General features: G+C 69.8%; 41 protein-coding genes and 1 pseudogene (1 of these 42 cut by a window edge). 31 read left to right on the forward strand and 11 right to left on the reverse strand.

Annotated features, from left to right (window positions below):
• The first annotated feature begins 13 nt into the window (after nt 1-13).
• Nucleotides 14-2,920, forward strand: a complete 2,907-nt coding sequence (locus ACWEIJ_RS13150; RefSeq protein WP_449837380.1) for a hypothetical protein — start codon at nt 14-16, stop codon at nt 2,918-2,920.
• 54 nt (nt 2,921-2,974) lie between these two features.
• On the opposite strand, the gene ACWEIJ_RS13155 is transcribed toward ACWEIJ_RS13150, so the two are convergent.
• Genes ACWEIJ_RS13155 through ACWEIJ_RS13165 form a run of 3 tightly spaced genes read right to left on the reverse strand, consistent with a single transcriptional unit; the run spans nt 2,975 to nt 5,715 of the window.
• Nucleotides 2,975-3,745, reverse strand: a complete 771-nt coding sequence (locus tag ACWEIJ_RS13155; RefSeq protein ID WP_449837381.1) for an ESX secretion-associated protein EspG — start codon at nt 3,743-3,745, stop codon at nt 2,975-2,977.
• A complete protein-coding gene (locus tag ACWEIJ_RS13160; RefSeq protein WP_449837382.1) occupies nt 3,742-5,316 on the reverse strand; it encodes a hypothetical protein in 1,575 nt (524 codons plus the stop codon). The genes ACWEIJ_RS13155 and ACWEIJ_RS13160 overlap by 4 nt, the downstream gene beginning before the upstream one ends.
• Before the next feature lie 9 nt (nt 5,317-5,325).
• Nucleotides 5,326-5,715 carry a hypothetical protein gene (locus tag ACWEIJ_RS13165; RefSeq protein WP_449837383.1) on the reverse strand — a complete coding sequence of 130 codons (390 nt, stop codon included), beginning with the start codon at nt 5,713-5,715 and terminating at the stop codon, nt 5,326-5,328.
• A gap of 72 nt (nt 5,716-5,787) precedes the next feature.
• Here ACWEIJ_RS13165 and ACWEIJ_RS13170 point away from each other — a divergent pair, with 72 nt between their 5' ends.
• From ACWEIJ_RS13170 to ACWEIJ_RS13195, 6 genes are all read left to right on the forward strand, one after another.
• Complete coding sequence (locus ACWEIJ_RS13170) at nt 5,788-8,496, forward strand: BTAD domain-containing putative transcriptional regulator (RefSeq protein WP_449837384.1); 2,709 nt, start codon at nt 5,788-5,790, stop codon at nt 8,494-8,496.
• 271 nt (nt 8,497-8,767) lie between these two features.
• Nucleotides 8,768-8,986, forward strand: coding sequence for a hypothetical protein (locus tag ACWEIJ_RS13175; RefSeq protein WP_449837385.1), 219 nt, complete (start codon nt 8,768-8,770; stop codon nt 8,984-8,986).
• 20 nt (nt 8,987-9,006) lie between these two features.
• On the forward strand, nt 9,007-9,285 hold the full coding sequence (locus tag ACWEIJ_RS13180; RefSeq protein WP_449837386.1) for a hypothetical protein: 279 nt from the start codon (nt 9,007-9,009) through the stop codon (nt 9,283-9,285).
• Nucleotides 9,286-9,893: 608 nt separating this feature from the next.
• The gene (locus tag ACWEIJ_RS13185; RefSeq protein WP_449837387.1) at nt 9,894-10,982 is read left to right on the forward strand and encodes a sugar ABC transporter substrate-binding protein; all 1,089 of its coding nucleotides are present in this window, start codon (nt 9,894-9,896) and stop codon (nt 10,980-10,982) included.
• Nucleotides 10,983-11,721: 739 nt separating this feature from the next.
• On the forward strand, nt 11,722-12,882 hold the full coding sequence (locus ACWEIJ_RS13190; RefSeq protein ID WP_449837388.1) for a hypothetical protein: 1,161 nt from the start codon (nt 11,722-11,724) through the stop codon (nt 12,880-12,882).
• A gap of 24 nt (nt 12,883-12,906) precedes the next feature.
• On the forward strand, nt 12,907-13,482 hold the full coding sequence (locus tag ACWEIJ_RS13195) for a hypothetical protein (RefSeq protein ID WP_449837389.1): 576 nt from the start codon (nt 12,907-12,909) through the stop codon (nt 13,480-13,482).
• 191 nt (nt 13,483-13,673) lie between these two features.
• On the opposite strand, the gene ACWEIJ_RS13200 is transcribed toward ACWEIJ_RS13195, so the two are convergent.
• The gene (locus ACWEIJ_RS13200; RefSeq protein WP_449837390.1) at nt 13,674-15,056 is read right to left on the reverse strand and encodes a KamA family radical SAM protein; all 1,383 of its coding nucleotides are present in this window, start codon (nt 15,054-15,056) and stop codon (nt 13,674-13,676) included.
• Between the two features lie 130 nt (nt 15,057-15,186).
• Here ACWEIJ_RS13200 and ACWEIJ_RS13205 point away from each other — a divergent pair, with 130 nt between their 5' ends.
• Together ACWEIJ_RS13205 and ACWEIJ_RS13210 are read left to right on the forward strand one after the other, a co-directional pair.
• On the forward strand, nt 15,187-15,645 hold the full coding sequence (locus tag ACWEIJ_RS13205; protein WP_449837391.1) for an FxsA family protein: 459 nt from the start codon (nt 15,187-15,189) through the stop codon (nt 15,643-15,645).
• Nucleotides 15,642-16,202, forward strand: a complete 561-nt coding sequence (locus tag ACWEIJ_RS13210) for a GNAT family N-acetyltransferase (protein WP_449837392.1) — start codon at nt 15,642-15,644, stop codon at nt 16,200-16,202. Before ACWEIJ_RS13205 ends, ACWEIJ_RS13210 begins: the two co-directional genes overlap by 4 nt.
• On the opposite strand, the gene ACWEIJ_RS13215 is transcribed toward ACWEIJ_RS13210, so the two are convergent.
• The gene (locus tag ACWEIJ_RS13215) at nt 16,199-16,594 is read right to left on the reverse strand and encodes an SsgA family sporulation/cell division regulator (RefSeq protein ID WP_449837393.1); all 396 of its coding nucleotides are present in this window, start codon (nt 16,592-16,594) and stop codon (nt 16,199-16,201) included. The two genes, ACWEIJ_RS13210 and ACWEIJ_RS13215, sit on opposite strands and share 4 nt — an antisense overlap.
• A 115-nt stretch (nt 16,595-16,709) precedes the next feature.
• On the opposite strand from ACWEIJ_RS13215, the gene ACWEIJ_RS13220 reads away from it, so the two are divergent.
• From ACWEIJ_RS13220 to ACWEIJ_RS13280, 13 genes are all read left to right on the forward strand, one after another.
• Nucleotides 16,710-17,669, forward strand: a complete 960-nt coding sequence (locus tag ACWEIJ_RS13220) for a TIGR03885 family FMN-dependent LLM class oxidoreductase (protein WP_449837394.1) — start codon at nt 16,710-16,712, stop codon at nt 17,667-17,669.
• Nucleotides 17,666-19,159, forward strand: a complete 1,494-nt coding sequence (locus ACWEIJ_RS13225; protein ID WP_449837395.1) for an alpha-amylase family protein — start codon at nt 17,666-17,668, stop codon at nt 19,157-19,159. The genes ACWEIJ_RS13220 and ACWEIJ_RS13225 overlap by 4 nt, the downstream gene beginning before the upstream one ends.
• Before the next feature lie 70 nt (nt 19,160-19,229).
• A complete protein-coding gene (gene kdd, locus ACWEIJ_RS13230) occupies nt 19,230-20,240 on the forward strand; it encodes an L-erythro-3,5-diaminohexanoate dehydrogenase (protein ID WP_449837396.1) in 1,011 nt (336 codons plus the stop codon).
• The gene (locus ACWEIJ_RS13235) at nt 20,233-21,780 is read left to right on the forward strand and encodes an amidohydrolase (RefSeq protein WP_449837761.1); all 1,548 of its coding nucleotides are present in this window, start codon (nt 20,233-20,235) and stop codon (nt 21,778-21,780) included. Before kdd ends, ACWEIJ_RS13235 begins: the two co-directional genes overlap by 8 nt.
• 4 nt (nt 21,781-21,784) lie before the next feature.
• Nucleotides 21,785-23,362, forward strand: a complete 1,578-nt coding sequence (kamD, locus tag ACWEIJ_RS13240; protein WP_449837397.1) for a lysine 5,6-aminomutase subunit alpha — start codon at nt 21,785-21,787, stop codon at nt 23,360-23,362.
• Nucleotides 23,355-24,110 (forward strand): lysine 5,6-aminomutase subunit beta, encoded by a 756-nt coding sequence (kamE, locus tag ACWEIJ_RS13245; RefSeq protein ID WP_449837398.1) that lies wholly within the window; start codon nt 23,355-23,357, stop codon nt 24,108-24,110. The genes kamD and kamE overlap by 8 nt, the downstream gene beginning before the upstream one ends.
• A 26-nt stretch (nt 24,111-24,136) precedes the next feature.
• Nucleotides 24,137-24,505: a 3-aminobutyryl-CoA ammonia lyase gene (gene kal, locus ACWEIJ_RS13250; protein WP_449837399.1), complete on the forward strand. Its 369-nt coding sequence runs from the start codon at nt 24,137-24,139 to the stop codon at nt 24,503-24,505.
• A 58-nt stretch (nt 24,506-24,563) separates the two neighbouring features.
• Nucleotides 24,564-25,976: a DUF4331 domain-containing protein gene (locus ACWEIJ_RS13255; RefSeq protein ID WP_449837400.1), complete on the forward strand. Its 1,413-nt coding sequence runs from the start codon at nt 24,564-24,566 to the stop codon at nt 25,974-25,976.
• 15 nt (nt 25,977-25,991) lie between these two features.
• Entirely contained in the window at nt 25,992-27,023 is a 1,032-nt protein-coding gene (locus tag ACWEIJ_RS13260) for a tetratricopeptide repeat protein (protein WP_449837401.1), read from the forward strand.
• Nucleotides 27,020-28,318 carry a nickel/cobalt transporter gene (locus ACWEIJ_RS13265; protein ID WP_449837402.1) on the forward strand — a complete coding sequence of 433 codons (1,299 nt, stop codon included), beginning with the start codon at nt 27,020-27,022 and terminating at the stop codon, nt 28,316-28,318. Before ACWEIJ_RS13260 ends, ACWEIJ_RS13265 begins: the two co-directional genes overlap by 4 nt.
• A gap of 16 nt (nt 28,319-28,334) precedes the next feature.
• Nucleotides 28,335-28,640, forward strand: coding sequence for a hypothetical protein (locus tag ACWEIJ_RS13270; protein ID WP_449837403.1), 306 nt, complete (start codon nt 28,335-28,337; stop codon nt 28,638-28,640).
• Nucleotides 28,641-28,738: 98 nt separating this feature from the next.
• Nucleotides 28,739-29,065 (forward strand): GntR family transcriptional regulator, encoded by a 327-nt coding sequence (locus ACWEIJ_RS13275; protein ID WP_449837762.1) that lies wholly within the window; start codon nt 28,739-28,741, stop codon nt 29,063-29,065.
• A 64-nt stretch (nt 29,066-29,129) separates the two neighbouring features.
• Entirely contained in the window at nt 29,130-31,910 is a 2,781-nt protein-coding gene (locus tag ACWEIJ_RS13280; RefSeq protein ID WP_449837404.1) for a M48 family metalloprotease, read from the forward strand.
• A 3-nt stretch (nt 31,911-31,913) separates the two neighbouring features.
• Here ACWEIJ_RS13280 and ACWEIJ_RS13285 read toward each other — a convergent pair whose 3' ends face one another.
• Nucleotides 31,914-35,150: an nSTAND1 domain-containing NTPase gene (locus ACWEIJ_RS13285; protein WP_449837405.1), complete on the reverse strand. Its 3,237-nt coding sequence runs from the start codon at nt 35,148-35,150 to the stop codon at nt 31,914-31,916.
• Between the two features lie 290 nt (nt 35,151-35,440).
• Here ACWEIJ_RS13285 and ACWEIJ_RS13290 point away from each other — a divergent pair, with 290 nt between their 5' ends.
• The 6 genes and pseudogenes from ACWEIJ_RS13290 to rho all read left to right on the forward strand — a co-directional run.
• Nucleotides 35,441-36,607 (forward strand): acyl-CoA dehydrogenase family protein, encoded by a 1,167-nt coding sequence (locus ACWEIJ_RS13290; protein WP_449837406.1) that lies wholly within the window; start codon nt 35,441-35,443, stop codon nt 36,605-36,607.
• Nucleotides 36,604-38,652 (forward strand): acetate--CoA ligase family protein, encoded by a 2,049-nt coding sequence (locus tag ACWEIJ_RS13295; protein ID WP_449837407.1) that lies wholly within the window; start codon nt 36,604-36,606, stop codon nt 38,650-38,652. Before ACWEIJ_RS13290 ends, ACWEIJ_RS13295 begins: the two co-directional genes overlap by 4 nt.
• Nucleotides 38,649-40,256: a thiamine pyrophosphate-binding protein gene (locus ACWEIJ_RS13300; RefSeq protein WP_449837408.1), complete on the forward strand. Its 1,608-nt coding sequence runs from the start codon at nt 38,649-38,651 to the stop codon at nt 40,254-40,256. The genes ACWEIJ_RS13295 and ACWEIJ_RS13300 overlap by 4 nt, the downstream gene beginning before the upstream one ends.
• Before the next feature lie 50 nt (nt 40,257-40,306).
• Nucleotides 40,307-45,436 (forward strand): NACHT domain-containing protein, encoded by a 5,130-nt coding sequence (locus ACWEIJ_RS13305; protein WP_449837409.1) that lies wholly within the window; start codon nt 40,307-40,309, stop codon nt 45,434-45,436.
• A 30-nt stretch (nt 45,437-45,466) separates the two neighbouring features.
• On the forward strand, nt 45,467-46,027 hold the full coding sequence (locus ACWEIJ_RS13310) for a DUF4360 domain-containing protein (protein WP_449837410.1): 561 nt from the start codon (nt 45,467-45,469) through the stop codon (nt 46,025-46,027).
• A gap of 250 nt (nt 46,028-46,277) precedes the next feature.
• Nucleotides 46,278-47,294: pseudogene (gene rho, locus ACWEIJ_RS13315) on the forward strand (transcription termination factor Rho); the annotation flags it as partial.
• Here the strand turns inward: rho and ACWEIJ_RS13320 are convergent.
• Nucleotides 47,275-48,771, reverse strand: coding sequence for an APC family permease (locus tag ACWEIJ_RS13320; RefSeq protein WP_449837411.1), 1,497 nt, complete (start codon nt 48,769-48,771; stop codon nt 47,275-47,277). The pseudogene rho and the gene ACWEIJ_RS13320 sit on opposite strands and share 20 nt — an antisense overlap.
• 91 nt (nt 48,772-48,862) lie before the next feature.
• Between ACWEIJ_RS13320 and ACWEIJ_RS13325 the strand changes: the two genes are divergently transcribed.
• Nucleotides 48,863-49,993 carry a Glu/Leu/Phe/Val dehydrogenase dimerization domain-containing protein gene (locus ACWEIJ_RS13325; RefSeq protein WP_449837412.1) on the forward strand — a complete coding sequence of 377 codons (1,131 nt, stop codon included), beginning with the start codon at nt 48,863-48,865 and terminating at the stop codon, nt 49,991-49,993.
• A 5-nt stretch (nt 49,994-49,998) separates the two neighbouring features.
• Here the strand turns inward: ACWEIJ_RS13325 and ACWEIJ_RS13330 are convergent, their stop codons facing one another.
• The 3 genes from ACWEIJ_RS13330 to ACWEIJ_RS13340 form a co-directional block, all read right to left on the reverse strand.
• Nucleotides 49,999-53,970 carry an amino acid adenylation domain-containing protein gene (locus ACWEIJ_RS13330; RefSeq protein ID WP_449837413.1) on the reverse strand — a complete coding sequence of 1,324 codons (3,972 nt, stop codon included), beginning with the start codon at nt 53,968-53,970 and terminating at the stop codon, nt 49,999-50,001.
• Nucleotides 53,967-54,455 carry an SET domain-containing protein-lysine N-methyltransferase gene (locus ACWEIJ_RS13335; protein WP_449837414.1) on the reverse strand — a complete coding sequence of 163 codons (489 nt, stop codon included), beginning with the start codon at nt 54,453-54,455 and terminating at the stop codon, nt 53,967-53,969. The genes ACWEIJ_RS13330 and ACWEIJ_RS13335 overlap by 4 nt, the downstream gene beginning before the upstream one ends.
• Before the next feature lie 126 nt (nt 54,456-54,581).
• Nucleotides 54,582-56,069, reverse strand: a complete 1,488-nt coding sequence (locus ACWEIJ_RS13340; RefSeq protein ID WP_449837415.1) for a PucR family transcriptional regulator — start codon at nt 56,067-56,069, stop codon at nt 54,582-54,584.
• Nucleotides 56,070-56,268: 199 nt separating this feature from the next.
• On the opposite strand from ACWEIJ_RS13340, the gene ACWEIJ_RS13345 reads away from it, so the two are divergent.
• Entirely contained in the window at nt 56,269-56,826 is a 558-nt protein-coding gene (locus ACWEIJ_RS13345) for a DUF4232 domain-containing protein (RefSeq protein ID WP_449837416.1), read from the forward strand.
• Between the two features lie 147 nt (nt 56,827-56,973).
• Nucleotides 56,974-57,576: a DUF1062 domain-containing protein gene (locus ACWEIJ_RS13350; RefSeq protein ID WP_449837417.1), complete on the forward strand. Its 603-nt coding sequence runs from the start codon at nt 56,974-56,976 to the stop codon at nt 57,574-57,576.
• Here ACWEIJ_RS13350 and ACWEIJ_RS13355 read toward each other — a convergent pair.
• Nucleotides 57,519-57,671, reverse strand: partial view of an EF-hand domain-containing protein gene (locus ACWEIJ_RS13355; RefSeq protein ID WP_449837418.1) — the 3' portion only. Its footprint extends 405 nt past the window's final position; only the last 153 of its 558 coding nucleotides appear in the window; the start codon falls outside the window, past its right edge; the stop codon is at nt 57,519-57,521. The two genes, ACWEIJ_RS13350 and ACWEIJ_RS13355, sit on opposite strands and share 58 nt — an antisense overlap.

The following is a 57,671-nucleotide window of genomic DNA, read 5'->3' on the forward strand; positions in this document are numbered from 1 at the left end:
TGAGGTGCTTCCGGTGGGCGACGCTGAGGTGCTTCCGGTGGGCGACGCTGAGGTGCTTCCGGTGGGCGACGCTGAGGTGCTTCCGGTGGGCGACGCTGAGGTGCTTCCGGTGGGCGACGCCGAGGCACCTCCGGTGAACGGCACGGAGGCCCCGTGGTTCGACCCGCGTGACCCGGTGTCGTCCGAGGCGATCGCGCGGGCGCGCGCCACGACCCCGGCGACCAGCTGGGTGCGCGGCGAGGACGCCGGCGTGCTCGACACCACGACGATCGGGCCGTCCGGGATCGACCTGCGGGCTTGGCGAAGCCCGATCGCCTACGACAACCGCGTGATGGACGTGGACGGGGTGCCGGTCCGGGACTTCACCGTGCGCCTCCACCTGAGCAACGCCGACCCGGAGGTCGAGGCGCGGGCACGTGCGGGCGTCGAGGAGCTGTTCAACCAGGGTTACCGGCTGCCGGGCGGTGAGCAGTTCCACGTCACCCTCGAGTTCACCGGCGACGCGGGCGACGCCCACGCCACCGTCGACGTCACGGCGCCCGGTGGCCGGGCCGGCCAGCTGACCTGGCCCGCGGACACCGACGGGCGCCGTCTCGCGCACGAGGTCGGGCACTTCCTCGGGCTGCGGGACGAGTACTTCGAGACCGGCCCGGTGAAGCCGATCTTCCAGCACCAGGACGGCCGGGGTCGTGTCGTCGACGACAACTCCCCGATGACGGCGGGCATCGACGCGCCGGACGCGCGGCTCAGGCCACGCCACCTCCGGCTCGTCGAGAACCGGATGAAGGCGCTGGAGACGATCAACCGGCCGGGTGGTCCCGCTGAGGCCGGCACGGACGTCCCGGCGCCGAACATGCCGCCCAAGCGCTCGGCGGAGGAGATCGACGCGGCCTCGCCGGAAGAACCGGCCAAGCGCGGCCGCCACGAGGAGATCGCGCGGGAAGTCCGGCTGATCAACGAGAACGGCGTGCACAACGCGGCGTTCGCGAACCTGGCCGGCGGGCGGACTCTCACGCCGATCACCGCGGCCAACTACCTCGACCGCACCCGCCAGAGCATCGAGAACAACGAGCCACCCGCGTTCGTCGTCAGCATGATCGTCCGGGCGAGCGAGCTGAACCAGCTCGACGACGTGGTCAACGGCGTCATGGCCAACACGAACAACATGAACGGCCGCGTGGCGTTCGTGCTCGGCGTGAACGCCAAGACGCAGCAGGAGATCGATGACGCCCTGGCCGCCGCCGCGCCGACGGTCGGCAACCACGCGCAGCCGATCGCGCTGGTGAGCGTTCCGCACGGGCCGAAGGGCTTCAAGTTCGGCGACACGCGGAACAAAACGCTCCACAGCAACGCGCACGAGTTCGCGGTGACCGCATTGGCCGCCAACGGGGCGTACCCGTACGTGTCGGTCATGGACTTCGACGCGGGTGATCGCCGGACCCGGCAGGGCGAGCACGTGTTCGACCACGTCGCCCAGCTCATCGACGCGGAGGAGGTCGGCCCCGCTGACGGACCCGATGTCGCCGCACCGCTGCGCCCCTTGATGATCGGCGGCGGTTACCGCATCACCGTCACCGAGCAGCAGTTGCACGACGACGTGATGGCACGCATCAACGGCGATGCGAAGACCACGGAGGAGATGAAGCAGGTCTACCGGGCGAAGCTCACCGAGCCGGGGTTCGTCGAGCGGTTCGAGCACATGATCACGGCAGACATGTACGCCCGCCGCAACCAGCAGGCCATCCACCCGCTGCTGCCGTACACGCCGGAGCCGAACCTGTTCGTCGATGCGCTGGTTGTGCTGGCGGACCCGTCGGTGAAGTTCGGTGAGGGCGCCGCGGAGTTCGGGCAGCTCGGCCAGTCGCTGAACAAGTTCTACGCGAGGGAACTGGCCGCGCTGCACACCCCGGACGACCCGGCGCGGACGGGGGAGGCCGTCGAACAGGCCGAAGTGGACGTTCAGAACAACCGTCATCCGTTGCGCGGCCAGGCGTTCGCCACCGACTTCGTGGCAGGTGACACCGGCACGGACCTGTCCAGGATCGCGTACGGCCTGATCAAGGACGGCAAACTCCCGCAGTCGCACACCGCGCTGCCGAACGTGAGCGAGCGGTTCTTCGACGGCAAGTCGTCGAAGGCGGGCACCAAGTTCGCCGAGGAGCGCGCCCGGCTCGCCACCGGCGACTACGAGGTCACCGAGCCGTTGCGTCCGCCGGCGGAGGGCGAGACCACGACGACGTGGAAGCCACCGGCGAAGGTGGAGACCCAGCTCGGCAAGCCGGACAGGAACAGGCTCAACCCGGCCGTGTCCGCGCCGATGCCCGCGCCGTTCGACCGCCTGACTCCTGACCGGCCGCCGGGCACCAAGGCGCACAAACCGGTGCCGCTCATGGCCGGCATCCAGAAGGACCAGAAGGTCGTCGCGGCGCACGGCCTCGTGGCGTCCGATCACGTCAGCGACACCCAGCGACAGCTGCGGTACCTGGCCGGCGACGTGCTCGCACGACCCACCCCGCCGCCGACGACGCCCAACGGTCTGTACGCCGCCATCGCGCACATCGTGCACACCGACGCGGCGACGTTGCGGCGCCAGGTGGTGAACACGGCCGCCGGCGACCAGAAGGTGGTCAAAGCGGCGGCCGACTTCACCATCAGCAGGCCGATGCACCGGGGACACCTCCACGGCGCACTGGTGGAGAACGTCAACTGGAGCATGCGACCGGAGCCGGACGAGAACACCGGGGCCGGCAACGCCCGTGACCTGCTCGGGCACCTGATCGCCAGTCAGCTGGGCCTGAACGTGGTGATTCATCAGGGCGGCCAGCCGGTCGTGCTCGCCCCGATGAGCGGCGTGAGCCGTGGCGCCGTGGAAGTCGACCTGGTGATGGTCGAGGGCCAGGTGACGTATCGGCCGCACTGAAGGCGGTCCACGGGCTGATCCTCACGTCGTGAGGCCGCCGTGCTCGCCGTTGTCTCAGACAGCGGCGAGCACGGAGTCGATGCGGTGGGCGATGCGCTCGTTGTCGGTGGGAGCGAGGCTCAGCCACCCGTTCTCGGTCACCATGAGGTAGCGGCCCTGCACCGTGTCGAACCAGTTGATCACGACGTGCGAGCGGTCCGCTGTCAGCTGTGAGCTCACGCGGTTCACCCCGAACTGGCCGCCGCGGACCCGGCTGGTCGCGAGCTCGGCCACGGTGGCGGCGTCCTGGCTCGACAGGCCCGCCTGCTCCAGCGCCTGCCGCTCGTCGAGGTCGTCGTCGCCCCACGGGTCTTCAGACTCCGGCGCGTCTTCGTGCAACCGCACGGCCGTGTGCAGGACATCCAGCGGTACGGACAACCCCGCGCCCGGACCGGCCGCGCTGTCGGGCAGCACGTCCACGACCGCGCGGGCGAGGCCGGTGGGCCGGGCCTCCAGCACACCGACCTGGTCGCCGTCGATGATCACCATCGCCGCCTGCTCACCGTTCGACACCGCCAGCGCCCGCACCGCGCGGTCGAAGTAGGCGACGGCGTCCACCGCGACGTCGTGCTCCGCCAGCAGGTGCAGCAGACCGAGGAGCTCCTGGTCGTGGATGAGGCCTCTGCTCGCCAGGTCGTCGCGCACGTCGTGCTCGATGCTCCTGCGTTCGGACTCGGTCGCCCCGAACGACGGCACGTCCAGCGGATAGGGCAGCCTGCCCAGCTCGTGGTGCTGCCACAGCACGGCCAGCTCGGCCTGCGTCAGCAGGAAGTCCGGGGTGATCACGTCGCCTGCTCCGGTGGTTGCTTCTTCTTCGCCTTGGCGCCGCCGATGACCGAGGGCGGCAGGTTCTCGCCCGGTACCTCGAACAGATCGCCGCCGATCAGATACGACGCGGCGCGGTGCTCCTTGTCCTCCTCGCCCTTGCCCGACGTCGGACCGCCCATGGGTCCACCTGCGGGAACTGCTCCCGCGGCCGCCGCGGCACCGGGCCCGACCCCTCCGGCGGGCACGGGACCGCGGCTGGGCGAGGTGACGCCCGCAGCGCCACCCGGCTGCGTCTGCGGACCTGCCGAGCCTCCCGAAGCGAACTGGCCCGCGGGGAAGCCGCCGCGTGCCGCACCGGTGCCGCCGAATCCACCGGCGCCACCGCCGCCACCGCCGCCGCCCGCACGGGGACCTGCACCGGGACCTGCACCGGGACCGGTCGCTGGGCGCACGGCCGATCGCGGATCGGCCGGGTGCTGCCCACCGGTCGCGGCGCTCCCCGCCGTGCGCGGCAGGTTTCGCGGATCACTGGTCCCCGCTGTGCGCGGCAGGTTCCGCGCGTCCCCGGTACGCGGCACGACCTGCTGAGCCGGGTGCGGAGCAGGCGCCCCGTACTGCTGCGTCCCGTACTGCTGGGGCCGGTGCTCCGCCGGTGCCTGATACCCGCTCACGCCCGTCGCGCTGTAGCCACCGCCGGTGTGCGGCTGGTACCCCGACGACGCGGCGGCCACGGCAGTGCCGTCGGCAGGAGGCTGGTAGGCAGCCGGTTGGTAGGTAGCCGGTTGATAGGCCGCCGGTTGGTAGGCAGCCGGTTGCTGCGACGGCCCCTGAGGTGCCGCGGGGCTCCCCGTCGGCCCCGAGTACGTCGCTGCGGGAGCGGCCGGGGCACCGCTCGGCGGCGGTGGCGGCGCGTACGTGTCCGGTGTGGACTGCGGTGCGCTCGGCGGCGGAGCTGAAGCGCCGCTCAATGAAGGAGCGTCGGGGGACCGCAGCATCATCGGCTGCGGGGGTTCCTCTGCTTTGCCCGTCACCGGGTTGTACGGAGCGGTGAACTCGGGCGTGGTGGCGTCGATCTCGTGCGACTGCCGCTCCATCGTCTCCATCACGACCACGGCCTGCTCGTACGCCGCACGCGCCTTCTCGCTGGCGGCCTGGATGTCGGCCGCCGACGCGGTGAACCCGGCGAGCCCCGGCTCGCACTGGCCGCGCAGCGCCTTGTCCAGGTCGAACGTGGACGGCTCCGGCATGGTCGCTCTGGCGGTCTCCATGATCCGGCCCTGGGCGGTGACCCTGTTGCCGACCTCGACGGCGGTCTGCGCGGTGAGCGTGATCCACTCCGCGAGCCCGCGGATCGCGGCGCGCGCGCCCTCGGCGGCCACGCCGGTCCACCCGGACTCGCTCGCCGCCACGCGCTTCGTGATGAGCTGCGCCGACTCGGTGAGCTCCGCGCCGAACTGGGCCCACTCGGAGCCGAGTTCGCCGGCTTGACCGGGGTCGTTGTTGTGGTGGACCGAGTCGTACAACTCGCGGTGGGAACGCGAAGCCCAGTTCTGGTTCTCGCGCAGTACAAGGTTGTGCTCGGGGCCCATGGCAGCCTCTCAGCCGTGCTTGGAGATGTCGGCGGAAGCGTCGGCGTCGACCCGCTGGAAGTTGCGGATCGCCGTGCTGACCGCTTCGTGCGTCTGTTCCAGAACTGTGCGATAGGCCGTCATCACGCTCACGAACGAGTGAACTTCGCCGTCTGCGCGGTGTTCGAACTTGTACGTCATCGCCTGACCGACAGGATTGGCACCCAACGGTGCGGGGCGTGCGAGCCTGCCCGCGCGCTCAAGCCAGGAGTCGACCTGATCGATCTGCTCGCGGAGGGTTTTGCGCAGTTCCTCGCCGGTCGCCGGATCGAGCGTAACTTGCCCGGAGGTGACGCTGTTGTTAAGAGCGACGGCCTTTCCATCGGCAGGCGGCGGCGACTGCGAGTCCACGAGGTACATGGCCCGAGCATTGGCGAGCCCGCCAACGCCCGGCCAACGTGCCACCAATGTTGCTGACGAGAGTGCACAGAGATGCGGGTCAACCTCCTCGGGACGGTCGAGCTGGTGGCAGAGGGCGAACAGCCCGTGCCACCCGCCGCGTCGAAGCGGCGGGCGGTCCTCGCCGCGCTCGCACTCGAGCTCAACCGCGTCGTGTCCGGCGACCGGCTGCTGTTCCTGGTGTGGGACGGCGCCCCGCCACCGCAGGCGAAGGCGGCGCTGCAGGGTCACGTCGCACAGCTGCGCAAGCTGCTCGGGTCCACGTTGGACCTGGTGACCCGTGCCCCCGGCTACGCGCTCGTGGGAGACCGGCACGCGATAGACGTGTTCCGCTTCGAGGACCTGGTGACCAGCGCGTGGCAGGCCGACGACGCGACGGCGGCCGAGAACCTGACCTCGGCCCTGCGGCTGTGGCGGGGGCCGTTCCTGGCTGACGTGCCGGGCAGACAGCTGCACGAGGCGTACGAGGGCAGGCTCGACGAACTGCGGCTCACCGCCGTCGAGCAACTGGGCGCGCGGCTGATCGCGCTCGGGCGGGCCGCGGAGGCGGTGGCGTGCCTGCGGACGGAGGTGGCGGACCACCCGCTGCGCGAGCCGCTGGTCGCGAAGCTGGTGCTGGCGCTGCACCGCGCCGGACGCCAGGCCGAGGCGCTGGACCTGTACGGCCGCACCCGCGCGCACCTCGCGGACGAACTGGGCGTCGATCCCGGGCCTGAGCTGCGCGCGGCGCACCACGCCGTGCTGACGGACGCCGATCCGTCGCCGCGCCGTGCCCGGCCACCCGTCCAGGTGCCGGCTCAGCTGCCGCACGAGCACCGCGGGTTCGTCGGCCGCGATGCCGAGCTGTTCCAGCTCGACGGGCTGCTCGGCGACTCGGGCATCGGCCTGCTGGTCGGTCCGCCCGGCGTCGGCAAGACGGCGCTCGCCCTGCGCTGGGCGCACCGCGTCGCGGGCAATTTCCCCGACGGCCAGCTGTTCGTCGACCTGCGCGGCTTCGCCGAACGCGAACCGCTCGAGGCGAAGACCGCGCTCGTCGGCTTCCTGCGGGCGCTGGGCGTGGAGAACGTGCGCCTGTCCGGTGGTCTGGACGCGCTCGCCGCCCAGTACCGGTCGCTGCTCGCGCAGCGGCGGATGCTCGTGGTGCTGGACAACGTCCGGTCGGTCGAACAGGTGCGGCCGCTGCTGCCGGGCTCGCGGCGCTGCCTCGTGCTCGTCACCAGCAGGCACGGCCTCGACGACCTCGTCGTGACCGAGGGCGCGGCCGTGCTCGGCGTCGGCACGCTCGACGACCACACCGCGGCCGAACTGCTGGCAGCCGGCCTCGGCCGGCATCGCACCGAGCCGGAGCCGGAAGCGGTGGCGCAGCTGATCGAGTTGTGCGACGGTCTTCCACTCGCGCTGCGCATCGTGAGCGCACGCCTCGCCTCGCGTCCCAGGTGGACCATCCAGGCGCTGGTCGACGAGCTGCGCGACGAGCGGAGCAGGCTCGCCGCGTTCACCCTGCCCGAACAGGGCCGCGGTGTGCAGTCCGCGCTCGCGGTGAGCTACCGGGAGCTGCCGGAGGGCGCGGCGCGGACGTTCTCGAGCCTCGGCCTGCACCCCGGCACCGAGATCGACAGCTACGCCGCGGCCGCCCTGCTGGGCGTGAACGTGGTGACCGCCCGCACCCACCTGCGCACCGTGGCGTCGGCGAGCCTGCTGCACGAGTCCACACCGGATCGCTACGTGTGGCACGACCTGGTGCGCCTGTACACCCGGCAGCTCGTCGCGGGCGAGGACAACCGGGAGAGCGCGGACCGGTTGTTCGACTACTACCTGCACGTGGCGGACATCGCCCGTGCGCTGCTGTCCGGCCGGCCGGACCCGGTCGCGACGCCGGTGCACCGTCCGGCGAGCCCTCCGGAGCTCACCTCCTACCGGTCGGCGATGGAGTGGTTCGAGCTGGAGGAGCACAACCTGCGGCTGCTGCTGGAGACGGCGCACCAGTGGCGCACCTGGCAGCTGGCGTTGTGCCTCGACGCGTTCTACGTGCAGAACGGCAACCTCGTCGACCGGGTGAAGGTGTGCCGCACGGGCCTCGCGGCCGCTCACGGGGACCGTGAGGCGGAGGCGCTGCTGCTGTTGAGCGAAGGCGCCGCCCTCGCCGAACTGGGCGAGCTGGAGGACGCCGTGCGGGTGTCCGAGCGCGCCGTGCGACTGGCGGGCGGCAACGTCGAGGGCATGGCGAGGGCGAACCTCGGCTACTGCCTGGCCGCGACCGGCAACTTCTCCGACGCGAGGGAACGGATCAGGGAGGCGCTGGAGATCACCCGCGCGACGGGCGATCTCCGCGCCCACGCCGCGGTGCTCGACCGCCTGGCGAACGCGTTGCTGTGCCAGAACAGGGCGGCGGAGGCCCTGGAGCCGGCGCGGGAGGCGCTGGAGGTGCACACGAGCCTGCCGGTGTCCGCCGCACACGCCGCCGCGCTGTACACGCTGGGATCGGTGCTGCGGGCGGCCGGCCGGTTCGTGCCGGCGTTGCGGACCTTCGAGGACGGTCTGCGCCTCGCGGAACAGATCGGGGATCTCCGGCACGTGGCGCTGTTCCACCTGGTGATCGCGGAGTTGCTGCCCGACGCGGAGTCGGCTGCCGCACACCGGGAGGCGGCCAGGGGGATCCACCGGCGGTTCGGCGTGGTCGAGCTGCCGGCGTCGCGACGGGCCTCACCCTCGGAGACCCGGCGCCGCGAGCTCTCACCGTGAGACGGGCCGGCCGGCTTCTCCGGTGCGGGCAGGGCCGACTGGACGTACGGCGTCTCGGTGGCGGGCCGCCTCAACCTGACCGTCGCGGCCCACCAACGCCTGCCCGCCGGGCCGGGCGCGGCGAGCCTGATCGCCGCCTTCCGGCACGTCGACCGTGAAATCGGCGTGACCGAACCGCGCCGTAGGGCTGTGCGCCGCCGCCCGCTGCACCCAGGCCGAGCGCGGGTTGCTCGTCGATGACGACCTGCCGTTCTGAAGATCATTTCGGTCGGTGGGCGGATTCGGCATCCAGCGATGGCTGGTCAGCGTCGTGGTGCGGGCCGGGGTCGTCGAGTCGTCGCTGCACCAGCGCGGCGTCGTCGTCGCGGCCTTGTTCCCGGTACAGCTCCAGCGCCTCCTGCCACATCTGGCGGGCCTGGTCGTGTTGCCCGAGCGCGGCGTGGGGTGGCCGCGACCTGGTACGCGTTGCCGACGGTGCGGTACAGGGTGAGGGCTTGGTGGTAGTGGTCGATGGCCTGGATGGTGGTCGCCTGTTTGGTGGGCGATGAGTCCGAGGCTGTCCAGGGTGTTCGCCTCACCTTCGGGGTTGTGGTGGTGCCGGTGCAGGGTGGGGGCGGCGTGGCAGTGGTCTCGGGCGGTGTCGAAGTCGCCCAGGCGCGCGGCGTACCAGCCCACCTGATTGAGCCATACGGCTTCCCACACCGGCCGGCCGAGGGTGCGGTAGAGGTCGAGAGCGCGTCGGGCGTGGTCCAGGGCCCGCCGGTCGTCTCCTCTTCTTCCCCAGGCTGACGCCAGCGCCTTGTGCGTGTGGGCCTGTTCAGCGGGGTTGTGGAGCAGCACGGCTTGGGCCAGGGCGTGGTCTTGGTGCTCGATGGCCTGCTCATGCCATCCGAGCGAGTGCAGGCGTCGCCGAGGGATCGACGGATGCGGGTCCGGATGGCGGGGGCGGGCAGATGGGATGTCCTCGTTGCCAGTGAAAGGGGGTGATGTACCACGCCAGCCGCCAGACGACGTGATGACGGTGGTGAACGGCCGCGGTGCGCTGGACTGCGAGCAGGTGGCTGTGTTCGGTCTCCAGCCAAGCCATCGCGGACGACTGGTCAGGCAGAGGGCGCGGTCGCACCCCGGGTGCGGGAGGCTCTTCCATGATCACTGTGTCGTGGGGCTCCAGGAGAAGTGAGGCAGTGCAGGCGGTCTGCAGATAGAAGTCGACCTCCCGCTCCAGCGCCGTGTTCCGGACGGACTCGGGCAGGTCATGGGAGAGGGTGGTGGCGTAGGCGCGGACGAGGTCATGCATGGCGGACGGCCGGAGCTTGCACATTGCGACTGATCCGTACTGCTGACCGGTTGCCCCGTGGGACGCTGGCGCTCTCGTCGGTGTCGGAAGGATTCGGCCAATGGCGTTACTCGACCGGGATCGCACGCCGGTGCGCTTCACCGTGGTCACTTCGGTGGCAAGCGGACTCATCGTCGCGGGAACCGTCGCGCTTGCTCGTGGCGGGCTGCTGACGAGCGCGGTGCCGCTCTGGTCGTTGCTGGTGGCCGGTGTGCTCGCCGTGGCTTCACTTCTGGTGCTGTGGAAGAGAGGTGGCAAACCAGGGCAGTCGCGGCAGGCGTTCGTGGTGGTGCCGGCTTTCGAACAGAAGTACTGGCTGGCCGGCCTGGTGCAGCGCGTGCACGACAGGCTCGACCGCGACGGCGTCGACATGGTGCTGAAGCTGCCTGCCTGTGACTACGACGTATCGGCGCAGACCCGTCTGCTTAACAAACTCCAGGACCGGCGCGCTGCTTACATGGGCGGCATCGTGGTCGCCACCGCGGCGGACCAGCAGCGGGCACCGCTGACCGAATTCTGCGCGGCACTGGGTCTTCCGGTCGTGTTCACCGACGCCGAGCCCTTCGAGCACGAACACGAGTATCCCGACAACGCCGTGTACGTCGGGTACCGGAGCGCTCAGCTCGGTGAGCTTGCCGGCACCTGGCTGGTGGAGCAGTTGCGGCAGCGCGGCGCTGCGCGACCTCATGTACTGATCATCGCCAGTCGTGAGCACACCGCCAGACAGGAGCAGTGCCGGAAGGTGCTGCAGGACGCCATCTCCGACGTGGCGATCACCGAGCTGGCCGACTGCGATTTCCAGCGTTCTCGCGCACACGACGCCGTTCGTGCCCACATCCGCCGTCTCGGCTCGCAGGAACTTCGGCTGGACGCGGTGTTCTGCACCAATGACGAGATGGCGCTGGGCGCGGTGGACGCCATCGTGTCGACGCCCTCAACGGCCACCCAGGACACCGTCGTGATCGGGATTGACGGCACCGCCGAGGCCAAAGCGCTCATAGACAGAGGCACAAGCCCACTACGCGCCACAGTGATCCAGGACGCCAACCGGCTGGCGGAGAGGACAGTGCTGGCGCTAGAAGCGATGCACAAGAACAAGAAGATTCCGAAACGAACCTACGTCAAGGCGCAGCTGCACCCCGCCGGATGATGCCGTAAGCAGCTGAACCGCTCGCTTGTCGCTTGAGTGGATGCCCAGCAGGCAAGCGAACCCGGTCGGCATCGGCCACGAGGCGCTGCTCCGTCGGAGTTCCCGATGAAGGAGTAGGCGACCTCGTAGACGTGTTCGCACGCGCGTCTGCCGCGCATCCTACCTGCGTCCGCGTGAATCGGACATGGAAGTGTCCATTGTAGACAATGTGCCGACAAATACGTCAACCTGCGTAACAAGTGGTGTGATCACGGTCGATTGCCTGGCGGCCTTCGTGTTCGTCGTTGCGGGTGCGGACGTGAGCTCGCTTCATCCCGGTTGTGGCCTGGTCGCTGGCGGTCTCGGTTCTGCCGAACTGAGATCGAATAGTTGGGCCGATCGGGTTATCTGGGATCCCGGTCGTGGACCGGCACTTCTTGCTCGGCCAGACTGGGTGCGGCGATTGGGGGCGCCTATGGGGATTTTTTGTCCAATGTGGATATTTCGGTGAGTCGACTGGTCACGTGCCCATACTGCGGTGCGTTCTGACCTGCCGGTCTGGCGCCCTCCGTCAAGTGGTGATGAAACCATGTCAACTTGAGGGGTATTTGTGCTGCGTTCAAGACGATTCCTGGCGTTGCTGCTCGCTTTCGGCACTGTCGCTGGAACCTCGGTCGAGGGGCGAGCATCTGTTGATCCGCATGAGCACACCGGCGCCGTGTCCGACCCGGCCGCGGCTGTCCGGCAGCCACCTGTACACGTGACCACCGCGAAGACCTTTGATGGATGCGCCAAACTGCAAGCGCCTCGCGGCGCGGCTGTCGGCGACGAACTGGTCGCCTGCGAGGTCGCCACCGAGCGGCCTTCACCGGCGGCTGTTCGGGCCCTGGCCTCGGCCGCAGGCAGGCCCAAAGCCGCCGACATCGTGGATCTGCCTTCTTGGTGCACCGACAACGCGTTCACCGGCTGGTGGTTCATCCGCACGGCGGGCTGTGAGATCACCGGCAGGCGACTGACCGTCACCAACATCAACACCGGCGCGGTCATCGGCACCATGGACTACCTGCAGCTGGTCTACGTCTACACCTCGACCTCGATACAGACCTTCGCTCAACAGATCGAGCTCTATCCGTACAGCATCGAGGGCGCCGCGGCGGGCGCCACCGCGCAAGGATCCGCCACGTGCAGCGGGGCGTGCACCAACCCCAGATCGGACTTCCCATCGCAGCTGTTGCGGTTGAACACCGACGCCGAAGGTGAGAGTTACTTCGACACCACCACGGTTGCCGCGGGCGCGGTTGGATTCACGGCTCCGACCTGGACCCGGACGATCACCAATCCCGCATGGACGGTCCAGCCTCTCCCGGTCAGCATCACGCCGCCCTGGCAGATCCGTTGCGACAACAACACTTCCGGCAACGCCGCCGTGGGTTGCGTCTTTCCCCAGTACGAGCCGGCCCTGATCGTCAGCCTCACCGGGCCGTACCCCAACTTCGCACGTCACCTCAGCGATGCGCAGGCCTCCGGCCTGCCGGGGGCCTACCCCAACGGCACACCGTTGACGCGCATGGTCGACGCCGGCCTGTCGAACCGCAACGGCGCCACCGCCTGCCCGGACGCCAGCGCCGGCGGCTACCCGCGCCCACCGGGGTACAGCTGCGACGAGTACCCGTTCCGCTCCACCAGAGAAGGCGCCTACACGATCTCGCCCGACCCCGCCCCCAGAGCGCCCGGCCGCACCTTCCCCTGGTGTCAGATCAGCGCACTGGGCAGCGGCAGCGGGTCGTTCGGCTGGAGCGCGTGCATGATCCCTGTTGGCGAGAACAGCGGCGGTGGTGCGCTCCTGAACGGCTTCACCGGCATCTACCGCACGGAACGAATGCTCGACGGCGACAAGTTCTTCGTCTGGATCGTGCCGTGATGAACGCCCTCTAGACTGGCTTTCGTGACGGAGGACGTATTCGCCCGCGGTGTCGTGCAGGTCGAGCACCACCTTCTCGTCCTGCACGACACCCAGGCCACGACGTATCCCAATCTGCCCCCCGGCAACGGTTTGGCAGGAGCCGCAGACGGTGTGCTGGTCATTTTCACCGGCATCGCCCACGGCCCGGTGAGCCTCACCCTCCATACCCGGCAGATGCCGCCCGAGCTGGATGAGCACGGCTGGGACGAGGTTGTCGAGCTGTCGATGACCGCCGCCGCGGACATGCGTGCCGAGACTTCCGATCTTCCAGCACTTACAAGCTTCGGCTCCGGTACCTACCGCGTCCGCATCCACGCGCGCGGACGCGACACCGCCCCTGACGCCACGGTGACCAGCTCGGCGGAGGAATATCTCATCATCTCCTGGCTGCAACCCCACGAACCTGAGGTTGTCCACAAGCAGACCGATTCCTTCGGGGCCCAACTTCGATCTTCGAGATCTGTTCCCGGCCCTGAGACCCGCGTGGACTCCGGCCAACAGTCCCGCGACGATCAACTGCGAAGGGCGCAGGAACGGCAACGACCGCAACGCGGATGAGTTAGGCCGCGTCCTGAGGTGGCTTTCGACGCCAACAACATTGGCCTTCTGCCTAGCACCTTGTCGGCGCCGACCCGCATTTGCCCGGCTGATGTCCAGGCGGTCGACCCTGACAAGACACCTGAACAGGCAAAACATGCCGATGGGGCCGCCTTCGGGAGATGTCCCGAAAACGGCCCCATCGTGACGTGTCAGGCCTGGTCGGTCCACCACTTCTGGCCGGCCTCGCCCAGGGTGGAGATCGGGTCGTAGTAGGGGTACCGGCGGTCCAGCGCCTCTGGGTCCTCCAGCTCGATCCCGGTGCGGTAGTTCTTGGTCCAGTAGGAAATGCCCAGCTCACGGTCGTACTCGGCGAGCTGGTGGACCCACCGCTTCCCGACGTACGGCACGTCGCAGACGATGCGCGGCGTCGCGTAGCCGGGCAGGTAGCCCATGATCGCGTGCTGCAGCTCCTGCGCCTCCCACACCGCCACCCGCCAGTGCTCGGCGTTGGGGATCATGTCGCACATGTAGAAGTAGTACGGCAGGATGTTCGCTTCCCCTTGCAGCGCAAAGCAGAGGTCCAGCAGGTCGTCCGGCGTCGCGTTGACGCCCTTCATCAGCACGCCCTGGTTGCGCACGTCTCGCACGCCGACCTCCAGCGCGGTGCGCGCGGCCTCGGCGACCAGAGGCGTGACGGACTGGGCGTGGTTCACGTGGGTGTGGATGGCGAGGTTGACGCCGCGGCGGGAGGCGGTGCGGGCGACGCGTTCCAGGCCCTCGACGACGCGTGGCTGGATCCAGTGCTGGGGGAGGCCGGCGAGGGCTTTGGTGGCGAGGCGGATGTCGCGCACGGTTTCGATGTCCAGCAGGCGCATGAGGAACGACTCGAGCTGCGGCCACGGCACGTTCGCCACGTCGCCGCCCGAGACGACGACGTCGCGCACGCCCGGGGTCTTCTTCAGGTACTCGATCATCTGGTCCTGGCGGTCGACCGGCTTCAGCGAGAGCTTGTGCTTGTCGATCAACGGCGTGGAGTTGCCGACCAGGTCCATGCGGGTGCAGTGGCCGCAGTACTGGGGGCAGGTCGACACCATCTCGGCGAGGACCTTGGTCGGGTAGCGGTGGGTCAACCCCTCGACGACCCACATCTCGGCCTCGTGCAGCGAGTCGCGCTGGGAGTGCGGGTGCGACGGCCATTGCGGGTCGCGGTCCGAGCGGACCGGGAGCATGTAACGGCGGACCGGGTCGGCGAGGAAGGCATCGGTGAAGTCGGAAGGTGCCGCGTCGACCGCCATGGTGTTCAGCATCTGCGGCGGGATCAGCATCGACATCGTCGCGAAGTTCTCCTGGTCCGCGGCCAGGTCGTCGTAGAACTTCTCGGTCAGCAGGTCGCCGGTGACCTTGCGGAGCTGCTTGACGTTCTTCACGCAGTTCACCCGCTGCCACTGGGCGTCGCGCCACTGCGCCTCGGTCACGTGGGACCAGCCGGGGAAGCGCCGCCAGTCGGGTTCGACCAGCTCACGGCGCACGTACGTGTACGGCTGGCGGTCCAGCCGTTCCAACGCCGTAGGGGCGTCGTGCAGCGCAGTCATCCGTACTCCTCTGCGTCGAGGTCGCGTAAAGATATCCTGTCATACCGCTAGCTTGCCGTAAATATTTCTGCTTGAGGCCTGGTGGAGGGCGGTGCGGGAGCAATTCGGGCGGCTCGCGCGTTGTCCGGGTATGCCTGTCTTCGCCCTGGTGCTCGTGGGGATGTTCGCCGAGATCGCGGTCATGATCGCCGTGGGAAATGCCATCGGCGGGCTGTGGATGATCGCGTTGCTGCTGGTCGGCACCCTGGTCGGGTTGCAGCTGGTGCGGCGGCAGGGTGCGCAGACGATGGCCGCGTTCTCCGAGACCGTGTGGAAGCGGCAGCAGCCGCACCAGGAGATGGCCGACGGCGTGCTCATCGCGGCCGCCGGTGTGCTGATCATGGTGCCTGGGTTCATCAGTGACGTGGCGGCGTTGTTCCTGCTGTTTCCGCCCACGCGCAGGCTCGTGAGCCGGCGGATCGCGCGCAAGGCCGAGGCGGCGGCGCTGAAGTTCGAGCACGAACGGCGCTTCGGGCCCGGTCAGGTCGTCGAGGGCGAGGTCGTGGACGTCGACCACGTGGTGATCACGGATCGGCGCGAGCTGACGTGATCCGCGCGTACCGGCCCGCTGACCTGGACGCGCTTTACGACATCTGCCTGGACACCGGCAACGGTGGGCTGGGCGCGCGCCATCTGTTCGATGACCCGCGTCTGCTCGGTCACGCGTACGTCGGACCGTACGTGGCGTTCGCGCCGGATCTCGCGTTCGTCGCGGAGGACGACGAAGGTGTCTGCGGGTACGCGATCGCGGCCGCGGACAGCGAGGCGTTCGAGGAGCGGATGGAGCGCGACTGGTGGCCTGACCTGCGCCTGCGCTATCCGTTGACGCCCAAGGCGAACCGGGTCGTGCGGCACATCCACGAGCCGGCGCGGGTGAATCCGCTGCTGGCGCTGGACTATCCGGCGCACATGCACGCGAACCTGCTGCCTCGCGCGCAGGGCAAGGGGCTCGGCGGCAAGCTCGTCCGTGCCGTGCTCGAACGTCTGGAGAAGGGCGTTCATGTGCACGTGCGGCACCACAACAAGCACGGTGTCGGTTTCTGGGAACACCTCGGCTTCCGCGTGATCGACTCCGCGGACAAGCTGGTGCTGGGCCTGCGGCTCTAGGCGAGCAGGTCCTTCAGCAGCAGGTCGAAGTCGACGACCTCACGCCCGGCCGGCACGGCCGCGTAGGTCGACTCCAGGAACCGTTGCAGCTCGGCGCCCGGCAGGTGGAACACCGCGTGCGAGTCCTCGGTGAAGAGCTCCAGCACGAGCACGTCGCCGTGGTCGGGGCGCAGCCGCACGTCGCCGAGGCCCGCCGGGGCCAGCAGGCCCTCCGACAGCAGCTCCCGGCCGACCAGCCACGTCGACTCCTGGTCGCTGGTGTGAAACCGCAGTGTGACGGCGTGCGGATCGTCCGAACGGTAGTGGAGGTCGACGTTCATCGGCTCGACCGTGCCGTCCGGCCGGATGAACTCGACGACGGTGGCGGTGCCGATCCGGGTCTCGTTGAACATCGCCGTTCTCCTCCGCTGCGAGGGTGCTGCCATCCACACGGATGCCGTTCGAGATCGGTTCAACGTCTTGGCGAAGAAAGTTCGCCCGTGTGTTGTGCGGGGTACCTGAAGGCGCATGACCGTCTACGGCATCCACGCGTCGCACGAGCAGATCCACCCCAACGGCCTGCTCACCGCCGTGCGCAGGGCCGAGGAGGCCGGGTTCGCCGCCGCGATGAGTTCCGACCACTTCTCACCGTGGAGTTCGCGCCAGGGCCACTCCGGGTTCGCCTGGTCCTGGCTGGGCGCCGCGCTGCAGGCGACGTCGCTGCCGTTCGGCGTGGTCACGGCGCCCGGCCAGCGCTACCACCCGGCGATCACCGCCCAGGCGATCGGCACGCTGGCCGCGATGTTCCCCGGCCGGTTCTGGGCCGCGCTCGGCACCGGCGAGGCGAGCAACGAGCACATCACCGGTGACGGCTGGCCGCGCAAGGACGTCCGCACCGCCCGGTTGCGCGAGTGCGTGGACGTGATCCGCGCGTTGCTCAACGGCGAGGAGGTCAGCCACGACGGCCTGGTCACGGTCGACCGCGCCCGGTTGTGGACCCTGCCGGACCAGGTACCGCAGCTGATCGGCGCCGCCGTCAGCCCGGAGACCGCCCGTTGGTGTGCGACGTGGGCGGACGGGCTGATCACCGTCAACGCGCCTCCCGAACGGCTGCACTCTCTCGTGGACGCGTACCGCGACGCGGGTGGGCGCGGCAAGCTCCACCTCCAGGTGCACCTGAGCTGGGCGCCGGACGAGGACGCCGCGCTCAAGATCGCGCACGAGCAGTGGCGCACCAACGTGTTCCGCCCGCCGGTCTGCTGGGACCTGGAGCTCGCCGAGCACTTCGACGTCGTCGCCGAGAACGTCACGCCGGACGACGTCGCGAAGGTCGTCGACGTGTCGTCGGACCTGAAGTGGCACGGCGAGAACCTGCACACCTACGCCTCACTCGGTTTCGAGGAGATCTACCTGCACCACGTCGGCCAGGACCTGATCCCGTTCGTCGAGGCGTTCGGCGAGCACGTGCTTCCGGAGGTGACGAGATGATCCGCACGTCCGACGTCTGGTGGAAGAACGCCGTCCTCTACTGCCTGGACCCGGAGACGTTCTCCGACAGCGGTTTCCGCGGCCTCACCGAGCGCATCGACCACCTGCACGAGCTCGGCGTCACGTGTCTGTGGCTGATGCCGTTCTACCCGACGGCCGAACGTGACGACGGCTACGACATCACCGACTACTACTCGGTCGACCCGCGCCTGGGCTCGCTCGGCGACTTCGTGGAGTTCGTCCGCACCGCCCGCGACCGGGGCCTGCGCGTGATCGCCGACCTGGTCGTCAACCACACCTCCGACCAGCACCCGTGGTTCCACGACCCGGACAAGCGCGACTGGTACGTCTGGGCCGACGAGCCGCCCGCCGACGGCCCGCAGGGCATCACCTTCCCGGACGAGGAGAACAGCCTCTGGGAGTACTCGGAGGAGGTCGGCAAGTACTACCTGCACCGCTTCTACAAGCACCAGCCGGACCTCAACGTGTCCAACCCCGAGGTGCGCGACGAGATCGCCCGGATCATGGGCTTCTGGATGGAGCTCGGGCTGAGCGGCTTCCGCGTCGACGCCGTGCCGTTCCTGCTCGAACACACCGACCGCCTGGACGCGCTGTCGTTGCCCGACCCGCACGACTACCTCACCGACCTGCGCGCGTTCCTGAACCGGCGCAACGGCGAAGGCGTCCTGCTGGGCGAGGTGAACCTGCCGTACAAGGACACGATGGCCTACTTCGGGCAGGGCGTCGGCGACGAGCTGACCATGTGCTTCGACTTCGTCGGCATGCAGGCGATGTACCTCGCGCTGGCGCGCAAGTCGAGCGGCCCGCTGGTCAAGGCCCTGCAGGAACGGCCGCAGCCGCCGCGCGACGGGCACTGGGCGACGTTCGTGCGCAACCACGACGAGCTGACCCTCGACAAGCTGCCCGAGGACGAGCGGTCCGAGGTCTTCGCGGCGTTCGGTCCCGAGCCCGAACACCAGCTCTACGGCCGCGGTCTGCGCCGCAGGCTGCCGTCGATGCTGGGCGACGACTACCGCCGCATCCGCATGGTCTACAGCCTGCTGTTCGCGCTGCCGGGCACGCCGGTGCTGTTCTACGGCGAGGAGATCGGCCTGGTCGAGGACCTGTCGCTGGAAGGTCGGCTCGCGGTGCGGGTGCCGATGGACTGGGAGGCGGCGGCCCGGCAACGTCACGCGCCGGACTCGTTGCTCACCTGGATGCGGCGGCTGATCGAGGCCTACCGCGAGTGTCCCGAGCTGGCGTGGGGCACTTTCCAGGTGCTCGACGTCGGCGATCCGTGCGTGTTCGCCCATCGTGCCGAGTGCGACGGTGGCACCGTCATCGCTGTGCACAACTTCGCCGACCGTCCGCTGTCGGTGCGGCTGGACGTGGACGGGGCGCTGACCGACGTCCTGACCGGTGACTCGTGCCTGCCGGAGCTGGAGCTGGGCCCGTACGACTGCAGGTGGTTCCGACTGGTTTCAGAGTGAAGCTTGCGGGATCTTTACGCGCTACGTGAAGATATTGTCGAGACAGCGTCGTCGACCGAAGGATTTTCAGGTGAGCGCGTACGGACTGCACCGTGTCGTCGAGCCGCAGGGCGTCCTGCCGCAGCAGGCGTGGCGGCTGGACGCGGAACCGGTGCCCGCCGCCGACGAGGTGATCGTCGCGGTCGAGCGGCTCAACCTGGACGCTGCCTCGTTCCGGCAGCTCAGGGAGCAGCACGGCAGCGGTGCCGCGGTCCGGCAGGCCGTGCTGGACATCGTCGCCGAGCGCGGCAAGATGCAGAACCCGGTCACCGGGTCGGGCGGCATGCTGCTCGGCACGGTGCTGGAGGTCGGGCCGGAGTCGCCGCTCGGGCTGAAGGCGGGCGACCGGATCGCGACGCTGGTCAGCCTGACCCTGACGCCGTTGAAGATCAACGACGGCCTGCAGGACTGGGACGGCGAGGACGAGCAGGTGCCGTGCCGGGGGACCGCGGTGCTGTTCGGACGGTCCATCGCGGCTGTTCTGCCTGATGACCTGCCCAACGAGCTGGCGCTGTCCGTGCTGGACGTGTGCGGGGCGCCCGCGCTGACGGACCGTGTCGTGCGCAGGCACCCCGGCGGCTCTGTGCTGGTGCTCGGTGGTGGCGGTAAGTCCGGTTCGCTCTCTCTTGCGGCCGCACGTCAGGCCGGTGCGTCGCGCCTCGTGGCGTTGGTGCCGACCGAGCGTGAGGCGGCACAGGTTCGTGCGGCAGGCCTCGCGGACGAGGTCGTCATCGCGGACGCACGCAACCCTGTCGCCGTGGCCGAGGCGGTCGGCAAGCAGGTCGATGTCACGGTCGTGTGTGTGGACGTGCCGGGATGCGAGCACGGCGCCATCCTGGCGACGGCGGACGGCGGCACCGTGATCTTCTTCTCCATGGCCACGTCGTTCAGCGCGGCGGCACTCGGGGCCGAGGGGCTGGCCGCGGACGTCGAGATGCTGGTCGGCAACGGCTATGTGCCAGGTCACGCCGCTTTCGCGCTGGACCTGATCAGGACCCAGCCGGGTGTGCGGGCGTTGTTCGAGCAACGGCAGACTGCGTGACGTGAGTACGCAACTTTTGGTCGGTGGCCGCATCTACGCACCGGATGCGACGGCCATGGCCGTCACGGACGGCGTCGTCGTGTGGATCGGACAGGACTCGGTCGGCCGCGCGCTGCACCCCGGCGCCGAGGTCGTCGAGCTGAACGGCGCCTTCGTCGCGCCCGCGTTCGTCGACGCCCACGTGCACGCCACGAGCGCCGGCCTGCTGCTGACCGGCCTCGACCTGACCCGCACGTCCTCGGTCGCCGAACTGCTGGAGCTCGTGCGCTCGGCCGACGGCCCGCTGGTGTGGGGGCACGGCTGGGACGAGACCCGCTGGGCGGAGAACCGGCCGCCGACGCGCGCGGAGATCGACGAGGCGGCGCAGGGCAAGACCGTCTACCTGTCGCGCATCGACGTGCACTCGGCCCTCGTCTCGTCGGACCTGATCACCGACGAGGCCCGTGCGGCGGACGGCTTCTCCATCGACGGCCCTCTCTCGCGTGCGGCCCACCACCACGTGCGCCGCACGGCCAAAGCCGCCATCACGCCGGAACAGCGTCAGGCCGCCCAACTGGCGTTCCTGCGTCACGCCGCGTCGATGGGTATCGCGTCCGTGCACGAGTGCGCCGGACCGGACATCTCCGGCGAGGACGACCTGCGCGAGCTGCTCCAGCACGCCGAAGGCCCCGAGGTCGTCGCCTACTGGGGCGCCCACGACCTGCCCGGCGTCGCGGTGCGCGGCCTGGCCGGTGACCACTTCGTCGACGGCGCGCTCGGCTCCCGCACGGCGGCCTTGCTGGAGCCCTACGCCGACGCGGACACGTCCGGAGCGCTCTACCTGACCGGTCAGCAGATCGCCGACCACCTGGTCAAGTGCACCGAACTTGGCGTGCAGGCGGGCTTCCACGTCATCGGCGACGCCGGCATGGCCGCCGTGATCGAGGGCTTCTCGATCGCCGAGAAGAGCCTCGGCACGCCCACGCTGGCATCCGCGCGGCACCGCCTCGAACACGTCGAGATGGTCACCGCCGAGCAGGCCCAGCTGCTGGCCGGGTGGGGCGTCATCGCCTCCGTGCAGCCCCTGTTCGACGCCGAGTGGGGCGGGCCCACCGGGATGTACGTGCAGCGCCTCGGTGCCGAACGCGGAGTGGGGCTGAATCCCTTTTCGCGGCTCGCGGCGGCGGGCGTGGTGCTCGCGTTCGGTTCGGACGCGCCCGTGACGGCCATCGACCCGTGGGCTGCCGTGCGCGCCGCGGTGCACCACAAGACCGAGGGCCACGGCATCTCGCCACGCGCCGCCTTCACCGCCCACACACGTGGTGGCTGGCGTGCGGCGGGTGTGGACGACGGTCTGACCGGCACGCTGCAGCCCGGTGCGCCCGCCACCTACGCGGTGTGGGAGACCGGTGACCTCGTGGTGGCGGCCAGCGACTCGCGGGTGCAGCGCTGGTCCACCGATCCCCGCTCGGGCGTGCCCGGGCTGCCCGACCTGACCGGGCCCGCGCCCGTCTGCGTGCGGACCGTGCTGAACGGCCGGACTATCTACGAAAGGAAGTGACTTCATGGCGTTGCTCGACCTCGACCCGCAAGTGGTCGCCACCGCGCGCGAACTGGCGGCGCGGGCGGCCGAACCGGTGGTGTCCATCGCGAAGGCGCACACCACCGTCGCCGTCGAGCGCGCCACCCTTCGCCTGGCCGGCATCACCGGCGCGGACTCCACCCACCGCGCCGGTGACGTGCCGTGGGTCAATCGGGTGATCGACACGGTTCGCGAGCAGTGCGGACTGGAGCACGGCGTGGTGCTGCCGGCGTTCCACGCGCTCAGGCAGCACGACCTCGGCACGCTCACCGAGCTCGCGGAGGCCACGGCGGCGGGGCAGATCCAGTTCCGGATCCCCACCGGCAAGGAGCTGACGGCCGCGAAGAAGGCCGCCACGTCCGCGGTCGCCAAGGGCCTGAAGACCGTCGACCGCAACCGGGCCCAGCGCGAGAAGCTCGTCGCCAGGCTCGGCGACCCGGCGCAACGACCGTGGATCTACCTGATCGTCGCGACCGGCGACATCGACGAGGACGTCGTACAGGCCCAGAACGCGGCCCGCGCGGGCGCCGACGTCATCGCGGTGATCCGCTCGACCGGCCAGAGCCTGCTCGACTACGTGCCGGAAGGCGCCACGCACCACGGGTTCGCGGGCACGTACGCCACCCAGGAGAACTTCCGGATCATGCGGGCGGCGCTGGACGACGTGTCCAAGGAGGTCGGCCGGTACGTGCGGCTGACCAACTACGCGTCCGGGCTGTGCATGCCGGAGATCGCTGTGCTGGCGGGACTTCAGCGCCTGGACATGATGCTGAACGACTCGATGTACGGCATCCTGTTCCGCGACATCAACCCCATCCGCACGTTCGTCGACCAGCGCTTCTCCCGCCAGGTCCACGCCCGCGCGGGCATCATCATCAACACCGGCGAGGACAACTACCTCACCACCGCGGACGCGGTCGACGCCGCGCACACCGTCACGGTGTCGCAACTGCTCAACGAGCACTTCGCCCACGAGGCGGGACTGCCCGACCACCTGCTGGGCCTCGGGCACGCCTTCGAGATCAACCCGAAGGTGCCCGACTCGTTCCGGCTCGAACTCGCGCACGCGCTGCTGGCCCGCGAGCTCTTCCCGGACGCACCGCTCAAGTGGATGCCGCCCACCAAGCACATGACCGGCGACGTGTTCAACGGCTATCTGCTGGACGGGTTCTTCAACCTCGCGGGTGTCCTTACCGGACAGTCCATTCTGCTCGTCGGCATGATGACCGAGGCGGTCGTGACACCGTTCCTGTCCGACCGCGACCTGGCCCTGCAGAACGTCCGGTACGTGCTCAACGCGGCGGGCAACCTCGCGGAGGACTTCCGTCCGGCGCCGGACGGCCTGATCGTCAAGCGCGCCCACCAGGTGCTCGGCGAGGCCGTGGACCTGCTGGAGCGGATCGTGGACGACGGGCTGCTCAACGCCATCGCGGACGGTACGTTCGGCCTGATGAAGCGCCCGGCCGACCAGGGCAAGGGCGCGGACGGGGTCGTGGAGAAGGCAGAGGGTTACTTCAACCCGGCGAGTGAGATGCTGGAGGCTTCGACCCGAAATGGCTGAAACACCGACCAGGTACGTGCGGCCCTACGGCGACACCACCGGCGACGGCATGATCCAGACGTCGTTCACGCTGCCGGTTCCGTTCGGCCCCAAGGCGGACGGCGCCGCGCAGCAGCTCGCGAACAAGATGGGCATGGACCCCGCGATGGTGGTCCACTCGCACCCCATCGGCGACGACTTCACGTTCTTCGTCGTCTACGGCTCGGTGAAGCACATCGTCGACATGGACGAGGTGAAGGTCGTCGAGCGCGAGTACCCGTTGCTCAGCCCGGCCGAGGTCAACACCACGCTCAAGAAGGTGTTGCGGCGCAAGCTGGTCGTGGTCGGCGGGTGCATCGGCACGGACGCGCACACGGTCGGCATCGACGCGATCCTCAACATCAAGGGCTTCGCGGGCGAGAAGGGCCTGGAGTACTACCGCGAGCTGAAGGTCGTGAACCTCGGCGCGCAGGTGAGCGTGCCGGAGCTGGTTCGCCGGGCCCGTGCGGAGAAGGCCGACGCCGTGCTGATCTCGCAGGTCGTCACGCAACGGGACGCGCACATCCTGAACACGCAGGAGATGTCCGCGGCGTTCCGCGAGGCGATGGGGGACAGGCGGCCGCTGCTGGTGGCGGGCGGTCCGCGGTTCGACCCGCTCATGGCCGCGGAGCTCGGGGTCGACAGGGTGTTCTCACGCGGCACCACGCCGGGTGAGGTCGCGAGCTACCTGGTGCACGCGATGCAGGAGAAGAAGGGGGTCGCCGCGTGAGCGGGGCTTTGGTCGAAGGTTTTTCGGTGACACACCGCCGTTACGTGCCGCACTCGCATGCGCACTACGGCGGCAACCTGGTCGACGGTGCCTACGGGCTCGGCATGTTCGGTGACGTCGCCACCGAGCTGTTGATCCACACGGACTCCGACGAAGGGCTGTTCGCGGGGTACAGCTCGGTCGAGTTCGCGGCGCCGATCCAGGCCGGTGACGTCATCGAGGCCACGGCGACGTTGGTGCGCATAGGAAAGCGCTCGCGCGAGATCGAGTTCGAGGCACGGGTGGTGTGCCGGTCGGCTCCCGATCGCGGGCCCTCGGCGGCGGACGTGCTGGCTGAGCCGATCGTCGTAACGCGCGCCCGCGGCACCGTCGTCGCTCCGAAAGCCGCGGAATAAGTTCGAACCGGCAGACGTCCTGCTTCCGAATCCCCGGCCGTGGGAAGGGAGCAGGACAATGTCATCCAGCAACAAGAAGCGATTACGGCGCGGTGCCTTCGCCGCGGCCGTGGTCGCCGCAGCCGCGGCGATACCGGCGGCACAAGCCTCCAGCCACCGCGAGGCACCTCTCATCGCGGCGGATCCGGCCGTGGACAACACCGACGTCTACGCCTTCACCAGCCCGGACAGACCCGACACGGTCACGCTCGTGGCGAACTGGTTCGGACTTCAGGAACCCAACGGTGGCCCCAACTTCTACCCGTGGGCGACCGAGGCCAGGTACGACCTCAACATCGACGCCGACGGTGACGCGGTGCCGGACAAGACCTTCCGGTTCACGTTCAGCACCGACGACCGGCGCGGCAGGGCGAACACCTTCCTCTACAACAACGGTCCGGTCACGTCGATCAACGACGAGAACCTGTTGTTCCGGCAGAACTACGACCTCGAACTCGTCGAGGGCAACAAGAGCACGCCGCTCGTGCGCAACGGCCGTGCGGCACCGTCCAACACCGGTCCCGCGTCGTTCCCGGACTTCGGTGCGATCAGGGACCAGGCGACCACCAGGATCCCCGGTGGCGGCCAGGTCTACGTCGGACCGGCCGAGGACCCGTTCTTCCTGGACCTGCGGGTGTTCGACCTGCTGTACGGCGGCAACCTCAAAGAGGTCAACCAAGACACCCTGATGGGCTACAACGTCAACACCATCGCCCTGCAGGTGCCCAAGACGATGCTCGCGCTGAAGGGCGACCCGAAGCGCAACCCGGTGATCGGCGTGTGGAGCGACACCGAGCGGCGCACGCTGAGGCTCGACCCCGGCAGGGCGACCCCGCAGGGACCGTTCGTGCAGGTGTCGCGGCTGGGCAACCCGCTGGTCAACGAAGTCGTGTCGTCGGCGGCCATCAAGGACGCGTTCAACGGCCTGGAACCGGTCAACGACGCGAAGGTGCAGGCGTTGCTGGACCGGGTGAACGACCCGGAGCTCGCGCGGCTGATCCAGCAGATCTACGGCATCCCGGCGCCGAAGACGCCGCGGGCCGACCTGGTGGAGATCTTCCTGACCGGGATCACCACGAAGGCGGGCGGGCCGGTCAAGGCGGATCTCAACTCCCAGCTGAACAACGCCGACGTGGACCCGAAGCGGTTCGCGCCGTCGGAGATGTTGCGGCTCAACATGTCCACGCCGGTCACGAAGAACCCGAACCGGCTCGGCGTGCTCGGCGGTGACCTTCAGGGGTTCCCGAACGGCCGCCGGCTCACCGACGACGTCGTGGACATCGAGATCCAGGCGGTGGTCGGTGCGGCGCAGACCGGCAAGCTCGTGCCGGCGCTGGCCAAGGGCGACCGGGTGAACGGCAACGACGTCCGCTTCGGTGACAGGTTCCCGTACGTCGGCCTGCCCGGCAACAGGGCGGTCAACTCCCGCTAAGCAGAGGTGCCTCAGATGTGGAAGACCATTCCGCTGCTGGCAGCTCTGCTCGCCGTTGCCGCCTGCGCCTCCCCGCAGGCGGCGACACCCGCCGCCACGCAGACCTCCTCCCTGCAGCGCACCGCCGAGTCGTTGCAGGCCAAGCTCCGCAGAACCCCCAACGACGCCGCCTCGTGGGCACGGCTCGGTGCCACGCACGTCGAGCTCGCCCGCGTCACCTTCGACGCCCAGCACTACGTTCGCGCCGAGCGCGCGCTGACGGAGTCGTTGCGGCTCAAGCCGGAGGGCAACGGCGAGGCGTTCATCGGCCGCGGCGCGCTCGCCAACGCCAGGCACGACTTCGCGGCCGCCCGCGACTGGGGACAGCGCGCGGTGGCCGCGCTGCCGGACTCCGCGCCCGCCCAGGGCGTGCTGGTCGACGCGCTCACGCAGCTCGGCGACGACACCGGTGCTTCCGCTGCGCTGCAACGCATGCTGGACCTGCGGCCGGGCGTCGCCTCGTTCACCCGCGCCGCCTACCACTTCGAGCTGCACGGCCGGGTGGACGACGCGCGCGAGGCGTTGAACCGGGCGCTGGAGTCGGCCGCTTCTCCCGAAGAGGAGGAGTTCTGCCGCTTCCACCTGGATGAGCTGAAGGGACGGACCGACGAGGAGGCGCTGGAGGTCTACCGCGGCCTCGTGGCGAAGGTGCCGTCGCCCGAGTACCTGGTGAAGTACGGCCGGGCGCTGGACCGGACCGGCAAGCCCCAGGAAGCACGGGCGCAGTACGACCTGGCGCTGCAACAGTTGCGCGCTCTCGGCGGCGACGACCTCACCGCGGCGCTGATCGCGGCTGACCACGGTGCTCCCGCGGAGGCGTTGCGGTACGCCGAGAAGGAGTGGGCGAAGCGGCAGAGCGTCTTCACCGCGGATGCGATGGCGTGGGCGCTGCACGTGAACAAGCGTTCCGCGGAAGCGCTGCCGTACTCGGACAAGGCGGTCGCGCTGGGCTGGCGCGACCCGGAGGTCCTGCGGCACCGCGAGGCGATCCTGGGGAGTCCGCGATGAGGGTGTTCCTCCTGGTGGTGTTCGGCATGCTGCTGATGGGCGGGGTCGCGCGGGCGCACCCGTTGAGCAACCTCAGCGTGAACCACTACGACGGCCTGCGGATGTTCCCGGACCGGATCGAGCTGCGGTCCGTTGTGGACAGTGCGGAGATCCCGACCATGCAGGACCGGGACTTCGTCGACGCCCGCAAGCGGTGCGCGGAACGGGCGAAGTCGTTGAACGCCATGGCCGAGGAGCAGGAGGTGCGGTTCGAGGTGCGCGACGCGGACGTCGTGCGCCCGCCCGGTGACGCCGGCCTGCCGACCATGCGGCTGACCTGCGAGTACACCGCGACGCTGCCGGTGCGCGGCGAGGTCGAGGTGACGTTCAGCGACTCGTACCTCAAGGACAAGCCCGGCTGGCGCGAGATCACCGTCGTCGGGGTCGACGTCGCGGTGTCGGGCGCGCCGGCCGAGTCGGTCACGAACGAGCTGCGCAGGTACCCGGACGACCTGCTGTCGTCTCCGTTGAACGTGCGGGCGGTGCGGTTCGTCGCACGACCGGGCGAGGGGACGGTCGTCACCCCGCCCGGAGCGCTGGGAAAGGCCACGAAGGCGGCCGTCGGCCTGGTGGGTGATCTCACCCCGGTGGTCGGGATCGGTGCGGTCCTGCTGTCTCTGGTGCTGGGCGCGTCTCATGCCGCGCTGCCCGGCCACGGCAAGACCGTGATGGCCGCCTATCTGGCGGGTTCGAGGGGTACCCGCCGCGACGCACTCCTCGTCGGTGCCACGGTCACCATCACCCACACGGCAGGGGTGCTGGTGCTCGGGTTGCTGCTCAGCGCGTCCAGCGCGATCGCCGGTGAGTCAGTGCTGCGCTGGCTCGGCGTGGCGAGCGGTCTGCTGGTCGCGGTGATCGGAGGAGTGCTGCTCCGCTCGGCGGTGCGGTCCCGTGGTGGTATGCGGCACCACCACGGCCATGGGCACGGTCACGGCCATGGTCATGGGCACCGCCGGGCGGGGCTCGTCGGCATGGGGGTCGCGGGCGGGCTGGTGCCCTCCCCGTCCGCGCTCGTCGTGCTGCTCGGCGCGATCGCGTTGGGCCGCACGTGGTTCGGGATCGTGCTGGTGTTCGCCTACGGCCTGGGCATGGCCGCAACGCTCACCGCCGCCGGGCTGCTGCTGGTGTCGCTGCGGGACCGCTTCGGGCCGCGGTTGGCCCGTTTCCGCCGGTACGCGGACTTCACGCCGATGGGCACCGCGGCACTCGTCCTGCTCGTCGGAGTCGGTCTGGCCACGCGCGCGCTGGCCGGTTGATCAGGAAGAAGGGGTCATGAGAAAGCTCATCGTGTGCGCGGCGCTCGCGTTGACCGCGTGCAGTTCGCAAGGTGCGGCCGCTGCTCAGTTCGACGACGAACGGCAGTCCGACATCGCCTGCATGAAACACCAGGACCAGACGCCGGGGGAGGAGTACTTCGACGAGGGTAATTGGGACACCGTGGTCTCGTTGTCCATCCTGCGTTATTACACGTCCAACGGCTCAAAGCCCTACTGCGACGGCAAAGGAGCTACGGCCGCGGACCAGGGCTGGCGCAAGCTCTACGTGCAGATGGGCGCGGACCAGACCAATCTCCGCTGATTCGACCGCAACCTCCGCCGCATTCCTCCGTTGGTCAATACAGAGGTAGTTACATGCGGGGAGGATGGGGCGCAGTGAAGATCGACCACCACGGAGAGATGCCTCCGTACGAGCAGGTGCGGGTGCACTACGCGCACGCCATCTCAAATCGAGAACTGCCGGTGGGCGCCAAACTGCCTACGGTGCGGGCGTTGGCGAAAGACCTGGGACTGGCGGTCAACACGGTCGCCCGCGCCTATCGCGAACTGGAGGAGGCGGGCCTCGTCGAGACCCGGGGCCGCGCCGGCACCGTGGTGAGCGCCAACGGCGACAACAACCGGGAACGCGTCCGCGCGGCGGCGGCCCAGTACGCGGCGATGTCCGCGGAACTGGGCCTGTCGTCGCAGGAAGCCCTGGAGATCGTCCGCGCGGCGTTGCGGCCCTGATCCGTTGGGGTGTTCCGCACCCGAACCCGTTCGTCCGCGCGCAGGAGTCAGCACACTGGCTCAGGTGACGGTGGGGGCGGTCGCGCGGCGCGCGGACGAACGGGTGATCGGTGCGGGCACCACGGTGCGGTTCGTGCTGTTGATGGTGCTGCTGTTCGTCGCGAGCGGCTCGATGATGCGCGACGTCGTCGGCGGCGTCTCGGGTGCGGACGGCGTGGGGTGCGTGCTGGCCGGCGGTGCCGATCCCGACGGGGGCAGCTTCCAGATCCAGCAGGTGCTCGTCCAGCAGATGCGCGCGTACGAGGCGTGCGTGGCGCGTTATCAACCGCCGCCACCGTGGTGGGTGGTGCTGGGATGGCCGGTTGTCGTGCTGCTCGGGGCCGTCGTCCTGGTCCGGCTGATCCCCGCGTGGCGGTCGCGGTCGCGGTTCGTGAAGCCGCTCGACGACGAGCACGTCGCGCACCGGCTGGTCGCCGAGGCGGCCGCGGGACTGGTGCGGATGCCGCGGCTGGTGACCGACCCCACCAGGGGCGTGGTCGTGTACGGCAGCAACCGGCGGCCGACGTTGCGGCTCAGCGCCGGGTTGCTGGGACTCGCGACGGAGGATCCCGCACACTTCCGGGGCGTGGTGCTGCACGAGCTGGCGCACATCCGCAACGGCGACGTCACCCTCCACTACGTCACCGTCGCGCTGTGGCGGATGTTCCTCGGCGCGGTGCTCCTGCCGTACACCGTGTGGGTCGTCGTGACGACCGTCCAGCCGTCCTGGTGGTCGGCGGACGAGCCGGTCGCGGTGCGCCGGATCTTCCTGGTGGTGCTGCTGGTCGTGCTGGTCTACCTGGCGCGCGCGGACGTGCTGCGCAGCCGGGAGGTGTGCGCCGATCTCGCCGCGGCGAGGTGGGGCGCGCCCCACCGCGTCTGGGACGGAGCCGCGGCCGGGCCGCGCGGGCGGTTCGCGTCGTTCACCGAGCTGTGGCGGACCCATCCGCGGGTGGACCTGCGCCGTGCCGCGCTGGCCGGCACGACCGAGCTGTTCGGCCTGCGCGCCCTGCCGATGTTCCTCACCGGGGTGGCCGCGGCGGTGGTGAACTCGCAGGTGCTGGACTACGTGCTGACGTACCTGGCCAAGGAGGGCCTGCTTCGCGACTGGACCGTCCAGGCGCTGATGCTGGTGTCTTCGGGACTGGTCGTCGGAGTGGTCGGGATCGCGTTGTGGCGAGCCGTCGTGCACGCCGTGCAGACCTCCCGGCCCGTGCCGCCGGGCGCGCGAATCGGGTTGTGGCTCGGGTTCGGGCTCGCCTTCGGCGAGGTGTTCCTGGGACGGGTCGCCGTCGGCGAGTGGCTGCCCCGCCACCCCGAGACCCTGCTGCTCGTCGTGCTGGCCGCCACGGCGGTGACGTGGTGGATCAGTCAGTGCGCCCGCCTGTGGGCGACCGTGCGGAAGGCGACCTGGGTGACGACGGCCGCCGCACTCGGCGCGGCGTGGCTCGCGCTGGCGTCGTGGTTCGTCTGGTGGCTGGGCAACGGCGTGCCGTACGCGCTCGGCCTGCCCATCGGCGCCGACCAGATCCGCGAGGTGTTCGTGCGCGGCCTGGGCGGTCCGGCCGAGGACTACGCCTTCGTGCTGGCCGCGGCCGGTCGCGGTCTGCTGGTGCTGGACGGCCTGTCCGCCCCGGCGTTCGTCCTCGCGTCGGTGAGTGCGCTGTGGATCGTGCCGTTGCTGGCGTGGACCGTCCGGACCGCGGACGGCACACCGCGGTGGCTGCGCGGCACCCTCGACGCGTCAGGGGTCGTCGTGGTCGCGGAGGCGCCGATACCGCCGCTGCGCCGGGCGTTGCTCCCCGGCCTGATCGGTGGCGCGCTGGCGGGCGTCGCGGTGCTGGGGTTGCAGGCGTACCTGCACACGTGGCGGCCGCTGCCAGCGGGGTCAGGCGCGCTCTTCGCGCTCTCCTACCAGACGTCGGTCCTGATGGTGCTGCTCGTCGTGACGGCGACGTCCGCGGTCGTGGCCGCGGCGCGGGCGGGCGGCTACCGGTTGCTCTGCGCGTTGATCGGCGCGGAAACGACGGCGGTGGTGGGATCCGCGCTGGCGTTGGCGTTCATGTCCCTCGACGGCTGCGTCGAAGCGCTGAGCACCGTCGAGTCGACGTGCGGGCCGCACTTCGGGATGTCCGGCTTGGCTCTCCGGATCACGCTCGCCCCGGTGGTCGTGGTCGGCGCGGTCGCGGCCTTCGTGGCCGCCGGTGTGGTGGCGACCGTCCGGCGAACGCCCGCGGTTGCGGTGCGGGCACCCGGCACGCTGGCCGCGCGCCGGCGCGTGATCGCGGTCCTCTGCGCGGCGGCGGCCGCGATCGCCGTCACCGGAGTCGTGCTGCGGGCGCGGCCCGGCGAGGTGAGCGATGATCAGGTCGCGGCGCTGTTCTCACCTCCCGGGGCCGTGCAGGTGCCCACGCGCACCCGTGCGGCGCAGGTGTACGCGTGGAACCTCCACGGCGGCAAGGAACTGAACCAGCGGCTCGAGGACACCCTCAGGCGCCACGCGGCGACGTTGACCGCGCTCGGCTCCTCCACCGGCCCGGTCGACGTGTCGCCGTTGCGCCCCACCTGCACGGAGTTCGGTCAGATCGCGCGCGACGCGGCGCGGTACTTCCGCGCGCCCGACGCCGTCGCCCAGCAGCACTGGAGCCGGTACATCGAGCTCGCCGAACGCGGCAGCGCCCACTGCGTGGACGCGCTGGACCAGGGCCCCGAGCGACTGCTCCTCCGTGCCCTGGAGGAGCTGACCGGCGCGGTGTCGGAGGCGAACGCGGCGTTGGACCGGCTGGCCCAGGTCAAGGACGGCTGAGGCTCACCCGCAGGGCGGCCGGTAGTCCTTGCCCGGCAGGTAGCGCCGCCACTGCTGCTCGGTGATCGGATCGCCGGCCGCGTTGCAGATCCCGGTGATGACGTGGTCGGGATCGGTGTCCCACAGGTCGACGCCGGCACCGGAGCGGACGACGGCGAGCGTGCCGCCGTCCGGGCTGAACGCGAGGTCGTAGTAGTTCTCGTACTCGCCGCCCGGCAGGTGGAACTGCTGGACGGGGGCGTCCGGATCGGCCACGTCCCAGATCTCCGGGCGGGTGGTGAACGTCGACCCGTGTTGTTCCATGCCGATCAACGCCACGCGCTTGCCGTCGGGGCTGAACGTCAGTTTGCCGCCGCTCACCCTGCGGTTGCCGACGGCCGCCTTGACCGCGTTGCCGGGCAGCCGGTGGTCCTTCACCCGCCACAGCCGCAGGGTCTGCGTGGAGTCGAGGGCGGCGAAGAGCGATCCGTCCGGGCTGTAGGTGAACTCGGCGCTGAGTCCCTGCGGCAGCGGTTTGCGCCACAGTTCGGTGGGGTGCGCGGGATCGCTGAGGTCGAGGGTGCGCAGCTGCTTGCCGGCGTTGGGGTCGTAGGGGAGTGCGGCGACCTCGCCGCGCGCCAGAACGGTGAGCACCGCGCCGTCCGGGGAGAACTCGACGCTCCACGCCTCGATGGGCAGCTTGGCGATCTGACGCGGCTGCGCGGGGTTCGCGAGGTCGAACAACCGCAGGCTCGCCGGGGTCTGGTTGCTCTTGGCCAGGCCGTTGACGTCGGAGATGGCCAGCAAGGGCTTGGTGGGGCTGAAGGCGATCTCGCTGATGCCGTTGTCCAGGTCCTCGATCATGGCCAGCGGTGGGCCATCGGGGTTGTCGGTGTTGCGCAGGCTGACCCCGACCGACTTGCCGTTGTCGTACAGCTCGGGCATAGCGAGCAGTTCGCCGTTCGCGCTCAACGCGATGGATGCGCCGGTGAACATGTCCGGTGCCGGTGCGTTGTACAGCTGCCGCGGCTTGGCCGGATCGCTCACGTCCCACAGGGTGTTCGCGCCGGGGTTCTGCACGGCGACGAGCTGCCGGTCGCGCGCCTTGCGGTACGCGAGCTGCGCGCCGGTGCCCGGGACGCCGGGCAGGAAGCCCTTCGCGCCCGGCTGGTCGGGGTTGCCGACGTCCCACACGTAGACGCCGGCCGCGTCGACCTGCAGCAGCCGTCGTCCGGCCGGGTCGAACAGGACCGGACCCGGCTGGAGGTCGCCGCGGTCCGTCGTCGCGGCCTTCGACAGCACTCCCGGCGCCGGATCGGTGGTGTAGCTCAGCACCTTCCACTTCGAGCCGCACGTGACGGCCAGCTGGGTGCCGTGCGGGCTGAACGCCAGCGAGAGCACGGACTCGGTGTCGCACGGGCTGGTGCCGAAGTGGCCTTCGTCGGCGTAGGGAATCCGTTGTGGCGCGTCCGGTTTGTCCAGGCGCCACACGTCCGGGCCTGGCGCGTCCGGTGCGGCCGGGGTGGCCAGCAGCCGTCCGGTCGGGTCGAAGGCCACGCGGTGCAGCGGTTCCCTGGCGTTGCGGGGTGTCGTGAACGGTGCGCCGGTCAGCGTGGTGACGGGTTCGGGGCGAGCCGGGTCGACGACGTCCCAGAGCCGGATCTGCCCGTCCGTGCTCGTGGACGCGAGCAGGCCGCCCCGTGCTGCGACGGCCAGCGAGTCGACCGGTGCGCCGTGCCCCTCCAGCGGCGGCAGCGGTTTCGGCGTGCCGGGGTCGGCGAGGTCCCAGATCAGGATCGCGCCCGCGTTCGTGCCCGCGTAGAGCGTGTCGTCGTTGAACGCGAGCGCACGGATCACCGCGGGCATCTTCTGTTCCGCGGTCTGCCGCGGGCGTGACGGGTCGGTGACGTCGTAGAACCGCAGGGCTCCCTGCTTGGCGTCGGTGCCGGTGAAGTGCGCCGCGACCAGCTTGGTGCCGTCCTTGCTCACCGCGACGGCGCCGGTGGTGATGTCCCCGATTCGCCCGGACCGTTCGCCGGCGCGCAGCATGATCTCGTCGACCGCGATGATCGCCAGGAGCTTGTCGTTGCCGACGACGTCCGTGACGACCTTCTCGTCGGCGATGACACCGGGCGTGCGCTGACTGTCGAGCATCGCCCGCCGGCCCGCGTCGCGGTCGAGCCGGTAGGACTCCACGCTCAGCTGCTTGGCCAGCCCCGGTTTGCGGTCGCGCAGGAACTCCGCCTCGGCCGCGAGGAACCGCGCGAGGTCGCGGTCGCGGGCCTGCTCGGCCTGCCGCGCGAACTTGACCGCGCCCACCAGCCCGGCGGGCGCCAGGACCGCGAGCACGGCCAGCACCGCGACGACCGCCCGCCCGCGGCTGCGCCTCCGTTGCCCGCCGCGCCAGGAAGCGTCCATGAACGCGGTGGTGACGGCGTCGAGGTCGGTGGCCCGGCTCGGGGACGCCGCAGCACGACGGTTCGCCTCCGCGAGCCGATCTCCCCTGTACAGCAGGGACTTCGGACGTCCGGCGTCGTGCCACCGCTGCGCGTCGGCGGCGAACTGACGGCGTGCGTGCTGCCAGTCGCGTTCGGCGTCGAGCCATTCGGTGAGCCGTGGCCAGGTGCGGCTGATCCGCACCGCGTTCCCGGTCCTGGTGAGCAACCCCGCTTCCGTCAGCAGGCCGAGAACCCGTTGCCCTGCCTGCGCGTCCGGCAGACCGGCGGTCAGTTCGTCGAGCGGGACGGAGATCCGCAGGTCCGGGCTGCCGTCGCCGAGCCGGACCAGGCGCGGCAGCATGCGCCGTGCGGCTTCCTGTTCGTGCGCCTGCAACTCCGCGTAGAGCGGCTCGACGTCCGGACCGGCTTCGGCCGGTGTGCCCGGCTCGACCAGGAACTGGTTGTCCCGCAACGTTTCCGCGAGCACCGGGTGTTCCGCGGCCTGCCGGTAGAAGCCGGCGTCGAGGGCCATGACGACCGTGGTGCTGTCGTTGAGGGCCCTCAGGAACGCCTCGCGCTCGTTGCGGTCCAGCGCGAACAGCTCCTCCAACTGGTCGACGACCAGCAGGTCCACGGGGTCGGGTGTGCCGGTGAGGGGAGTGATCGCGCGCCAGGACCGTTCCTGCTCGGCCGGCAGCCAGGTGTGCAGCAGGGACGTCTTCCCCGAGCCGGCCGGGCCGACGAGGATCAGCCGGCCCGGTCTCGCCGCCGCGGCGCGCAGTTCCTCGGCTCCTGAACGGCCCGGCCCCAGGTACGGACTCACGGATCCCCTCCCCAGCGTGATCCCCCCCGCAGTGATCAAGAAGGACCATGGCACGGCCGGATACCTCCGCGGGGGCGTTTCCACCGATCGGCCGAATGCTCGTGCCGCGCCCCCTGAAGGCGCGAGCCGCTGCGGCGAAAGGGTCACGGCGTGACCTCTCGTCACACGCTCGGTGCCTGTTCCGGGGCCCATCGATCACCCGTTCGCGACCCTGCTGATGCGTCTTGACAGAGCTAGGCTGCCCCGTGGATCGTGAATAACTGATTCGTCAGTCAATTTAGGGGTGCGAGATGGGGCGGACCGTCAGGGACGGGCTGCGGCTCACGGCCGAACAGGAGCAGTTCGTCGAGCTGGCCCGCGAGTTCGCCGCCGCGGAGATCCGCCCGCGGGGGCGCGCCGTCGACGAGGCCGACATCGAGTCGCCGCTCGACGTGTGGGAGAAGGCCTCGAAGCTCGGGCTGACCTCGTTCATGATCCCGGAGAAGTTCGGTGGCGGAGGCGTCACCGACCTGCTCACCCAGGCGCTCGTGCAGCAGGAGCTGTGCCACGGCGACATCGGCATCGGCAACCTGCTCACGTCCAACGGCTTCTTCAGCGCACCCGTCGAACACCTCGGCTCGCCCGAGCAGCAGGAACGGTTCCTCAGTCCGCTCGGTACCGCGGCGCCGCCGCTGACCGCCGTCGCCGTCACCGAGCCCGGCAGCGGGTCGGACGCGGCGAGCATCCGGACGTCGGCACGGCGCGACGGTTCCGGGTACGTCCTCAACGGACAGAAGACCTGGATCTCCAACGCCCCCTACGCCGAGATGTTCGTGATCTTCGCGACGGTGGACCCGTCGTTGCGGTCGCGCGGTGTCACGGCCTTCGTGGTGCCCCGGGACACGCCGGGGCTGACGGTCGGGCCGCCGTTGCGGAAGATGGGGCAGCGGGCGATCGTCAACGCCGAGGTGTTCCTCGACGACGTGCGCGTGCCGGTCGAGAACCGGCTCGGTGCCGAAGGTCAGGGGTTCGCCGGCCTGATGCGGACGTTCGACGCCTCGCGGATCCTCATCGGTGCCGCCACGACCGGGCTGGCGCGCGCCGCGCTGGACTTCGCCTCCGACTACGCGCGCGAACGGGTGCAGTTCGGCGTGCCGATCATCCAGCACCAGGCGGTGGCGTTCCGGCTCGCCGACATGGCCACGCGCGTGGACACCTCGCACCTGCTGACCGTGCGCGCGGCGACGTTGTACGACGAGGGGCACGCGGTGGCGCAGGAGTCCGCGATGGCGAAGCTCGTCGGTTCGGAGAACGCCATGTGGTGCACGCATGCGGCGGTGCAGACGCTGGGCGGCTACGGCTACTCGCGCGAGTACCCCGTCGAGCGCTGGATGCGGGACGCCAAGCTGGAGGAGATCGAGGAAGGCACCTCGGACATCCAGCGGCTCATCATCTCCCGCGGTGTCGGTGCGAGATGATCTTCTCCGACCCCTCGTCCGTCGCCGTGGTGGGGGCGAGCGACGATCCCGCCAAGTGGGGGCACTGGCTGGCTCGCGGCGCTCTGGCCGGACGATCACGACGTGCCGTGCACCTCGTGAACCGCGGCGGCGGCCCGGTGCTGTCGGTGCCGACCGTGCGGTCGCTGTCGGAGCTGCCCGAAGCGCCGGAACTCGTCGTGCTGGCGGTGCCCGCGGCGCACGTGCCCGCCGTGGTGGACGAGGCGCTGGCCGTCGGCGTGCGCGGGTTCGTCGGCATCACGTCCGGCATCGACGAGCGCGTGATCGGCCGGATCCGGGCGGCGGGGGCGCGGCTGCTCGGGCCGAACTGCCTGGGCGTGTTCGACGCGGCGACGTCGTTGCACCTCGCGTGGGGACGGTTCCAGCCCGGTTCGCTCGGGGTGGTGTCGCAGAGCGGGCAGGTAGGGCTGGAGATCGCGGGGCTCGCGGCGGCGTCCGGCCTCGGGGTGTCGCGGTTCGTGTCGGTCGGCAACCAGGCCGACGTGACGGCCGCGGAGGCGTTGGTGGACCTGGTCTCGCACGACCTGACCACGGTCGTCGGCGTGTATCTGGAGAGCTTCGGACCGGGGGTCGTCGCGGCGATGTCCGAACTGCGTGCCGCCGGGAAGCCGGTGGTGTTGCTGACGGTCGGGTCTTCTTTCGTCGGTCGTGAAGCGGCTCGCTCGCACACCGGTGCCCTGACATCCTCTTTGGACGTCGTGGACGCGGCGTGCCGTCGTGCCGGTGCCGTGCGGGTGGCGACACCTGCCGCCCTGGTGGACCTGGCGGCGGTCCTGTCCTCGCGCGTGCCGTGCGGGCGGCGGGTCGGGATCGTCTCGGACTCCGGCGGGCAGGGAGCGATCGCGGCGGATCTGGCGGTGGCGGCGGGACTTCTGGTGCCACCACTGTCCTCAGTGGACGGTCTGCCCGCGGTTGCGCGGAACCCGGTCGACCTGGCCGGGGCGGGGGAGCGGGACCTCTGGAACTACGCCCGCGCGGTGGAGGTGCTCGCGCGCGGGGGCGAGGTCGACACCGTCGTGTTGTCGGGTTACTTCGGCAGCTACGGAGCGGACACGCCGTCGCTGGAGGCCGCGGAGGTCGCGGTGGCGTCCCGGACGTGCCTGCTGGCCAGGGAAACCGGCGTGTTGGTCGCCGTGCACAGCATGTGCCCGGACTCCGCGGCGGTGCGGACTCTCCGGGCCGGCGGCGTGCCCGTGCACCACACGATCGAGCGGACGGTGACCGCGCTCGGTGACGCGGCCCGGCTCGGTGCGCTGTGGTGGGCGGGCGGCGGACGGGCGGGCGGCCCGGAATTGTCGGTGCCGGCTGGGAGAATTGAATCAGGGGACCCCTTCGGAGGGGACCCCTGCGTGAGCCTGCCGTACCAGGCGGGCTACCTCGCCGCACGCGAGCTGCTGAGCTTCGTCCGGTTCCCCAGGGCGCACGCCGTCACGAGCGCCGCCGAGGTCAAGGCCACGCCCCTGGACGGCCCGTACGCGCTGAAAGCCGACTGGCTGGCGCACAAGAGCGAGCACGGCGGTGTGCGGATCAACCTCACCGACCCGGCCACGGCGTTCGAGGAGATGGAGACCAGGCTCGGCCCCGGCACCTACGTCCTCGAAGAGATGGACACTCGAGAACACACCGTGGAGCTGATCATCGGCGCGCGGCGGGACCCCTCGTTCGGCCCGGTGGTGCTCGTCGGCGCGGGCGGCGTCCACGCGGAGCTGGTCAAGGACACCGCGATCGAGCTCGCACCCGTGACACCGGCCACCGCACGGGAGATGCTGGCCCGCCTCATCTGCGCCCCGCTCCTGTCCGGCTGGCGCGGCGCCCCCGCGACCGACCTGGCCGCGCTGGCCGAGGTGATCGCCCGGATCTCCGCCACGCTCGCGGCCAGATCCGACCTGGCCGAGATCGAGCTGAACCCCGTCCGCGTGGGTCCCGACGGCGTGATGGCGGTCGACGCGCTGATCATCCCTTCGGGGGACGCGGTGAACGATACGAGCGGACAACGCGTGGCATGAGCATGACCGTTCCTCGCATCAGCGGGGGTGACGCGCTCGTGCGCGCACTCGTCGCGCACGGCACCGAGCTGCTGTTCGGCATCCCCGGCACCCACAACCTCGGCATCTACCGCTACCTCGCCGAGCACCACGTCAAGCACGTGACGCCCCGCCACGAGCAGGGCGCCGGGTTCGCCGCCGACGGCTACGCCCGCGTGACCGGCAAGGTCGGCGTCTGCCTCACCACGAGCGGCCCGGCCGTGCTCAACGCGCTCACCGCGGTGACCCAGTCGTACTCCGACTCCGTACCGGTCCTGCTGATCTCGCCGGGCATGCCCCTGCGCCACCCCGGCCGAGGCAACGGCACCCTGCACGAGGTCAGGCACCAAAGCGCCGCACTGGAAGCCGCGATCGGCTACTCGAACCGGGTCCACAGCGTCGCCGAGATCCCGCTGGCCGTGGCCCAGGCGTTCGCGCACATGACGTCCGGCCGCCCCCGCCCCGCCCACCTGGAGATCCCGCTGGACCTCATCGACGCCGTCGACAGGGCGAGCGAGGTGGCCCCGGTCCTGGTGGCCCACCCACCGGCGGACGCCGTCACCATCGCCGCGGCGGCCGGCCGCCTCAACGCGGCGGAAAAGCCGGGCCTGATCGTCGGCGGCGGCGCGAAGGGCGCGGCCGAGGAGATCACCGCCCTGGCCGAACGCCTCGGCGCCCCGGTCGTCACCACCGCCAACGGCAAAGGCACCTTCTCCGAACACCACCGGCTCTCCATCGGCGCGGGCCTGCACCACAAAGCCGTGGCCGAGTTCGTGGCCGAATGCGACGTCGTCATCGCCATCGGCACCGAACTGGCCTCCACCGACCTCTGGAACGGCCCGCTGAAGTTCACCGGCGACCTGATCCGCATCGACGTCGACCCGGCCCAGATGATCACCAACGCCCTCCCGGACTACCGCCTCGTCGGCGACGCCCAGGCCACCGTCGCCGCCCTCGACCAACGCCTGGGCAAGGCCAAGTCCACGCAGGACCCGGCAAAACGCGCCGAACGCTGGCAAAAGCTCTTCCGCAAACACGCCCGTGCCCAAGGCGCCGCCTGGCTCCCGCTCGTCGAGGCCATGCGGGAAGTCCTCGCCCCCGGCGCGATCGTCGCCGCCGACAGCGCAATGGCCTGCTACTACGGCACTTTGTCCAACCTGCCCCTCGAAGGCCCGGCGAGCTTCCTGTACCCAACCGGTTTCGGCACCCTGGGCTACGGCCTGCCCGCGGCCATCGGCGCCAAGATGGGCGCCCCCGACCGCCAGGTGATCGCCCTGCACGGCGACGGCGGCGTGATGTTCACCCTCCCCGAGCTCGCCACCGCGGCCCAGGAACGCCTGCCGCTACCCGTGATCATCTGCGACAACGGCGGCTACGGCGAGATCCGCCGAGAGATGGTCGATCGCAGCGAACCGGTGCACGGCGTGAACCTGCCCGGCGTCGACTTCGTCAAGGTGGCCAAGGGGCTCAACTGCCACGGCGTGACGGTGGACGACGAGGACCGGTTCGCCGCGGCCCTGCGCAAGGCCTTCACCGCCGACCGTCCGACCGTGATCCACGTGGTGGGAGATCTGGCGGGCGCATAAGTCCTTGTTTTGTCCACAAATGACCTCCGGCGCCGTGGGACCATCCCCCGATGGCGGATGACGACCTCTCCGGCAACTCCATCGGCGTGAGCCGAGGCATCGCGTTCCAGGCTCACACCGTCCACGGCAACGTCTACGTGAACACCAGCCCGTCGCCCGATGACGAGCCGCCGTGTGATCCTCCGGCGACCTGGACGGAGACCACCGATCTGCCCGCCGCGATCGCTCAGTTGCTGTGGGCGCAGCAACAGACCGCTGATCTGTTGCCGTACCAGCTTCCCGGCGCCCGCACGCCGGCGCTCGGCACGATCTACGTGCGTCAGGACCTGGGCGGCGCAGTTGAGGACGCACCCACCGCCCATTCGAGGCCGGCACCGATGCTGGACGAGAGCGGCAGGCTGGTCGAGACCCCGGTGGTGAAGCCGGTCCGGGTCGCCGTCCGCCCTCCGTCGAAACAGCTCCGCGCCGCGCTCGACGCGGACTCGCACCTGCTCGTCCTGGGCGGCCCGGGCCAGGGCAAGTCCACGCTGACCCTGCGCCTCTGCGCCGACATCGCCGGCCACTGGACCGTGCGAACCGACGCCGACGCGCCGCTGCGTGAGCCGGTCATCCCGCTCCGGGTCACCGCTCGCACTCTTGCCAAACACCTGGGCAGCTCGTTCCCTCAGGCCTTGGCGGACAGCGCGTTCGCAGAGCACGGTCGTTACTTGTCCAACGGCCCGCTGGACCCCGCGCTGTTCGCCTGCCGCGTGGCAGGCTGCCGTTGGCTGCTGCTGGTGGACGCGCTCGACGAGGTCACCGACAGCGCGCTACGGGCGACCCTCGTCCACACGCTGTCCGCCTGGGCTTCTCGCGACGCCTACCGCGTCCTGCTCACCACGAGGCCGACCGAAGGCGGCGCACTGGCCGCCCTGCAACGGGCGGGGGCGCCGCGCTACGAACTGCAACCGTTCGACGCGGAAGCCTTGCGGCGCTTCGCGCACAACTGGTTCGAGGAGATCGGAAACGACCACGCCGACCGCTTCCTGCACCAGATCCGGGAAGCACACCTGGGCGAACTGGTCGAGGTACCGCTCCTCGCCACCATCGCCGCGATCGTCTTCGAGCAGCACAGCGATCGCCCGCTGCCCGGCAACCAGTACGAGCTCTACGAGAGCTATCTCAGCTTCATCAGATCACCCCATCGCGTTGTGGAGGCCTTCGAACGGCATCGCGGCGCTCTCGTCGAGCACCTGGGCCGCATCCGTTTGACGACCGAGTCGTCCTTGGCCGTCGCCGCACAGGACTGGGCCCTGCGCAACGACGTGCACGAGATCGACGGTCTCGTCGCCTACCTCCTGAACGTCGGACCGTTCATCAAGCGCGGCAACGACATCGCGTTCCTGCACCAGAGCTTCGCCGAGCACGTGGCCGCGACGGGAAGGGCACGCGAGCTACCACCGGAGTTCACCCCGGAGCATCAGGACTTCGCCGAGCTCCTGCACGAGGCCTACCCAGAGGAAACCGGGGTCTTCGCCAGGGCGGTGTTGTTGCACTACGCGCATCTGCACACAGGTGAGGCAGATCGGATGCTGCGTTGGCTGCACTCGGGCGGATCCGAGGAACATCTGCTCGCCGCCCGCTTGCTCGCACGGCACCTGCCGGCCGGTCGGCCGGCGGTGGAGGAGTTCCTGGTGGCCGTGCGGGCGTGGGCGATGACCACCCGGTACCCGGCGCGCTTGATCCTGCGGGAAGCCAGCCGTGCGACCCGGTACGCCGGCTTGATCGAGTGGCTGGCAGACCTGATGCACTCATCCGCCGCGCCGCAGGAGTCGAAGGTGGAGGCAGCCGTCGCACTGGCTGTGAGACTGCGCTGTGCACACACCGATGCCGCGGTGGTGTTGCTCAAGTCCGTGGTCGACGACCGTTCGGTCAGCGTGGATGACTGCCTCGTCGCTGCAGAAGCGTTGGCACACAGTGGGAGCAGCGATCGGGAGGCGGCCGAGCGCGGTCTTCGCGCGGTGTTGACGGATCCGAACTCCTCCGGCGCCGACTGTCGCAGCGCGGCGGTGGTCCTGTCGGCGTTCGACCCGGACTCGCGAGCCTTCGCGATCTCGGCGCTCGAACGTCTGGTGTCCGATGCGGACACACCCGTTCTCGACCTGGTGGAAGCGGCCACCGGCTTGCTGGAGATCGAACCCGAGTTCCACGACCTTTCTGCCAGGGTCTTCCTCCAGGTGCTCGAAGATCAGGCGAACACCAAGACCGGCAGACACAAGGCGACCGTTGGTCTGGCGTCGCTCGGGCTGAGAGAACAGGCCGCCGAGGCATTGCTCGCGACTGCCACCAACCGCCGGTTTCCCAGCGACTTCAGCGCCAACCTGTTGGCAATGCTCGCGCTGCTGGGTCCACTGCATCTCGCCGAAGCCCGCGAGCGGGTGCTGGCCGAACTGGATGAGGAGTTCGCGTCATCCTTTGACCGGCTCATCCTCGCGCCGGAACTCGCACGTCTCGGTTTACGGGAACGCAGTGCCGCTGTGCTGCGCGAGGTGCTCGCAGATCCTGCGACCATCTGGAACCACTTCGGCGCCGCCGCCAACTACCTCGCCGAACTCGGCCCCGCCTGCTACGAGGAAGCGGCTGCGCACATCGAGGGCGCTCTGGGGAGCATGCCGCCGAAAGGGTACGACTACGCGTTCGAACTCAGGACACTGGCCGGTCTCGGCGAGTCGCACAGGAGCCGTGCTCTGGAACGCATGAACGCGCTGCTCGCCGATCCAGGCGCTGATGCGGAAACTCGGTGCCAGGTGGCCTCTGACCTGGCGCAGGCCTCACCGGAGCGGCACGCTGACATCGTCCGGCATCTCATGGCGATCATCCGGGCGGAGCCGGATCCATCGGTGTTGGTCAAGGCTTGGGATGAGCTGTTCTCGCTCGGACCCGAGCTGTGCGGTCAGGCCAAACTCGCGCTCGTCTCATTGGCCCGCAAAGCGTACGACGGCGTCGATGCTCCTCGCACGCTGGGATGGATGTTCAGTTCGTGTGGAGCTGCTGATCGGTCGATGGCTGCGAATGTCCTGGTCGATGTGGCAACTGATGAGACTCGCGGCGTGCGCACACGAGTATCAGCTGTGCGTGGGCTCCAGCGACTGGGGCGAGGATTTCATCGGCGCGCGGCGGAGCTGCTGTGCGACCTCATCGAAGCTCGTCTGCCCGTGAACCTGAACATCGCCGCCTCGGGGTTCGTTGACAGTGGTCCGGGTGTGCGCGCGGTTGTGGTGCGTGCATTGCACCAAGTGCTTCACGTTGAGCGCCCGAATTCGAGCCGTGCGTGGTTCGCAGTGCAGGCGTTGGACCACCTCGGCCATCGCCCGCAGCACGAGGTGCTGCGGGCAATCGTTGCCGACGAGTCCGCGCTCGTTTGGCGGCGGACGGAGTGTGCGTTGATGCTCGCCGACGAGGATGAATCTTTCCTCTCGGCCGCGATGGACCTGCACGAGAGGGTGGCGGGACAGATCGCGATCACGACTTGGCGCAGTCTCGCGGCGAAGGCAGCGCGGGCCGGCGCGGACGTTCATTCGCGGTTGCGAGCGATGCTCGCCGACCCGGCCAAGAACAGCGGAGCCAGGGCAGCTGCGGCGTCCTTGCTGGGAGCGGAAGGACTCGGAGAACTTCGCGCACAGGCTGATGATCCCTATCTGGACGTCGAAGCTCGTAGCGACGCCTGGCGTTTCCTGGCAGCTGCCGATCCGGTGACATTGGCCGAGGCGGTCGCCTTTCACCGGACGAGGATGGACGACCCGGACGAGTCGATCCGGACCCGGTGCGTGATGGCGTTGGCGTTGGTCAAGCTCGACCGCTCGTTCACCAGTGCTGCGATATCGGCGCTGTGGCGATGGGCGGAGTCACCGCTGCTCGACGCAGGGGATCGGGCCCGTGCGGCGCTCCGGCTCTCCACCCTCGACGAGCCGTTGTCGCGGAGGCTGTTGCAACTCGTCATCGGCTTGTGCGGTGATCCTGGTCTGCGAGGCGACCTGGGTGTCCGGCTGGCGCGCGTGCTTCCCCGTCCGCACCGCACGGACGTCGAACGTGCTCTGCTGACCGGCTACTCCGAGAAACTCCGCGATCGCATGCCGGTCGCGGACGCCTGGGGAGACATACCGCTGCGCCGTGAGGCCGAGGTGGTCGTCCGGGACGCTCTCACCGATCCGGCGAGCAGTCGAGGGGAGCGTGTGCACGCGGCGGTCGAGCTCGCGAGACTGTCCGAGCAACTCATACCGGAAGCCGTGGAGATCCTGTTGGCCGACGGCTCGCCCGTTGCCCTGTCCGACGCCGCGGACTTGGGGGAGTGGCCACAGGTCCTCGGGCGGGTGCTGGACGAATCACTTCCGCGGCGCCACCGCGTGGCGACAGCTTTGCGACTCGGCGGCAGGTCGAGCGTGAGTGCCGTCCGGGACATGCTTGCCCGGCAGCCGTGCACGTCGTGGCGTGACCGGGTCGACGTGTTGGCCTGTCTGGAGAACTACGGCGAGTTGCGGACGTTGAGGGACGACCCTTCGGGTGCGCCTGTTCAGCGCTGGTGGGCGGCGAGCAAGCTGGTCGAGCTCGCTCCGGCTGACCGGGCGGCCGCGGCCCAGCTCTACCGCGACCTCGCGACAGATCCGGTTGGGCGACCTCCGCTGAGGCTGCGGATAGCGCGTGATCTGGCGAAGCTTGGTGTGCAGGGGCGTGCTGAGGCCGTCGTGATCATTCGCGGCATCGCGGCGGATGAATGCCTTCCGGTGCTCACCAGATCGGGGGCGGCGAGGTGGCTGAGCGATGAGGTGCCCACCAGCCGCATGGAGGTGGAGGCGATCCAACGAGAGTTGGTGGCGGCGGCATCGACACATCTGCAACGCATCCACGTGTTGCGCTCCATCAGTCGCGGGCCGTCGTGGGACGCGATCGACGAACTGCTGTCGATGGTCGCAGACCGTGAGCTGACGCCGCGGGTCCGGCTTTGGTGTGCGCGGAGTGTTGTGGAGCAGCGCAAAGACCTTCGTGACAGGTGCGCTGTGGTGGCAAGGGAAATCAGTTTCGACGTCGAAGCACCGTGGCACATCCGTGTGCGTGCGGCCACGTGCCTCGCCCGGTGGAGTGAGCTGATGCGGGAGGACGCACGAGCGCTGCTGGTCCGATTGCGCGATTGCCCGGCCCGATAGGTTCTCCTGCAGCGACGTGAGGAGGCCTCGATGTTGGCTGTGCTGGCACTGGTGGCCGCGCTCGTGCCGCCGCCCGGCCCGGTCACGATCACCGTGGAGAGCACGACCGGCCCGGGCTGCCCGGCCGGCACCACCACCGTCGCCATGTCGCAGGACAACGAGGCCTTCACCATCAACTACAGCGACTTCCTGGTGCAGGGCAACGGCAGCGAGGCCAAGAAGAGCTGCACGATCACGCTCCGGCTCAACCACGCGGCCGGGTACACGTACGGCATCGCGGCGACCGACTACCGCGGGTTCGCGAACCTGGCGGAAAAGAACAAGGGCGTCGTGCGCAACGACTACCACTTCCCGGGGTTCCCGACGCGGCACAGTTCACGGACGTTCCAGGGGCCGATGAGCGACAACTGGCAGGTCACCGACACGCCGGACGGGGTCGTGCACGGGCCGTGCAAGGACCGCAAGCCGTTGACCGTCGAGACCGAGATCAAGGTCACCGGCAAGGGGAATACGAGCTTCATGACCATGGACTCGACGGACAGCAGCGTGAGCACCACGTACCGGCTGTCGTGGCAGAAGTGCGCGGAATAACAAGCGCGCCGTTGACGTTGTCTGCTACAGTCCGCTTGTAACGGCAGTGCGCACCAGGCGCACGTGAGTCCGATCAGCTGCTGGACCATCTCAGCTCCGCAGCGAACGCCCCCGGCTTCTGACGGTCGGCGGATCCACATCAGATGCGGTCGAAAGAGCATCTGCGAGCAGCTCTCCTCCAGGCACACGGCCCGGAGTCGATGAAGCGCGTCTCACCCAACCCTCCTGAAAGGACAGACCGATGCACATCGGTGTACTCGACATACGCAACCACAAGGCTTTTCTCGTTGACGGACCGCAGGTGCCGCAGAGCCTCGTCAAGCAGCACGACCTGCGCCGCGGCGACCAGATCAGCGGGGAGGCGCTGGACGGCAAGCTCGTCAGCGTCGACACCGTCAACGGGCGCAAGCCGCACCGCAGGCCCAGGTTCGAAGAGCTGACGCCGCTCTACCCCAACGAAAGGCTCCGGCTCGAACACGATCCCGACGAGCTGACCGGCCGCGCGATCGACCTGGTCATGCCGGTCGGCAAGGGGCAGCGGGCGCTCGTCGTCGCGCCTCCCAAGGCCGGCAAGACGATGGTGCTGCAGCAGATCGCGCAGGCCATCGCCAAGAACAACCCCGAGGTCCACCTGATCGTCACGCTCGTCGGCGAACGGCCGGAGGAGGTCACGGACATGCGGACCACCATCCCCGGCGAGATGTTCACCTCGACGTTCGACGAGCACCCCAAGGAACACATCGCCACGGCCGAGCTCGCGGTCGAACGGGCCAAGCGGCTCGTCGAGGACGGGCAGGACGTCGTGATCCTGCTCGACTCGCTCACGCGGCTCGGGCGTGCCTACAACCTCGCCGCGCCCAACGGCGGGCGCATCCTGAGCGGTGGGGTCGACTCGACCGCGCTCACGCCGCCGAAGAAGTTCCTCGGTGCGGCGCGGAACATCGAGGAAGGGGGCAGTCTCACCATCTTCGCCACCGCGCTCGTCGAGACCGGGTCGCTGGCCGACACGGTGATCTTCGAGGAGCTCAAGAGCACCGGCAACGCCGAGCTGAAGCTCGACCGCAAGGCGGCCCAGAAGAGGATCTACCCCGCGATCGACCTGCACCAGTCCAGCACCCGCAAGGCGGAACTCCTCGTCAGCAAGGAAGAACTCGCCATCACCGACGCGGTGCGCCGGGCCATGGCGGACCGCGAGGTCGACGTGCTGCTCGAAGGGCTGCGCAAGACCCGCAGCAACGCCGAGTTCCTCATCCAGATGTCGAAGTGAAGTCCCGCCGCGGCTCCCGGTCCGCCGCACGCGTGGGCGCCCCCAGCGCGTAGAACAGCAACCCGATGCCGACCACGATCAGCAATGGCACCACCTGCGACAACGTGTAGGCGGTCCGCTCACCGGCGAACGCCGAGGGCAGGTTCAGCGGCCAGATCAGCACGACCACGGTGAAGGCCACCAGCCCGGTCGTGACAACCGTTGTCAGCCCAGCGAAAGGCGCGCGGAAGGGGCGGGCGACGTCGGGCAGGCGCCGCCGCAGCACCAGCATCGACGGGAAGATCAGCAGGTAGCTGATGAACGTCGTCGAGATCACCAGCGCGAGCCCCGCGGTGAAGTACTTCTCCGAGTCGCCGCCGGTCAGGTTCAACGCCGTCACCAGCACGGCAGAAGCCAGGAGTCCGGAAAGGACGTTCACCCGAAGCGGTGTGCCCAGACGTGGGGAAAACCGTCCCAGGTAAGCGGGTCCGGCACCGTCGGCACACGCCACGGCCTGCGCCCGGTGCGCGCCGATCTCCCACGAGACGCCGGAGGTCAGCACCCCGACGATCAACCCGGCCGCGCACACCGACCCGAGAACCGCTCCCGCACCGGTCAGCGTCACGGTGCCGTCCGGGGCGACCGACCCGCCGTACACGGTCAGCACCTGCTTGGCGGCGTCGATGAACCCGCCCAGCCCCTGGATCCTCGAAGCGGGGACCACCAGCAGGATCCCGAGAATCGGCCCGCCGTAGAGCAGGAACGACGCGGTGCCCGCCCGCAGGATCGCGAACGGTACGGTCCGCTGCGGATCGTTCATCTCCTCCGTCGCGGCCGAGGGCAGCTCGAACCCGACGTAGTTGAAGATCAGCACGGGCACCAGCGCCACGAACCCGGCCCAGGTCGGCACGAAGTCACCGCCGGACAACGGTTGTACGCCGTTCTTCACCGCGTACACCACGACGGAGACGCTGAAGAACCCCAGCAGCACGATCCGTGCGAGCGCTCCCGCGATGGGCACCCACTTGCCGATCCGCAACGACGCCGCGACCGTGAGGACGCCGGTCCAGACGAACACGAGCCCCGCGACGTGCTTGCCGGCCAGGTCCAGCGGCAGGAAGAACTTCTCGAACGTGGTCAGCGCGATGATCGCCAGCGTGCCGCCGTTCCACAGCGGGTTGGACAGCCAGTACAGCACCTGGTTCACGCCCGCGGCGAGCCGCCCGAACGCGAGCTTGGTCCACACGTAGGGGCCGCCCTCGACCGGGAACGCCGTGCCGAGCTCGGTGGTCAGGAACCCGTACGGCAGGAAGAACACCACCGCGAGGATCACCATCCAGACGAGGCCCTGCGGACCGTTGGCCGCGACGCTGCCGATCGTGTCCAGGCCGACGAGGGTGCAGAGCAGGTAGAACGTCACGTCCACCCGGCGCAGCGACTTGCGCAGGTGGGTGCGTTCGCTGAGCCAATTGCCGCTGAGAGGCTGTACCTCGCTCACGCGTCCTCCAGATGGTTAACTGATCCGTCAGTCAGTTATTTGGACGGACCATGTGACCGCGGTCATAGGCTTTAGTCAAGAGGTGTGTTCGATGAGTTATCTCCAGGTCGCGTGGACCGACCCGGCGACCCAGGCACGTGGTTACCTCGTCATCGACCGGCTGGTGCGGGGGGTGAGCAGCGGCGGCCTGCGGATGCGCGCCGGCTGCACCCTCGACGAGGTGCGCGGGCTGGCCGAGGGCATGACCGCCAAGGAGGCGCTCAACTACGACCCCGGCGCGCGGTACGTGCCGCTCGGCGGTGCCAAGGGCGGCATCGACTTCGATCCGTACGATCCACGCGCCGAGGAGGTCCTCACCGCGTACCTGTTCGCGATGGCGCCCTACATCGAGCGGTTCTGGACGATGGGGGAGGACCTCGGGCTGCGGCAGTCCACGATCGACAACGCCATCGAGAAGATCGGGCTGCAGTCGTCGATCCAGGCCGTCTACCCGCTGCTGGACGACGAGCAGAAGGCCCGTCAACGGCTCGCGGACGCCTTCGCGGTCGACGTCGACGGCGTCAGTCTGGACGAGCTGGTCGGCGGCTACGGCGTCGCGGAAGCGGCGCTGGCGGGCATCGAGCATCTCGGTCTCACCGAACCGACGGCGCTGATCCAGGGCTTCGGCTCGATGGGCGGCGCCACCGCCCGCTACCTGGCCAAGGCGGGCGTGAAGATCGTCGGGCTGGTCGATGTCAACGGTGTCATCGCCAACCCCGACGGCCTCGACGTGGAAACACTCCTGCTGTCCCGGGACGCGCAGGGCGGCATCGACCGCGCCCGGCTGCGGCCGGGGGACGTCGAGCTCGACCGCGAGAAGTGGCTCGACGTCGAGGCGGACGTGCTGGTCCCGGCCGCCACGAGCTACGCGATCAACGCCGGCAACGCGCACGCCGTGAAGGCCAGGCTGATCGTCGAGGCCGCGAACATGCCGGTGACCGAAGAGGCGGAGGAGATGATCGACGCGCTGATCATCCCGGACGTCGTCGCGAACTCCGCCACCAACTCCTGGTGGTGGTGGACGCTGTTCGGCGACATCGAGGCCAGCGCGGAGTCGGCGTTCGCGAAGATCGGCGCGAACATGCGCCGCCTCGTCGGCAAGATCATCGACGCACCGTCGCCGCGGCAGGCCGCCGCGGAGATCGCGGCGGCCGCGGTGCGGGAGATCGAACGCAGGTTCTGAGCGCGTCACGCCTGTGCCCTGGTGGGAGCACCCTCGTACCGGGTGTGCGGCAGCAGGTGCTCCTGCTTCATGATCACGCTGTGGGTCGCGGCATACGTCCCTTCACCGATGTTCGCGCCGTACAGCGGAACCGTGCCGTGGGCCAGGGTGGAGTTCGCGCCCACCACGACCCGGTCGGTCTTCAGGACTCGGTCCTCGAAGGTGTGCGCCTGGAACATGGCGTTCACGGTGGCACCGTCGTCGAACTGGAGCATGTCCGGGTCGACGACCTGGGCGAACCCGTCGCCGAGCACCACCCGCTTGCCGATCTTCATGCCCATCCGGCGCAGGTACACCGCGAGCAGCAGGGTGCCTTCGAGGGGCGCGAGCGTGCCGCTCGCGATGAAACCCCAGGCGACGTAGAGGAAGTCCCACCGGCTGCACCAGCACGACCACAGCGGGTGGATGCCGGGCTTCACCTTGCCCAGCAGGAACCACTTCATCGCCAGCACGATCAGGCCCGGCAGCAGCGCGACGCCCAGCGTCACCGCGGCGACGCCGACGGTCAGGAAGACCATCGGCGGCAGGGTCTTCGCCACGACCGCGATGCCCCAGAACCACGCGGTCGTGATCACCAGCGGGGCGACGGGCAGGGCGAACCGCAGCCATTCCCAGAACAGCCGGTTGATCCGCCGGATCAGCGACGGCTCGTGGGTCAGCGACCGGTCGACCTCGACGACCTCGCGCTGCGGCAGCTCGAACGCCGGATGCCCGAACCACGAGCTGCCCTGCCGCACGACCTTGTCGTCGGCGACGGTGCTGATGCCGATCAGGATGTCGGAGGGCAATCGTTGCCCACCGGCGATGACCGCGTGGTTGCCGAAGAACGTCCGCTCGCTGATGTGCAGCTCCGCCAGCGTGACCGCGCCCCGCTGGATGCGCGGCCCGCCCAGGTAGATGCCGTCGGCGAAGAACGTGTCGGGCCCGATGTGGACCAGCTCGGGCACCACGTCGATGATCGTGCTGATCTCGCAGCCGCGGCCCACGTCCATGCCGGCCCAGCGCAGCCAGGTCGGCCAGTACAGGCCGCCGGACAGCCACTTGTTGGCGGAGTCGACCAGTCCGGCCTTCAGCCAGATCCGGATGTAGGCGGGACTCCAGCGGCTGATGACCTTCTCCGTCACCCTGCCCAGCGCCCGCGCGACCCCTGCCTCGAACGCGACCGTGATCATCAGGGTCAGGCAGGTCAGTGCCGCGACCACACCGAAGAAGGACGGGTGGCTGAACGGGTTCGTGAGCACGACGAGCAGCGCGTCGAACGCGAGGCGGTAGTAGAGGACCACGCTGACCGTCGTCAGGGTGGCGGGAAGGGCCAGCACCCACGCGAGCAGCGTCCTGGACACCATCATCGCGATGCCGTGCAGGGTCGGGGAGAAGAGGCTGCCCTCCTGCACGGGCACCGGCGGAAGTGGCGCCGGCCCCACCGGCTGGGCCGGCACGCCGTTCCACATCTCACCGTCCGGAATGGACTTCCCGGCCGGCAGTGACGACAGCGCGCTGAGCCACGAGTCGCGTCCCATCCGGGAGCCGGGGCCGAGGCTGCCGCGGGTGTCCACGGTGGCCCCGTCGCCGATCCGGACCGGGCCGACGACGAGCTGTCCGTGCTCGAACTGGACCAGTCCCAGATGGGCGTCCTGGCCGAGCGTCACGTCGTCGCCGATGTCGAGCAGGTCCCAGCCGCCCTGGGTCAGGTTGACGCCGCGGTGGATGTGCACGCGCTGGCCGATCCGGGCGCCGAGCGCGCGCAACGCCATGCACTGGAACTCCGTGCCGGCGATGCTCTTCCACGGGATGATGCGCACGACGTTCTGCACGATCCACATGCGCACGCGGAGATCACCCCACGCGGGCGCGCGCGTGGGCTTGTACTGGCCGATCAGCATGCGTTTCATCGACACGGCGATGAAGACGGCGATCGGCGTCCAGACGAGGCGCAGCGGCGCGAGGAGGAACGGCACGATGATCACGAGCGGCAGCAGCCCGATGAGGCGCGCCGCCCACGGCAGGAGCTCGAAGGCGACCAGGTAGGCCACGGGCGCGAGGATGAGCAGTTCCAGCAGCAGCCACCACGACTGCTCCACGGTCACCGAGGCGGCGTCGCGCGCGGAGGCCACCAGGGGTTCCGGCGCGGGCTCCTGCCGCGCCGGTGCCTGGCCGCCGGACCCGACGAGCTGCGCCAGCCCGTTGACGGTGCGCGCCTGGTAGACGTCGCGGACGGTGATGGCCGCGGTGATGGGGTTGGCCCGCAGCTTGGAGATCAGGATCGCCGCCTGCAGCGACGTGCCGCCGAGGTCGTCGAAGAAGTCGTCCTGCCCGGACAGGCTCTCGGTGGCGAGGTCGAACACCTCGCAGATCGCGACGGCGATCGACATCTCGACCGGGTTCATCCGGCCGGTGTCACCGCGGGCGCGGCGGCGGCGCTCGGCGGAGGTGAGCGTCGGCAGGTCGGCCCGGCGCAGCTTGCCGCCCGCACTGCGCGGCAGCTCGTCGATCAGGCCGAACACCGCGGGCACCATGTAGGACGGAAGTTCCGCGCGCAGCCTGCTCCGCAGGCTCTCCACGTGCGGCGGGCGATTGCGGTCCTCCACGACCAGGTGCGCCGCGATCGCCTGGGACGGGCCCTCGCCCTGCACGCAGCACGCCGCCTCGCGCACGCCGTCGCAGCGGGCGAGGACGCTCTCGATCGCCTCCAGCTCGATCCGGTACCCGCGCACCTTGACCTGGGAGTCGATCCGGCCGTGGTAGAAGAGCGTGCCGTCCGGCTCGGCGTGCACGAGGTCGCCGGTGCGGTAGATCCGGCCGACCGTCGGGTGGTCGGGGAACTTCTCGGCGGTGAGCTCCGGCAGGTTGAGGTAGCCGATCGCGAGTCCGGTCCCGGACATGCACAGCTCGCCCTGCTGTCCGGGTGCGACCGGGTTGAGCTGCTCGTCGAGCACCCACGCCCGCGCGCCGGGCACCGGGCGGCCGATCGCGATGGGTTGTCCCGGCACGATGTCCTGACGCAGGCAGGTGACCGTGCACTCGGTGGGGCCGTAGCCGTTGACCATCCGCCGGCCGCGTGACCACAGCTCGGCGACGTCGTCGGGCAACGCCTCGCCGCCGACGTAGAGCAGCCGCAGGTCGGGCAGCGCGGTCTGCGGGTCAGGGCACGCGGCCGCGCGCAACAGGGTCGGCGGTGGGCAGAACACGGTGACCCGCTCGTTGCGCAGCCACGGCACCACGTCCGGGCCGAGCCGGACCGTCTCGTCGTCCATCACCACCACGGTCGCGCCGGACGCCAGGGCCATCCAGGTCTCCTCGACCGAGGAGTCGTACGCGGCCGACGAACCCTGGGCCACCCGGTCGCCCGGACCGAGACCGAACTCCATCAGGTCGGAACTGATCAGGTTGGCGATGCCGGCGTGCCCGACCATGACGCCCTTGGGCCGGCCGGTCGTACCGGAGGTGTAGATCAGGTAGGCCAGGCCCTCCGGCGCGGGCGGGGCGTCGACGACCGACACCCTCGCCATCGGGCTGTCGACCCTGATCACCGCGCCGCGGTAGCCGACCCGCGCCGCCCGCTCGGCGCCCTCCGCGTTGGTGACCAGCACCTGGGCGCCGGAGTCGGTGAGGATGTGCCGGACCTGGTCGTCCGGGAACGCCGGGTCGAGGCACACGTGCGCGGACTTCGACCTCAGCACCGCGAGCTGCGTCACGTACAGCGCGACGGACGTGCGGGGCAGCATGATCGAGATGACGCGTCCGTGCCCGACCATCCGCTCGAAGGCCCCTGCCACGGCACTGGACTTCTGCAGCAGCTCCGCGTACGTGAGCCGACTGCGCTGCGGACGCCCACTGGCAGGAGGGACGTCCACAGCGATGGCATCCGGCCACTGGCTGGCCGCACTGTCGAAGAAGTCGACGAGTGAGACCGTCGAGGTCCGGACGGTGGCCGTCACCGCGTTTCCGCGGAGAGGTGGGCGGCCAGCCACGGCCGCAGCCGCCGGCGCTCCTCACCGGACAGGTGCCGGAAGCCCTGGACACTGCCGGTGCACCCGGCGCTGCCGCACCGGCAGGCGAACGGCTCGGCCATGTCGAATTCTGTGGTGTTGTAGTTGAACGTGATGTCCTGTCCGAATTCGACTGGTTTCAGGCTGATCACCGCGCGCCCCCGGATGAAAACCGTCGGTTCGCAGCTGTGGTTCATGAAGCGCCAGTAAAAACGGTCGAGGATTGCCTCGAAGTCGTATTCGCCGGGAACGTCCACGTGGGTCTCGCGGCCGACCTGCACGGTGTAGCGGGTCGGGGTGGTCGTCAGCTCGCCCTCGACGGTGAACAGCAGCTCTCCCTCCGCGATCGGGCGGTTCGCGACCAGCCGGTACTCACCGTCAGCGCGGACGACGGCTACCGCGCTCTGCACACTGACGCGCTCTTCTACAATCACGTGGACTCCCGGATCGTTGATTTCCGCCTGGCTCTACGTGGGTAGTACGGAGTGGAGTCGCTAAAGGTTCACCCGGTCGAAGCGATTGACAATCCGGCGGAATTTCGCATTCGGATGGACATTGTGTCAAGGATGTCCGGTCGCGTCGTGGGCGCAGAGGGCGGCGTGCAGCGACGCCCGCACCCGCGGCGAGTCGAGGTCCGCGCCGAGCAGCTGGCCGATCCGCTTCAGCCGGTCGTACAGCGCCTGTCTGGACAGGTTCGTCGCCGCGGCCGCGTCCGTCTTGTTGCCACCGCTGTCCACGTAGGACCGCAAGGTGGCGATCAGGTCGGCGTGTCCCGGCTGCAGCAGCGGGCCCAGCTCCCGTTCGACGTGAGCCTGCACGCGCGGGTCGTCGCGGAGGAGGTACATCAACCCGTGCAGCCCGAGGTCACGCAGCTGCACGTACGGCGCGTCCCAGGGGCCGCCGCTCGCGGCCGCGGCCACCTGTTGTGCCTCCACCAGCGCCTTGCGCGCGTCCTTGACCGACGTCACGGGCTCGCTCGCCGCGACGATCACCGGTGCCCGTCGCAGCACCGCCTCCGCCAGCCGCCTCAGACGTGCGTGGACGTCGTCGTCCGGCCGCAGGGCCAGCAGCACGGCGAGCGAGCCGCCGTCGAGGGCGGCGTGCAGGCACACCAGGTCCTGGAGGAGGTCGCCCACCTGGCCCGTCAGGCCGCGGACGACCACGGCCACCAGCACCGACTCGTCGAGCGGCACCCCCAGCGCGCGTGCGCGGGCGGCGAACTCCGCGGACAGGAGGTCACCGGTCAGCAGGCCCGTCAGCAGCGCCTGATGGGCCCGCGACCGCGAGTCCTCGTCCTTGTGCGCCAGCAGGTCCAGTGCGATCACCTCGGCGGCCCGTTCGGCGAGGACCACGTGCGTCGTACCCGGTTCAGGGCATCTGACCAGCAGCCTGCCCCATTCGACCGCTCCCGCGCCGACCCCGGTGACGAGCCATCCCGTGCGGTCCCAGCCGGTCTGTCCACTCACGACGATCTGCCGGGACCTCAACTCCCAGCCGGCGATCAGGTCCGGGTCCGCGTCCGCCGGTGCGAACGCGATGACCTGGTGCGCGGTGTTCTCCAGCACCACCGGGCACCTGGCCATGGCCGCCGCGTGCGACACCACGGTCAACGCGTCCGCGCCGGCCCGGGCGAGCTCGGTGAAACGGCGGTGGATCTCCTCGCAGCGGCGTGACTCGGCGAGCCGGCCTTCCGCCACGAACGCGAGCACGGCCTCGGTCACCCAGGGCACCTGGATCTCGCGCCGCAACCGCACCAACGGCAGTTCGAGCCGTTGTGCCGTGTGCACCACGTCGTCCGGCAGCTCGGTCTCGCACCCGATGACGACGCCCGCGACGCCGGTAGCGACCAGGTCTTCGAGCCACCGCACACCGTCCGGTGGCAGCGCGCCGTCCGCGACGAGCAGCAGCTCCCCGGACCGCGGCCGGTCGGCCACGTGCACCCAGCGCACGGCCCGGCCGAGGTTCGGCACGCCGGCCAGCACCGCCGGCTCGCCCCGCCGTACGCCGTCCAGGTCGAGGATCTGCTGGATGGTGGGCAGCGTCGTCAAGCCGGATCTCCCGTGCGCTCCAGGTCGAAGACGATCACCCTGCTCCGCGCGCTCCCGGCACACCATCCGCCGACCGGAGGGGCCACCCCCGCCACCTGTCGTGGGCCGGTCACCCGATGTGCCCGGAACACCGGGCAACGCGCCCACTCCCGGAACGTCACTGGACAAGGAGACGGGGACGGGGAGAAGGGGGAGGTCGATGCGGAGCACACGACTGATGCTGGCGTTGCTGCCGATGGCGGGCTTGTCGTTGACGGCCTGCACCACCGGCACGACAGCGAGCCCGACGACGCCCACAACGGTGAGCAGCACGCCGCCACCGACCACGACGACGACTCAGCCGGCCTGCCAGCCGCGGCACCTGAAGGCCGAACCCGCCGTGGCGACCACCACCGCGACTTCGGTCATCGTGCAAAGCGCGGTGAAGAACACCGGCACGACCACGTGCGTCATCCAGGGCTACCCGCAAGTGGCGATCACCGGCCTGCCGCCCGCGACCGGGAACTGGCCGCACGAACAGCTGACGGTGACGAAGATCGGCCCGTCCTACCCGGTGACCCTGGTACCGGGCGACGGGGCCGCGCTGCTGCTGACCTTCAAGCGGTGCGAGGCCGGTCAGCCGCCGGCCGAGCAGGGACCTGTGCTGCTGGTGGGAGTCCCGGACGGCGGCATCCAGATGACCATGCAGGACAACAGCGACTTCGTCGGATGCGGTGACGTCGTCGAGGCCGCGGCCTTCGCGCAGCACCTGCCCTGAGCACTCGAAAATGCGTTGCACGGCGACCTGACGGTTGGCCATTGTGACGATCATGTGGTCCTGACCCCGTGAGCAGCTCACCCGCACCCGTGTGGACGGTGCGGGTTCTTCCGCACGCCTCTCACTTCTGGGGAATCACCGAATCACATGAGCTCTCTTCGTCATGCCCGAAACAAGTCGCTCTGGGTCGTCCGCGAGCTAGGACTGCCCGCCGTCGTCAAGACCTGCGTCTCCTGCGGGCACACCCGTCACCACGCGACCGGCAAGATCCGCGTCAACGCCAACGGCAAGCAGCTCGACGTCTGGTTGCTGATCGGCTGCGAGCGGTGCGACCGCACGTCGAAAATCCCCGTCCACGAACGGGTGCACGTGTCCGCGCTCGACCACGGGCGGCTGGTCCGCTTCGAGCACAACGACCCGGCGATCGTGCGCGAGCTGGTGCACGCCCTGCCCCGCCTCGACTGGACCGGCACGTGGGAACTGGAGACCGACCTGCCGTTCTACGAGATCGAGCAGGCCGGTGAACCGCTGGAGGTCTTCGTGCGGTTCGAACTGCCGGCGCCCATCAGGGTCGAGAAGCTGCTCACGCGCGGATTCGGCCTGAGCCGACCGGCGGTGAAACGCCTGGTCGGCCAAGGCCGGATCCGCCTGCCGCTGGCACCGGACGCCAGGGCCCGCGCGGACTTCACGTTTCAGGCCAGCGGGCCGAACAGCCACGCGCCCGGACCGTCCGGGTCCTCCGAGAAGTAGTAGGCCCTGATCGCGGCGAGCAGGTCGTCGGTGCTCACCAGGCCGTCACCGTCGTGATCGAGCCGGGCGTGCACCGCGCGTGCGTCGGTGGAGCG

Source organism: Lentzea sp. NPDC004789 (assembly GCF_053601075.1).

Coding starts and splice junctions, on each gene's coding strand:
- ACWEIJ_RS13170 (WP_449837384.1), top strand. CDS start 5,788: ATGCGGGTCAACCTCCTCGGGACGGTCGAGCTGGTGGCAGAGGGCGAA.
- ACWEIJ_RS13205 (WP_449837391.1), top strand. CDS start 15,187: ATGCCTGTCTTCGCCCTGGTGCTCGTGGGGATGTTCGCCGAGATCGCG.
- kamE (WP_449837398.1), top strand. CDS start 23,355: ATGGCTGAAACACCGACCAGGTACGTGCGGCCCTACGGCGACACCACC.
- ACWEIJ_RS13255 (WP_449837400.1), top strand. CDS start 24,564: ATGTCATCCAGCAACAAGAAGCGATTACGGCGCGGTGCCTTCGCCGCG.
- ACWEIJ_RS13350 (WP_449837417.1), top strand. CDS start 56,974: ATGAGCTCTCTTCGTCATGCCCGAAACAAGTCGCTCTGGGTCGTCCGC.
- ACWEIJ_RS13270 (WP_449837403.1), top strand. CDS start 28,335: ATGAGAAAGCTCATCGTGTGCGCGGCGCTCGCGTTGACCGCGTGCAGT.
- ACWEIJ_RS13325 (WP_449837412.1), top strand. CDS start 48,863: ATGAGTTATCTCCAGGTCGCGTGGACCGACCCGGCGACCCAGGCACGT.
- ACWEIJ_RS13345 (WP_449837416.1), top strand. CDS start 56,269: ATGCGGAGCACACGACTGATGCTGGCGTTGCTGCCGATGGCGGGCTTG.
- kamD (WP_449837397.1), top strand. CDS start 21,785: ATGGCGTTGCTCGACCTCGACCCGCAAGTGGTCGCCACCGCGCGCGAA.
- ACWEIJ_RS13165 (WP_449837383.1), bottom strand. CDS start 5,715: ATGTACCTCGTGGACTCGCAGTCGCCGCCGCCTGCCGATGGAAAGGCC.
- ACWEIJ_RS13290 (WP_449837406.1), top strand. CDS start 35,441: ATGGGGCGGACCGTCAGGGACGGGCTGCGGCTCACGGCCGAACAGGAG.
- ACWEIJ_RS13265 (WP_449837402.1), top strand. CDS start 27,020: ATGAGGGTGTTCCTCCTGGTGGTGTTCGGCATGCTGCTGATGGGCGGG.
- ACWEIJ_RS13295 (WP_449837407.1), top strand. CDS start 36,604: ATGATCTTCTCCGACCCCTCGTCCGTCGCCGTGGTGGGGGCGAGCGAC.
- ACWEIJ_RS13260 (WP_449837401.1), top strand. CDS start 25,992: ATGTGGAAGACCATTCCGCTGCTGGCAGCTCTGCTCGCCGTTGCCGCC.
- ACWEIJ_RS13160 (WP_449837382.1), bottom strand. CDS start 5,316: ATGGGCCCCGAGCACAACCTTGTACTGCGCGAGAACCAGAACTGGGCT.
- ACWEIJ_RS13275 (WP_449837762.1), top strand. CDS start 28,739: ATGCCTCCGTACGAGCAGGTGCGGGTGCACTACGCGCACGCCATCTCA.
- ACWEIJ_RS13215 (WP_449837393.1), bottom strand. CDS start 16,594: ATGTTCAACGAGACCCGGATCGGCACCGCCACCGTCGTCGAGTTCATC.
- ACWEIJ_RS13180 (WP_449837386.1), top strand. CDS start 9,007: ATGGCCTGGATGGTGGTCGCCTGTTTGGTGGGCGATGAGTCCGAGGCT.
- ACWEIJ_RS13310 (WP_449837410.1), top strand. CDS start 45,467: ATGTTGGCTGTGCTGGCACTGGTGGCCGCGCTCGTGCCGCCGCCCGGC.
- ACWEIJ_RS13200 (WP_449837390.1), bottom strand. CDS start 15,056: ATGACTGCGCTGCACGACGCCCCTACGGCGTTGGAACGGCTGGACCGC.
- ACWEIJ_RS13185 (WP_449837387.1), top strand. CDS start 9,894: ATGGCGTTACTCGACCGGGATCGCACGCCGGTGCGCTTCACCGTGGTC.
- ACWEIJ_RS13220 (WP_449837394.1), top strand. CDS start 16,710: ATGACCGTCTACGGCATCCACGCGTCGCACGAGCAGATCCACCCCAAC.
- ACWEIJ_RS13225 (WP_449837395.1), top strand. CDS start 17,666: ATGATCCGCACGTCCGACGTCTGGTGGAAGAACGCCGTCCTCTACTGC.
- ACWEIJ_RS13305 (WP_449837409.1), top strand. CDS start 40,307: ATGGCGGATGACGACCTCTCCGGCAACTCCATCGGCGTGAGCCGAGGC.
- ACWEIJ_RS13300 (WP_449837408.1), top strand. CDS start 38,649: ATGAGCATGACCGTTCCTCGCATCAGCGGGGGTGACGCGCTCGTGCGC.